The sequence below is a fragment of the Myxococcus sp. CA039A genome (assembly GCF_013336645.1).
GTDB lineage: Bacteria > Myxococcota > Myxococcia > Myxococcales > Myxococcaceae > Myxococcus > Myxococcus llanfairpwllgwyngyllgogerychwyrndrobwllllantysiliogogogochensis.
On the sequence record NZ_JABUMQ010000046.1, the window covers coordinates 1 to 44,580 of the forward strand.

The 44,580-nt window shown below is 69.2% G+C and carries 33 protein-coding genes; 14 read left to right on the forward strand and 19 right to left on the reverse strand.

What is annotated here, in order from left to right; translation table 11 throughout:
* The first annotated feature begins 610 nt into the window (after positions 1-610).
* From HR086_RS10460 to HR086_RS10480, 5 genes are all read left to right on the forward strand, one after another.
* On the forward strand, positions 611-1,876 hold the full coding sequence (locus HR086_RS10460; protein WP_174462291.1) for a heparin lyase I family protein: 1,266 nt from the start codon (positions 611-613) through the stop codon (positions 1,874-1,876).
* Between the two features lie 92 nt (positions 1,877-1,968).
* A complete protein-coding gene (locus tag HR086_RS10465) occupies positions 1,969-2,286 on the forward strand; it encodes an antibiotic biosynthesis monooxygenase (RefSeq protein WP_141640926.1) in 318 nt (105 codons plus the stop codon).
* A 1-nt stretch (position 2,287) separates the two neighbouring features.
* Positions 2,288-3,454: an iron-containing alcohol dehydrogenase gene (locus tag HR086_RS10470; protein ID WP_174462290.1), complete on the forward strand. Its 1,167-nt coding sequence runs from the start codon at positions 2,288-2,290 to the stop codon at positions 3,452-3,454.
* A 30-nt stretch (positions 3,455-3,484) separates the two neighbouring features.
* Positions 3,485-4,222 carry a dienelactone hydrolase family protein gene (locus tag HR086_RS10475; protein WP_254614466.1) on the forward strand — a complete coding sequence of 246 codons (738 nt, stop codon included), beginning with the start codon at positions 3,485-3,487 and terminating at the stop codon, positions 4,220-4,222.
* Positions 4,223-4,499: 277 nt separating this feature from the next.
* Positions 4,500-5,636 carry a hypothetical protein gene (locus HR086_RS10480; RefSeq protein WP_174465501.1) on the forward strand — a complete coding sequence of 379 codons (1,137 nt, stop codon included), beginning with the start codon at positions 4,500-4,502 and terminating at the stop codon, positions 5,634-5,636.
* Between the two features lie 26 nt (positions 5,637-5,662).
* On the opposite strand, the gene HR086_RS10485 is transcribed toward HR086_RS10480, so the two are convergent.
* The gene (locus HR086_RS10485) at positions 5,663-7,192 is read right to left on the reverse strand and encodes an aminotransferase class V-fold PLP-dependent enzyme (protein WP_174465502.1); all 1,530 of its coding nucleotides are present in this window, start codon (positions 7,190-7,192) and stop codon (positions 5,663-5,665) included.
* 15 nt (positions 7,193-7,207) lie between these two features.
* On the reverse strand, positions 7,208-8,803 hold the full coding sequence (locus HR086_RS10490; protein ID WP_246136966.1) for an FGGY-family carbohydrate kinase: 1,596 nt from the start codon (positions 8,801-8,803) through the stop codon (positions 7,208-7,210).
* A 168-nt stretch (positions 8,804-8,971) separates the two neighbouring features.
* Between HR086_RS10490 and HR086_RS10495 the strand changes: the two genes are divergently transcribed.
* The gene (locus tag HR086_RS10495) at positions 8,972-10,468 is read left to right on the forward strand and encodes a glycosyltransferase family 39 protein (RefSeq protein WP_174455124.1); all 1,497 of its coding nucleotides are present in this window, start codon (positions 8,972-8,974) and stop codon (positions 10,466-10,468) included.
* Between the two features lie 261 nt (positions 10,469-10,729).
* Positions 10,730-14,299 (forward strand): endopeptidase, encoded by a 3,570-nt coding sequence (locus HR086_RS10500; protein ID WP_174465503.1) that lies wholly within the window; start codon positions 10,730-10,732, stop codon positions 14,297-14,299.
* 127 nt (positions 14,300-14,426) lie between these two features.
* Here the strand turns inward: HR086_RS10500 and HR086_RS10505 are convergent, their stop codons facing one another.
* A complete protein-coding gene (locus HR086_RS10505; RefSeq protein ID WP_174455122.1) occupies positions 14,427-15,602 on the reverse strand; it encodes an AI-2E family transporter in 1,176 nt (391 codons plus the stop codon).
* Between the two features lie 314 nt (positions 15,603-15,916).
* Here HR086_RS10505 and HR086_RS10510 point away from each other — a divergent pair, with 314 nt between their 5' ends.
* Complete coding sequence (locus HR086_RS10510) at positions 15,917-16,246, forward strand: hypothetical protein (protein ID WP_174455121.1); 330 nt, start codon at positions 15,917-15,919, stop codon at positions 16,244-16,246.
* A 113-nt stretch (positions 16,247-16,359) separates the two neighbouring features.
* On the forward strand, positions 16,360-16,779 hold the full coding sequence (locus HR086_RS10515) for a cupin domain-containing protein (protein ID WP_174465504.1): 420 nt from the start codon (positions 16,360-16,362) through the stop codon (positions 16,777-16,779).
* 76 nt (positions 16,780-16,855) lie between these two features.
* Here the strand turns inward: HR086_RS10515 and HR086_RS49735 are convergent, their stop codons facing one another.
* Positions 16,856-17,311: a hypothetical protein gene (locus tag HR086_RS49735; RefSeq protein WP_371745572.1), complete on the reverse strand. Its 456-nt coding sequence runs from the start codon at positions 17,309-17,311 to the stop codon at positions 16,856-16,858.
* 70 nt (positions 17,312-17,381) lie between these two features.
* Positions 17,382-18,395 carry a hypothetical protein gene (locus tag HR086_RS10530; RefSeq protein WP_174465505.1) on the reverse strand — a complete coding sequence of 338 codons (1,014 nt, stop codon included), beginning with the start codon at positions 18,393-18,395 and terminating at the stop codon, positions 17,382-17,384.
* Between the two features lie 197 nt (positions 18,396-18,592).
* On the opposite strand from HR086_RS10530, the gene HR086_RS10535 reads away from it, so the two are divergent.
* The 3 genes from HR086_RS10535 (at position 18,593) to HR086_RS10545 (ending at position 24,608) form a co-directional block, all read left to right on the forward strand.
* Positions 18,593-21,343 (forward strand): putative Ig domain-containing protein, encoded by a 2,751-nt coding sequence (locus HR086_RS10535; protein ID WP_174465506.1) that lies wholly within the window; start codon positions 18,593-18,595, stop codon positions 21,341-21,343.
* An 84-nt stretch (positions 21,344-21,427) separates the two neighbouring features.
* A complete protein-coding gene (locus HR086_RS10540) occupies positions 21,428-22,711 on the forward strand; it encodes a P1 family peptidase (protein WP_174465507.1) in 1,284 nt (427 codons plus the stop codon).
* A 157-nt stretch (positions 22,712-22,868) separates the two neighbouring features.
* The gene (locus tag HR086_RS10545; protein WP_174462283.1) at positions 22,869-24,608 is read left to right on the forward strand and encodes a hypothetical protein; all 1,740 of its coding nucleotides are present in this window, start codon (positions 22,869-22,871) and stop codon (positions 24,606-24,608) included.
* Here the strand turns inward: HR086_RS10545 and HR086_RS10550 are convergent, their stop codons facing one another.
* From HR086_RS10550 to HR086_RS10560, 3 genes are all read right to left on the reverse strand, one after another.
* A complete protein-coding gene (locus tag HR086_RS10550; RefSeq protein WP_174465517.1) occupies positions 24,609-26,396 on the reverse strand; it encodes a DUF885 family protein in 1,788 nt (595 codons plus the stop codon).
* A 38-nt stretch (positions 26,397-26,434) separates the two neighbouring features.
* A complete protein-coding gene (locus HR086_RS10555; RefSeq protein ID WP_174465508.1) occupies positions 26,435-29,389 on the reverse strand; it encodes a DEAD/DEAH box helicase in 2,955 nt (984 codons plus the stop codon).
* Between the two features lie 68 nt (positions 29,390-29,457).
* The gene (locus HR086_RS10560; RefSeq protein ID WP_254623722.1) at positions 29,458-31,485 is read right to left on the reverse strand and encodes a membrane dipeptidase; all 2,028 of its coding nucleotides are present in this window, start codon (positions 31,483-31,485) and stop codon (positions 29,458-29,460) included.
* A gap of 356 nt (positions 31,486-31,841) precedes the next feature.
* Between HR086_RS10560 and HR086_RS10565 the strand changes: the two genes are divergently transcribed.
* Positions 31,842-32,195, forward strand: a complete 354-nt coding sequence (locus HR086_RS10565) for a hypothetical protein (protein WP_174462280.1) — start codon at positions 31,842-31,844, stop codon at positions 32,193-32,195.
* 106 nt (positions 32,196-32,301) lie between these two features.
* On the forward strand, positions 32,302-33,747 hold the full coding sequence (locus tag HR086_RS10570; protein ID WP_174465510.1) for an amidase: 1,446 nt from the start codon (positions 32,302-32,304) through the stop codon (positions 33,745-33,747).
* Between the two features lie 44 nt (positions 33,748-33,791).
* Here the strand turns inward: HR086_RS10570 and HR086_RS10575 are convergent, their stop codons facing one another.
* The 11 genes from HR086_RS10575 to HR086_RS10625 all read right to left on the reverse strand — a co-directional run.
* Complete coding sequence (locus HR086_RS10575) at positions 33,792-34,250, reverse strand: hypothetical protein (protein WP_174465511.1); 459 nt, start codon at positions 34,248-34,250, stop codon at positions 33,792-33,794.
* A 2-nt stretch (positions 34,251-34,252) separates the two neighbouring features.
* Positions 34,253-34,711: a hypothetical protein gene (locus tag HR086_RS10580; protein WP_174465512.1), complete on the reverse strand. Its 459-nt coding sequence runs from the start codon at positions 34,709-34,711 to the stop codon at positions 34,253-34,255.
* Positions 34,711-35,151: a hypothetical protein gene (locus tag HR086_RS10585; protein ID WP_174455110.1), complete on the reverse strand. Its 441-nt coding sequence runs from the start codon at positions 35,149-35,151 to the stop codon at positions 34,711-34,713. The genes HR086_RS10580 and HR086_RS10585 overlap by 1 nt, the downstream gene beginning before the upstream one ends.
* Before the next feature lie 10 nt (positions 35,152-35,161).
* A complete protein-coding gene (locus HR086_RS10590; RefSeq protein ID WP_141640902.1) occupies positions 35,162-35,596 on the reverse strand; it encodes a thioesterase family protein in 435 nt (144 codons plus the stop codon).
* Between the two features lie 19 nt (positions 35,597-35,615).
* Positions 35,616-36,929 carry a hydroxyacid-oxoacid transhydrogenase gene (locus HR086_RS10595; protein WP_174465513.1) on the reverse strand — a complete coding sequence of 438 codons (1,314 nt, stop codon included), beginning with the start codon at positions 36,927-36,929 and terminating at the stop codon, positions 35,616-35,618.
* 284 nt (positions 36,930-37,213) lie between these two features.
* Complete coding sequence (locus HR086_RS10600) at positions 37,214-38,377, reverse strand: serine hydrolase (RefSeq protein ID WP_371823519.1); 1,164 nt, start codon at positions 38,375-38,377, stop codon at positions 37,214-37,216.
* 33 nt (positions 38,378-38,410) lie between these two features.
* The gene (locus HR086_RS10605) at positions 38,411-40,288 is read right to left on the reverse strand and encodes a hypothetical protein (RefSeq protein ID WP_174465514.1); all 1,878 of its coding nucleotides are present in this window, start codon (positions 40,286-40,288) and stop codon (positions 38,411-38,413) included.
* 4 nt (positions 40,289-40,292) lie between these two features.
* On the reverse strand, positions 40,293-41,057 hold the full coding sequence (locus HR086_RS10610) for a protein phosphatase 2C domain-containing protein (RefSeq protein ID WP_174465515.1): 765 nt from the start codon (positions 41,055-41,057) through the stop codon (positions 40,293-40,295).
* Positions 41,058-41,079: 22 nt separating this feature from the next.
* Positions 41,080-41,919 carry a VWA domain-containing protein gene (locus HR086_RS10615; RefSeq protein ID WP_174455107.1) on the reverse strand — a complete coding sequence of 280 codons (840 nt, stop codon included), beginning with the start codon at positions 41,917-41,919 and terminating at the stop codon, positions 41,080-41,082.
* A gap of 119 nt (positions 41,920-42,038) precedes the next feature.
* Positions 42,039-43,247: a M20/M25/M40 family metallo-hydrolase gene (locus tag HR086_RS10620; protein ID WP_174455106.1), complete on the reverse strand. Its 1,209-nt coding sequence runs from the start codon at positions 43,245-43,247 to the stop codon at positions 42,039-42,041.
* Between the two features lie 271 nt (positions 43,248-43,518).
* Positions 43,519-44,580, reverse strand: a 1,062-nt coding sequence (locus tag HR086_RS10625; RefSeq protein WP_174465516.1) for a mechanosensitive ion channel family protein, incomplete at its 5' end; no start/stop codon positions are given.

A 44,580-nucleotide genomic window follows, 5' to 3' on the forward strand; every position in this document is an offset into this window, starting at 1 on the left:
CCACTTCAGCCGCTCCAGCAGCGCGGTCCTCCCCACGAGCGGCGGCTGACAGGCCCCCGTCCCCCACCGGCGAACCCCTTCAGCCAGGGGCACCCGTGACGACACGCGCGGGCAGGTGGACAGGCCAGGGGAAAGTCGTGTCCCGCAGGCCAGGCACACGCCCGAAGACGAGGTCATGAGCACCTCCAGAGCCCGAACCTCTAACGCTCCCGGCCCCTCGCGCCCCTCGCGCCCAGGGGTTGTGCGTGTGTATTGAATTCGCCTGTGGGCCTGCCCTCCAGGCCACCGCATGCCTCCTCGGCGCTTCTGGGGGTGCGCTCAAACCCTCACAATCCGCGCCAATCCGCCACCAATGACAGACGTTTCCAACCCCACCGCCCCAGCCCTCACCCGCAGTATGCTCCGCCCCGTTTCTTGGAGGGCAGGCAGGCGTGTCGAGAACTGTTGAATACGAAATAAATTTGGTCGATGGTTGTCTCCGTCGCAACGCGGCGAACCCCCGCCGTGACCTTGGAGAACCCCCCAGCTGAAACCAGGAACCGGCCCGTCGTGAGATGGCCGCCGGACACACTCCCCGTCTGTCTGTTTTTGAATCCCCAGAGGTCCCTACATGAAGAAGTCTCTTCTGCTGGCTGGAGCACTGCTCGGCCTGAGCGCCACCGCTTGTGGTCCCCAGGACGACGTCACCGAGCTGGGCGAGGCCCCCGCCGGGCTGGATGCCACGGAGTACGCCACGTCCGTCTCCGCCGCCGCGCTGACGGCCACGGGCTGTACGCAGCTCACGGCCGCGTCCGTCATCGCCAAGGGTCATGACGGCAACGTGCCGGCCAACACGATGGACGACAAGCTGGGCACCCGCTGGAGCTATCTCGGCAAGGGTGGATGGATCGACTACGACCTGGGCGCCAGCAAGTCCATCTCCGGCGTCACCATCGCCTGGCACGAAGGCACCACGCGGGCCAACACCTTCACGGTGTCCGTCTCGCCGGATGGCTACACGTATACGCAGGTGTACAGCGGCACGAGCAGAAAGTCGTCCTCCGCGGAGACGTACTCGTTCAGCAAGGTCTCCGCGCGCCGCGTGCGCATCACCTTCATGGGCAGCACCCTGAACGACTGGGCGTCCATCGCCGAGGCGCGGGCCTGCTCCGCCGCGACCACGACGCCGCCCCCGACGACGCCTCCCCCCACGGGCAGCAGCGTGGTGTGGGTGGGTGACTTCGAGACGAACAACATCAGCCAGTGGACGCGAGCGCAGATGGTGAGCGCGGACCGGCTGGCGATGGTGTCCTCGCCGAAGCGCCAGGGTGGCTACGCGCTCAAGGCCACGGTGAAGCGGGGCGACGACCCCATCAACTCCAGCGGCAACCGCAATGAGCTGGTGCGGATGACGCGCGAGCCGTCGGGCTCCGAGTACTACTACCGCTGGAGCACGATGTTCGACTCCACGTTCCCCAACGTGAACACGTGGCAGCTCTTCACCCAGTGGCACCAGGAGAGCGACACCGTGGGCGGCTCGCCCCCGGTGGAGTTCTACGTCTACGGCAACGAGGTCCGCCTCAACATCGGCGGCAACCCGGGCACCATCGTCTGGCGCGCCCCGCTGACGCGCGGCAAGTGGATGGACTTCATCTTCCACGTGCGCTGGTCCGCGGACTCGAAGGTGGGCTTCGTGGAGCTGTACCTCGACGGCAAGCTGGTGATGCCCAAGCGCTACATCGCCACCCAGTACTCCGGCCAGGTCAACTACCTGAAGATTGGCCTGTACCGGAACGACACCATCACCCAGACGGGCATCGTCTACCACGACGGCTGGCTGATGGCCCGGAAGCTCGAGGACGTGCTCAACCCCACGGCGGTCATCAAGGCCCCGTAGGCACGCCACGGCTGTACGGCACCCCACACCGTGCCCTCATCCGGGCCGGGGTCGCGTCCCCACGCGGCCTCGGCCCGGAGTAGTTTCCGGACATGCCCAACAGCCTGCGCGTCGTCCATGTCCAGGTCCACGTCAAGCCGGAGCACGTGGACGCCTTCCGCGAAGCCACCCTCGCCAACGCGCGAGCGAGCGCCCAGGAGCCCGGCATCGCCCGCTTCGACGTCATCCAGGACGCCGACGACGCGACGCGCTTCGTGCTCGTGGAGGTCTACCGGACGGCCCAGGCTCCCGCCGAACACAAGGAGACGGCCCACTACCTCACCTGGCGCGACACCGTGGCGCCGATGATGGCGGAGCCGCGCGCCAGCCGGAAGTTCGTCAACCTGTTCCCCGAAGACGCCGGGTGGTGACGTGAGTCCCACGGCCTTCGAGTTCGCCACCGCGACACGCGTCATCTTCGGCCCGGGCAGGCTGTCCGAGGCCCCCGAACTGGTGCGCTCGCTCGGCGGTCAGCGGGTGTTGCTCGTCACCGGGAAGGCCCCCGCGCGAGCGCGCGGCCTGAAGGCGTCGCTGGAGGCGCTCGGCCTCACCGTGGAGTCCTTCGCCGTGGAGGGAGAGCCCACGGTGGAGCTCGTGCGCCAGGGCCTGGGCATCCTCGGGGAGGCTCGCTGTGACGTCGTCGTGGCGATGGGCGGAGGCAGCGCGCTCGACGCGGGCAAGGCGCTCGCCGCGCTGGCGACACAGGGGGGAGATCCACTCGACTATCTGGAGGTCATCGGGCGGGGCCAGCCGCTCACCCGGGCGTCGCTGCCCTTCGTGGCCATTCCCACCACGGCGGGCACCGGCTCGGAGGTGACGCGCAACGCGGTGCTGGGCTCGAAGCAGGCCCAGGTGAAGGCGAGCCTGCGCGGGCCACAGCTGCTGCCGCGCGTGGCGCTCGTGGACCCGGACCTGCTCATCGGCGCGCCCCCCGCCGTCCTGGCCTCCAGCGGCATGGATGCGCTGTCCCAGCTCATCGAGCCCTTCCTCTCCGCGCGCGCCAACCCCCTCACCGACGCCCTGGCACGCGAGGGCCTGCGCCGCTCCGCGCGCTCGCTGCGTCGAGCCGTCCTGACGGAGCCGGACGCGGAGGCGCGCGAGGACCTGGCGCTGGCCAGCCTCTTCGGCGGCCTGTGCCTGGCGAACTCCGGGCTGGGCGCGGTGCACGGCTTCGCGGCGCCAGTGGGCGGCATGTTCGACGCGCCCCATGGCGCCGTCTGCGCGGCCCTGCTTCCCGCCGTGCTCGACGTCAACCTGCGCGCCCTTCGCGCTCGCGCACCGGAGCACCCCTCCCTGCTCCGCTTCCGTGAGCTGGCCGCGATGCTCACCGGCCGGCCCGATGCTCGCGAGGAGGACGCCCTCGCGTGGGTGGAGTCGCTGCGCGCCGAGCTCCAGATTCCCGGCCTCGCCACCTACGGGCTGACGCCCGCGCGACTGCCAGAGTTGGTGACGAAAGCGCGCGCCGCGAGCAGCATGAAGGCCAATCCGTTGACGCTCACCGAGGCGGAGCTGACGGAGATCGCCACCCGGTCCCTGTAGCGAGCCGCCCCACACCTTCGAGGAATGCCCATGGAAGACATCGAGCTTCAGACCCGTGAGGGAGCGATGGACGCGAAGCTGTTCCAGCCGGAGGGGCGCGGCCCGTGGCCCGCCGTCATCCTGCTGACGGACGCGCTGGGCATCCGCCCCGCCTTCGAGCACATGGCCCAACGACTCGCGGACGGCGGCTATGTCGTCCTGCTGCCGAACGTCTTCTACCGCGAGGGCCGCGCCGCGAGCCTCGACCTGAACGGCACTTTCGCGGACGAGGCGTTCCGCAAGCGCATCTACGCGCTCATCGCGACCCTGACGCCGGAGCGGCTGCGCGACGACGGCGCGGCACAGCTCGACTTCCTCTCGCGACTGCCCCAGGTGCGCGGCCCCAAGGTCGGCGTGGCCGGCTACTGCATGAGTGGCTCCATCGCCGTGCGCCTGGCCGCGGACTTTCCGGACACCATCGCCGCGGCGGTGTCCAACCATGGAGGCAGGCTGGCGACGGAGTCCCCGGACAGCGCCCACCTGCGCGTGGGTGACGTTCGCGGCGAGCTCGTGTTCGGCCACGCGGACCAGGACAGCTCCATGCCGGCCGACGCAATCCTTCGGCTGGAGACGGCACTGAAGAACGCGGGCGTCCGACACCAGTCCCGACTCCACGTCGGCGCGCGACACGGCTATGCGGTGGACGGCTCCGCCACCTACGACAAGGACGCCGCCGAGCAGCACTGGCGCGAGCTGTTCGACGTGTTCGGCCGCACCCTCTCCACCTGAGGGCGAGGGCCCCGGCTTGCGTTTGAAAGCGGCCGGCGTTATTCGTAGCGACATGGTTCTGGTCGTCAGTGCTCGTCGATTTAGCAGCCCCCCGGCTCCCTTTGGGTGTCGGGAGGGCGTGCCGCACTGAGCGCACGAACCTCTCGTTGGTGAAACGCCGTCAGGCGCGACGCCCACCCGAAGCCGCCGGGGGGGCATCCGAGGCCGGCGGCGCCTGGCGGACTTCTCGCTCGGCGTGCCGGAGACCCTGCGTTTCCACCGCTTCCGAGAGGTTTCCATGTCGTCCCCTTCCGTCTCCATCCTCAGCGCCGAGGAGCTTCGGCGCGCGCTCTCCGTTCGTGACCTGACCGACCCTGCTTCCGGCCCGCATGCCCTGCAACGGCTGGTGGCCTCCGCGCTGGACGCCCTGCGCTCCGCCTGGGGCTGCGACGTCCTCATCCACCGACAGAGCCCCGTCGTCTCCATCGCCGACAACTACGACCGGCTCCACTACCCGCCGGGAGGAGTGGCCCGGGACGCGCGCTACACGCGGTATGTCTGTGACACGGCCCTCTTGCGCTCACAGACGTCCGCCATGATTCCGGCCGTGCTGCGCAAGCTGGCGGCGTCCCCACCCGAGGACGTGCTGCTGGCCTGTCCAGGCCTCGTCTACCGCCGCGACTGCATCGACCGGCTGCACACCGGCGAGCCGCACCAGATGGACCTCTGGCGCGTGCGACGAGGACCGCCCCTCACCTCCGCGGACCTGCGACAGATGATTCACGCCGTGGTGGGCGCGCTGCTGCCCGGGCGCGAGGTGCGGCTCACCGACGCCGTGCATCCGTACACGACGGACGGGCTCCAGGTGGATGTTCGCGAGGGGGAGGAGTGGGTGGAGATTGGCGAGTGCGGCCTGGCGCTGCCAGCGCTGCTCGCGGAGAGCGGCCTGGAGGCGGGCCCCGTCACCGGGCTCGCCATGGGCCTGGGGTTGGACCGCATCCTGATGTTGCGCAAGGGCCTGGATGACATCCGGCTCCTGCGCTCCACGGACGCGCGCATCTCCGCCCAGCTGTTGGACCTGGAACCCTACCGTCCGGTGTCGCTGATGCCGGCGGTGCGCAGGGACATGTCGCTCGTCATCGACGAGGGCCGGACGTCCGAGGAGCTGGGGGACGCGGTGCGCGCCGCGCTGGGCGAGCGGGCGGAGCTGGTGGAGAGCGTGGAGGTGGTGACGGAGACTCCGTACTCCGCGCTCCCTCCCAGCGCGGTGAAGCGCCTGGCCCTCCGTCCGGACCAGAAGAACGTGCTGCTGCGGGTGGTGCTGCGCGCGTTGGAGCGCACGCTGACGCATGACGAGTGCAACGTCCTGCGCGACGACATCTACGCGGCGCTGCACCAGGGCACCACATGGGAGTGGGCCGCGCGACCCCACTGAAGGCCGCGCGGCGGAGGGCCGGACGCTCAGACCTTGTAGAGCAGGTCCATGTACTTCTTGAGCAAGTCGCTCACCAGGCCCCTGAAGGGGACGGCGGCCGCCATGCCGTAGACGGGCGCCATCGTCCCCTTCTCGCCCGGGTGGGCCTTCACGTGCTCCACCGCCTCGCGCAGGTCCGCGAGGAAGCGCTCGGCCACGCCCGGCTGCGCGTGCCGCAGGGTGACGCAGAGGTGCACGGCCGCGGGCTTGTGCAGGCCGTTGAGGCTCCACCCGCGCTCGCCCATCCGCTCCATCACCTTGAAGATGTCCAGCGTCTCCGAGCCGAAGGCGATGACGAACAGCGGGTCTCCCAGCACATGCAGCTCGGGGACGGAGCGGATGCCCTGCTTCAGGGTGTCCGCCGTCTCCAGGATGCGGCGCGTGGCCTCCATGTAGCCCTGCTCGCCCATGCTCACCAGCGACGCCCAGGCCACGGCGATGAGGGCGCCGGGGCGGCTGCCGGAGAAGGTGGGCGAGAAGTAGATGCCCCCGGGCCACTCGGTGGCGGTGAAGTACTGGTGCGAGCGCAGCGCCGTGCCCCGGTACAGCACCACCGACGAGCCCTTCGCCGCGTAGCCGAACTTGTGCGTGTCCACGGACATGGACGTCACGCCCGGCAGCCGGAAGTCGAAGGGCGGCACCTGACGCCCCAGCGCGCGCGCGAAGGGCAGCACGAAGCCGCCCAGGCACGCGTCCGTGTGGAAGCCCAGGCGCTTCTTGCGCGCCAGCTCCGACAGCTCGGAGATGGGGTCGATGACGCCGTGGGGAAAGCCCGGCGCGGAGCCGATGAGGAGGATGGTGTTGCGGTTGAGGGCCTTGCGCGTCGCCGCCACGTCCGCGCGGTAGTCCGGCCCCACCGGCACACGCACCATCTTCACGCCGAAGTAGTGCGCCGCCTTGTCGAAGGCCGGGTGCGCGCTCGAGGGCGCCACCATCTCCGGCTTCGTGATTCCCTTCGTCTCCCGGGCCCAATCCCGGTACGTCTTCACCGCGAGCATGATGCTCTCGGTGCCACCCGAGGACATGGAGCCGCAGACGTGCTCGTCGGGCACGCGGCCCGCGTTGGCGGCATCGGCGCCCAGCATGCTCGCCGCCATGGCCACGACCTCCGCCTCGAACTTGGTGGCGCTGGGCCACAGGTCCGCGTGCAGCGGGTTGCTCTGCGAGTGCAGGGCGTAGACGCGGTTGAGGAAGTCGATGTGCTCCTGGTCACCGTTGTAGACGGCACCGGACACCTTGCCCTCCCGCCAGCGCTCCTCCTCCTGGGCCTCCAGCGCCTGGAGCTCGCGCAGCACCTCCTCGCGAGAGCGGCCCGTCACCGGCAGCCGCCCGAAGGCCGTCATCTTCCCCCGGTAGGGCTTGAGGCTCCCCTCCAGCTCGGACAGCAGCGTGTCGGTCTCCTTCGACAACAAGTCCCGCACCAGCGGCACGGCCTTGAGGTAGCGCTCGGCCGCCGACAGCAACCGGGGCGGGACGTGGTTCAGCAGCTTGAGCGACTTCGGGTCTGGCAGGGCCATCTTCACTCCTTGGCTTCAGGCGCTCCGGGCGCGATTGAGGCGCGCGAAGATGGCCTTGTTGCTCTTGTAGAGATTGACGAACTCGCGGAACAACTCGTCGTACATCGCCCGGTTCGCCGGGTCGGGCTCGAAGGTGCGAGCGATGGGGACGAGCGACGGAATCTCCTCCACCGTCAGCTCGCCCAGCGCCACCGCCGCCTGGAACGCGGCCCCGCGCGCGTTGGCGAGCACCGGCTCGTCCACCTGCTGAATCACCCGGTCCAACACGTCCGCGTGAATCTGGCACCACAGCGCGGACCTGGCGCCGCCACCGATGATGCGCAGCGAGTCCAGCCTCCGGCCGACGAACTGCTCCACGTAGGTGAACAGCCAGCGCGAGTTGTAGGCCACGCCCTCCATCACCGCCCGCACCAGGTGCGCACGGGTCGTCTTGAGGGATTGGTTGAAGAAGCCCCCGCGCAGGGACTTGTCGTCCACGGGGCTCCGCTCCCCGTTGAGCCAGGGCATGAAGATGAGCTTGTCGCTGCCCGCGGGCACCTTCCCCGCCTCGCGCTCCATCAGCCGGTACACCTCCGCGGAGTCCTCTTCCGCTCCGGGCCCGCCCCCCTGGCCATACAGGATGTTGTCCTTGAGGAAGGTGAGGCAGATGCCAGCGGACTCCTGCTCGTTGGCCAGCAGATAGCGCCCCGGCAGCGCGGAGGGGACGGAGGCCATCTGATGGAACAGGTCCGACTTCTTGTAGGGCACGTGGCAGCACAGCCAGGACGACGTGCCCACGCACAGGTGCGCCTCGTGGTCTCTCACCGCGCCGGAGCCCACCGCCGCCGCGAGGATGTCCGGCGCGCCCGTCACCACGCGCACGTCCTCGCTCAGCCCCAGCTCGTTCGCGGCCCGGGCGCTCAGCGGCCCCAGCACGCTCGCCGCGGGCACCAGGTCCGGCAGCTTGTCGCGGTGCAGGCCCACCATCTTCAAGAGCCGCTCGTCGTAGACGATGCGGTTCAGCGCGCGGTTGTCCGTCACCCAATGCAGGGTGATGGAGTCGAACGACGCCGCGAAGCGTCCGCTCAGCCGCAGGTTGAGCCAGTCCTTGGGCTCCAGGAACTTGTAGGCGTCGCGGTAGATGTCGGGGTGCTCGGCCTGGAGGTAGAGGATGTGGCCCACCGGGTCCTTGCCGGAGAGGCTGGGCACCCCGCCCGTCAGGCGAATCCACGTCAACAGCCGCGCCGCGCCGTAGCCTTCGATGGGAATGAGCCCGCCTGCCACGCGCCGGACGTGGGGGGCGCCGCGCGAGTCCATCCAGATGAGCGCCGGACGCAGGGGCTTGCCTTGCGCGTCCACGGCCACGGTGCCAGACCACTGGGAGCTGCAGTTGACGCTGACGATGTCACGCGCGGCCACCCGCCCCGACGCCAGCAGGCGACGCGTGCCCCGGACGACGGCGCTCCACCACGCCTCCGGGTCCTGCTCCGCGCCTCCATCGGGCAGGAGGTCGAGCGCCAGCGGCTCCACCTCGCCGCCGAGAATCCTTCCGCGAAGGGTGACGACGGCCAGCTTCACGGCCGAGGTGCCCAGGTCGATGGCCAGGATGGACTTCTCGCCTGCTTGGGACACTCGGCCCTCCGAGCCGGACTGCGTGATGCCGCCAACGCCGCGGCGCCGGGACTCTAGAAAGCGCGTCGCGCATCCCGCCATCCACAACTCACGGCAAGGGCGCTTTTCTGAACGCCTGGGCCCCGCGCGCGCCCGAGGTGCTAGCCTGCGCCGATTCCTGGGGGTGGCATGCGCCGGTTCTTCGTCAGCGCGCGGGAGCTGTGGCAACGGCACCCGGTGGCGCTCGGTCTCTCGGTGACCTTCACGCTCAGCCTGCTGCTGCGCTGGCTGTATCTGCAGTCCGCGCCGGACCGCGCGTGGCCCTTCTCCATCTTCTTCTACGGGGACGCGCGCTTCTTCCACACGTACGCGCTGGAGCACGTGCGCGGCACGGAAGGCCCCGCCACCCTGCCCTACCATCCGCCCCTGTTCCCCTGGCTCCTCGGGGTGCTGTACCGCGTGCTGGGGGAGCCCCAGGGCAATGCCTATCCATACAAGCTGTGCCTCGCCGCCCTGAGCGCGGCCACGGTGGCGCTGTCCTGGGCCTGGTGGCGCAAGCTGCTGGGCACCGCGTGGAGTCTGGTGGGCGCGGCCCTCTTCGCCTCCAGCTTCGGCTGGCTGGTGCTCTCCACGACGTACAGCAACGAGGTCCTCTACGCCTTCTTCCTGTCCGCCACGCTCGCGCTCGTCCTGCGGCACAAGGCGGGGCCGACCTGGGGCGGCGCCGCGCTCCTGGGCCTCGTCATGGGCCTGGGCTCGCTCACCCGCGCCGAGCACCTCTACCTGTGGCCCTTCCTGCTCGCGTGGGCCTGGCTCTACCGGGGCTCGACGCCGCTGCCCGCGCTCGCCATCCGCTGGGGCGCCGCGGTGCTCGTCTGTGGACTGGTGCTCGCGCCGTGGGCCGTGCGCAACGCGAAGGTGCTCGGCGAGCTGAACGCGAACACTCCGACGCTGGAGCCGCTGCCGGTGCTCGCGCCCGTCACCGCCTATGGCCCCATCAACTTCGCCATGGCGAACCACGCGCGCGCCACCGGCGGCTTCACTCCGGACTCCGTCAATCAGCTCGGCCAGGAAGGCCACCTGGACGTGGCCAATCCCGCGCAGCGCAAGCTCTTGCTGCATGGCTATGCGGTGGGCCTGGAGTGGATGCGCGAGCACCCCGCGGACGCCGCGCGCCTCTGGAGCACCAAGCTGTCGCGCTGGCTGGACGGCCTGAGCCTGGGCCTGGGCGCCTCCAACCTCCCCTCCGGCCTGAGCGGCGCGCGCGCCCCGGTGGACCTCTTCGTCCCCGAGGGCACGTGGCTGAAGTGGCCGCTGCTCGTGCTGCTCGTCGCGGGCGCCGCGCTGTCCCTCACCCGCCCCTGGCGCGAGCTCAGCCTGCTCACGCTGGTCGTCCTGCACCGCGCGCTCATCACCGTCGCCTTCTTCGGCTACACGCGCGGCCTGCTCACCATCTTCCCCGCACTGGTTCCGCTGCTGCTGCTGCCCCTCGTCGTCCTCACCGCGCGCCGCCCCGCACTGGCCACGCGCGTGCCCGCACTCGTGGTGGCCCTGCTGCTGCTGTTGTGGGTGGAGGCCGGCGCGCTGGCGCTCGGCGCGCCTCGAGGCTTCATGGCCAGCGGAAGCACGGACAGGACCAGCGGCAAGCTCATCCAGGATGACTGGGTGCGCATCTGGCCGCGCTAGCCCGCAACACCCTGTCAATAAAATTTTGGTGGCAGTGGCACACTTCCGCGCTCAGAGCCATGGTGGGATTTACTTACAGTGCGTTATGGCGTTGGCCAGTGAACACTTCGCGGCCTTGTTTTTCCTAGGGATCCAGTTTCGATTGGTAGCCGGGGAATAAGGCATATTCATTTTTTGGTGAGGCATCAGTAAGGCGTCTGCGGGCTCCGTCTTGGAGCCACCTCGGGTCCGCCCCTCGGGACCCCCTTAGAGGAGAACCGCATGCGCCACACCAAGGTGTCAGCAGCATGTCTTGCCTTGCTCATGTCAGCGACGAGCTGGGCGGTGCAACCCCCCGAACAGGGGCAGAGCGCCATCGCCAGCAAGGCGTTCTACAAGCCCGAGTTCTACCTGCCCATCCAGAACACACCGCTGGAGCAGGCGATGCGGACCATGGCCAAGGACACGGCCACGGGCTGGGATGACTTCTTCGCCCGCAACGGGAAGGACTTCCGCGTCCACATCGACCCTCGCACCGGCACCCCGTCGGGCATCGAGGGCTCCATTCCCCTCATCCCCGGCAAGGGCTTCCGCAACAACGTGACGCTGGACGGCGTGCGTGAGTCCATTGGCCGCTCCGTGGCGGCCGTGGACGAGTCCGTCATCGGCGACCTGGTCTTCAAGTTCATCGCGGACAACCAGGCCGCGTTCAACATCGACCTGATGCAGCTGGGCTCGCCCCGCATCACGGCGGTCAACGAGAACCTGTGGCAGGTCCACATCCAGCAGGTGGTCAATGGCCTGCCGGTGCGCCACGCGCGCATCGCCGCCACCATCAGCCACGGCAACCTCATCCTCATCGGCACCGAGGCGTGGGCCAACGTGGGCATCGACACGCGCCCGGCGCTCGCGCCGAACGACGCGCTCGTCGCGGGCAACGGCTTCGTCGGCCTGAACGCCAGCCCGCAGCAGCTCTGGCAGCAGCCCACGCTGGAGGTCGCCCCCATGGCGCCCCAGGGTGAGTCCTTTGCCGGCGCCGTGGGGACCGGCTACGAGCATCGCCTGGTCTACGCCTACGGCTTCCAGGACCCGGACGCCCACCAGCGCTGGAAGGTGACGGTGGATGCGCACTCCGGCGAGACGCTCGCCATCGAGGACGACAACCACTACTTCGACGCGCAGATCCAGGGCGGCATCTACCCGTCCACGAACATCGGCACCTGCGTGGACAACACGGTGTGCGGCACGATGAAGCCCAACTCGCCCATGCCCTGGGCGAACACGGGCCTGGCCTCGCCCAACAACTTCACGGATGGCGCGGGCATCTTCGCCTATAGCACTGGCACCGCCGCCACCACGCTGTCCGGCCGCTACGTCCGCGTGGCGGACACCTGCGGCGCGATCAACGTCAGCTCCACCACGGGCAACATCGCCATGGGCGGCGCGAACAACGACCACGACTGCATCACCGGCCAGGCGGGCAACTCCCCCGCGTCGCGCTCCAGCTTCTACGAGCTGAACAAGCTGGCCGAGCAGGCCCGCGGCTACCTGCCGGGCAACACCTGGCTGTCCACGCAGCTGCTCGCGAACGTCAACATCAACAGCACCTGCAACGCCTTCTGGAACGGCACGTCGGTCAACTTCTACCGCAGCGGCGGTGGCTGCCGGAACACCGGTGAGATTGGCGCCGTGTTCGACCACGAGTGGGGCCATGGCATGGATGACTTCGACTCGAACGGCGTGCTGTCGAACTCCAGCGAAGGCTACGCGGACATCGCGGCCATCTACCGTCTGCAGACGTCCTGCGTGGGCTACGGCTTCTTCCAGACCGGCAGCCGTGGCTGCGGTGTGACGCCGGACGGCACGGGGCAGAACCAGAACGAGTCGCAGGTTGGCACGCCGTGGTGCAACACCCGGTGCTCCGGCGTGCGTGACGCGGACTGGCAGGCCGCCACGTACGGCGGCGTGGCCGCGCCCCCGGCCACCCCGCAGAACTTCGTGTGCCCCAACTGCAGCTCCGGCACGGGCCCGTGCAGCCGTCAGGTTCACTGCGCCGCCTCGCCTGCCCGTCAGGCCGCCTGGGACCTGGTCAAGATCGACCTGGCTGGCGCGCCGTTCAACTACGACTCCAACACGGCGTTCATCGTCGGCAACAAGCTGTTCTACCAGGGCAGCGGCAACGTCGGCGCGTGGCACTCCTGTAACTGCACCGGCGGCACGTCCGACGGCTGCGGCTCCACCAACGGCTACATGCAGTGGCTGGCGGCGGACGACGACAACGGCAACCTGGCCGACGGCACGCCGCACATGACGGCCATCCACGCCGCGTTCAACCGTCACAACATCGCATGTAACACCACCCCCCCGGTGAACTCGGGTTGTTCGGCGGGCCCCACCGCGGCGCCCACGCACACCGCCACCCCGGGTGACGGTCAGATTGCCCTGAACTGGACGGCCTCCGCTGGCGCCAGCGAGTACTGGGTGATGAAGACCGAGGGCATGGGCTGCAACTTCGGCAAGGCGAAGGTCGCCACCGTCACCGGCACCACCTACACGGACTCCGAGGTCGCCAACGGCCGCGAGTACTGCTACTCCATCGTCCCCGCGTCCTCGAACGCGTGCTACGGCGCGGCGAGCGCGTGCTCGTGCGCCACGCCGGCCTGCACCGCGCCGGGCCTCGCCACCCTGTCCACCCCCAGCAACGGTGCCACCGGCGCGGAGCTGGCCGCGGTGCTCGACTGGGCGGACGTGTCTGGTGCCTCCACCTACGAGGTCCAGGTCTCCACCGACCCGACGTTCGCGACGGTGACGGCCTCGGCCAACTCGCTGGTCTCCAGCACGTGGACGGTGTCCCCGGCGCTGAACGTCAACACCACCTACTACTGGCGCGTGCGGGCGAACAACTCGTGCGGCGGCGTGGGGGCCTGGTCCACCGCGTTCAGCTACACCACGCGCGGCTGCACGCCGCTGTCGGCTCCGACGCTCGCGTCTCCGGCGGACGGCGCCACGGGCGTCGCGACGTCGGCGGCGCTGGACTGGTCCGACGTGCCGAGCGCGGCCAACTACGTGGTCGAAGTGGCCTCTGATTCGGCGTTCACCAACATCGTCCGGACGGGCACCGCCCTGTCGGCCAGCAACTGGACGGTGACTCCGGCTCTGACGAGCGCCACCACGTACTACTGGCGTGCCCGCGCGGCGGATGTCTGCGGTGCCAGCCCCAACAGCACCGTGCGCAGCTTCACCACCAGCACGGTCTGCACGCCCGCGGTGGCCACGTTCAACACCACGCTCCAGGCTCCGACCTGCGGCAACGTGTGCGGTTGCGACACCGGCACCACGCTGGTCAACGGCCGCGGCACGCTGTCTGGCGGCGCCGAGCTGAACCAGCCGAACACCATCAACGACTCGTGCGCGGACGGTGTCTCCGGCGTCTACCACACCGATGAGAGCATCGACCGGGTGGTCATCAAGACGACGGACCAGGGCGCGTTCGCCACGGGCAAGCAGGTGACGGTGGAAGTCACCGTGTGGTGCTGGGGGACGACGGACTTCTTCGACCTCTACTACACGACGAACGCGTCGGCTCCGTCCTGGACGGCGCTGACCACCAACGTGGCCTGCACCGCGGGGGGGGTCGCGAGGACCTTCACTCACACGTTCAACCTGGGTGCCACGGCGGGCACGCACGCCATCCGTCCGCAGTTCCGCTTCAACGGGACGGCGAGCGCGTGCACCAGCGGCTCCTACAACGATCGTGACGACCTGGTGTTCTCGGTCGGCACGTCCGTGGCCGCGGCGGACAGCGGCAAGTCCGTCACGTCGCAGGGCCGCTCGGCCCCCGCGGGCCGCTGAAGCCCGGCGCCACGCCTCCGACGCTTCCCAGGTCGGAGGTGCGGCGCTGACGTCAGCCTGAGCTGAACGAGAAGGGCTTCCGGGACACACTCCGGGAGCCCTTCTTCACGTCCGGGCGCCACGCCGCTCAGTGGCGGTCGCTCTCCGAAGGCGGCCCCCCGTGCTCGGACGTGTCGTCCATGGGGCCCGCGAACAGCAGCCCCTCCTCCACCGCGCCCCGCCCCGCCTGTCGCCGGGCATTCTCGCGGCGGTGGACGCGCCTCCAGTTCAGTTGCCGCGCCCGGAGCAACTCCTGGACGAGCACCTGCGCGGCGGCGGCCAGGGGCACTGCGACGACCGCGCCCAGGAGGCCCGCGAGCGCGCCGCCACAGAGCACGACGATGGAGATGAGCAGCGGGTTCATCCGGATGGCCCGGCGCTGCACCATGGGGCCCAGCACGTTGGACTCAATCTGCTGGTAGACCATGAAGACGACCAGCGCGATGACGGCCGCGCGCAGCCCCACCGTGGCCAGCGTCGTGAGGCTCACCAGCACGGCGCTGATGACACTGCCGATATAGGGAATGACCCCCAGCACCATCACCGCCAGCCCCAGGGCCAGGAAGAAGGGCACGCCCTGGACGAGCGCGACAGTGGCGGCCACGGTGCCGCCGATGGTCATCACCAGCAGCGTGCCGGCGACGTAGTTGCTCACCGCGGCGCGCATGCGCTCCACCAGCCCGCGCACGTGGTGCCTCCGGCGTGGCACCACCCACTGGAGGATGCTCTCGTAGAGTTCCTTGCCGAACAGCAGGCTGAAGACGGAGAGGGCCACCACGGTGATGCCCGCAGCCAGCAGTCCCAGGGTGGAGGAAAGGACCCCGACGGCACGACCCGCCAGGTCCATCGGCTCGAAGCGCAGCAGCTCCTCGGGATGCATCTCGAAGCCGTAGCGAGCTCCCAGCTCCCTCACCCATTGGGATTCGGAGAGCCGCTGCAGCAGCCCCGGCATCGCCTGGACCAGGCCCTCAATCTGCTGGACGAGCGCGGGCACCAGCGTGCCCACCAGCACGCCCACCAACCCCAGGAGCACCAGCGCCACCACGGCCACGCCCAACCCTCGCTTCAGGCCCCACCGCTCCAGCCGGCGCACCAGCGGATCCAACGCGAGGGAGAGCAGCAGCACGACGGCCAGGAGCGTGAACAGCGGATACAGCCGTCGGAGCACCAGCCAGCAGATCGCCAGGAGCAGCACCTGCAGCCCCACGGCCCACACCGTGCGGGCGGGAACGTAGACCGGCAGTTGGCGACTGGAGTCCTTCATGAGCGACAAGGTAGGAAGTGATGCGCCGCCAGTCAGGCCCCCTCGCGTGCGAGCCTGACAAGCTCCGCACATGAGAGCGGCCTGTCGGGCTCGCGGCGGATGGCCGTCCCCCCGTGGGGCAGCCGAGCGGCCAGGCCCCTCTGCGCCAGCTGACTCCACGGGGCGGGCAGCGGCGCTCCGAATCGAACCCGTGCGATGGGGGTGCAGGCGCCCCACCCTTTTGTTCGACGAGGTGGGGACACAACTGGACCACGCCCTTGTCCGATAATCTTCAAGCAGGTCTGGAATCGCCACGCCACGAGGAGGGCGACACGATGTGGATTGAAGCCATCGTCATGCCCCGGGAGCAGCCCACTGCGTCCCGGCCGTCCTCTCGTCAGGGTGGCAAGCGTCCAGCCGCGTCCGCGCCCGCCAGGAGTCGAGCGGCGGTGCATCGGCAAGCGGGCGAGGAGAGCCAGCAGTTCCGCGACACGGTGCTGGGCTTCCTGCGGGCGCGGGAGTTGATGAGCGCCGTGCGCTGGGTAAGCGAGCCGGGGTTGTTTCCCCTGGTGACGCTGCACTGCACGCGCGGCGTGCTGGAGCAACTTCGTAAGGAGCCGGGGTTCGAGGCGGGGTTGTCCATGCCGTTGGAGTTGATGACCTGAGCACTGACGTCCGCCGGGAACGTCCCTAGGTTTCCCTTGGGAAACATGGGCGGGCCCGGGGCGTGTGGGGCGCGCGGCGCTCCTCCCTCCTCTGGCTCGCGGAGGGAAACATCATGAGCGAGTTCATCATCAAGCGATTCTCGACACCCGATGAGCGCCGGCCGTTCGAGGCGCACGGGCATGCGGACGTTCTCCAGTTCGACGGAGGGCGCACGGTGGGGATGGGCGTCTTCGAGCCCGGCTGGAAGTGGTCCCAGGACGTCAAGCCCATCGCCGGCACGGAGAGCTGCCAGGTGGCCCACTCCATCTACGTCGTCAGCGGGAGGATGGTGGTGAAGATGGATGACGGGGACCAGAACGAGATGGGTCCTGGGGACGTGGCCATCATCCCACCGGGACACGACGCGTGGGTCATCGGCAACGAGCCCTGCCTCTGCGTCGACTTCGAGGGCATGGCGGAGTACGCGCAGCGAGAGGCCGCGAAGTCGACCCGGCCCGGCATGACGCCCGAGTCGGCGCCTGGCCTTCACTGAGTGAAGGGCCTCGGAGGGCGCACGCACGGCACCTGGTGCCTGGGCCCTCCGCGTGAAGGAAGCGGCCCCGGTCCGTCTACAGCCGGGGGTCCACCGGCTCGCTCTCCAGCGCGAGCACGCTGAATACACACTCGTGGACGCGCCGCAGCGGCTCCTTCCGGACGAAGCGCTCCAGTGCCTCCACCCCCAACGCCAGCTCCCGCAACGCCAGCGAGCGCTTCGTGGACACCCCTCGCTTGCGCAGACGCTCCAGGTGCTCCGGCGCGGTGTACTCCGGACCGTAGATGATGCGCAGGTAGTCCGGGCCCCGGCACTTGATGGCCGGCTGGAGGACTCCCTTCTGGCCTCGGGCCACGTACGCGAGGGGCTTCACCACCATGCCCTCCCCGCCTCGCGAGGTCAGCGACTCCCACCAGCGCGTCGCGTCCTCGACGGCCCGCGCGTCACTCAGTGACACCACGCGATGGGACGTCGCCATGAGCCAATCCGGGTCCGCGCGACACACCTTCGCCAGCGTCTCCAGGTGCCACACGCGGGCTCTTGTGCAGCAGGGAGCCCAGGTCCGTCGCGGGGGAATGGGTCGTCGAGAGTGTCAGGAGCATTCAGTGCCAGACCCGGGTCGAGGCGATGAGCGTGTCGAGGTCGATGCGAAAGGCGCGAGTGCCTTCTCCACCGTAGAGCCAGGGACCGCGCCCGCACATCCAGGTCGGCTGCCACCGGGTACCGTCCGGGTCCACGAAGACGAAGGTGCCCGCCGGAGTCAGCGCCTCCTCGCGGCCACCGTGCAGGACGAACAACTCGAAGGTTGAGCGCGCCGAATAGGAGCCTCCGAACAACACGTGCGTCGCCCCTACTGCGAGCGCGCTCGCCCCTGTGACAGGCGTCTTCCAGACAGCGGGCCGGCCCTCCGTGCGCAGGCGGACCAGGGGAAAGTCCGTGTAGAAGTACAGCCACATCTCGTCATTGGAGGCGACGTTGAGCGCGTAGCAGTCGACGATGACATCGGTGCCCACGGCCCTCGCGTCGTACTCACTGAGGCGCTGGCCCCGCGCATCGAAGAGGACCAACCCGCTTCGTCCAATCGGCTCGCTGTCGATATCCCCGCGCCCCCACCCTCGATTGCCGAGCACGCCTTCGTCGAAGTAGCTCACCCACAGGCGCCCGTCGGCGGTGGCCTGCACGTCCTGGATGCCGTCGCCGAGGGTGAGTTCACGCGTCACACGCCCATCGCGGGAATAGACCACCGCGTTGCGTTCGTGCGCGTCCTTGTCGAGATAGCCGCAACGGCCGCCCACCAGTAGCAGCTCGCCCTCCGGCAGGGGCTGCACGAAATGGAAGTTGCGTCGGTTGGGCGGCAAGCGGACGCACTCGGGCGGAGCATCCGGCGAGGAGAAGCGCAGGACCTCGTAGGTCTGCGGCACATCCGCCAGCGACTTCGCGAAGGATGGGAGGCCCGGTGCGACCTTCTCCCGGTCATCCCGTTCTCCCTCCAGGGCCAGGAGCCACAGGTCGAAGTCGGGTCCGACGCCTTGGGCCATCAACTCCCGACCCGAGAGGGCCTCGGAAAAGTCGACGAAACACGGCACCTCGAGATGCGTCAACTCACGCTCGGTCATGGGTTTTCTTTCGCGCAGGGAGCCGAGGGGCCAGCTCCAGGAACCGTGTGCTGGGGGGCCCGGTTTCGAGGCGTCGGACGCCGGGCGCGGAGACGACCTGACGCCCTCCCCCATCAACCCACCCGCATGCGCGACGGGCTCCTGCGCTAGGATTCCAGGCCCCCCCGCGCGCTTCGTTCCCTGCTTCGGAGTCCTTCATGTTGTCGCATCGCGCAGTCGCGCCGCTGCTCGTCCTTTTCCTGTTCACCGCCTGCTCGGATTCCGACCCCACACCCGGGCCCGTGGACAGCGGAACCAAGACGGATGCCGGCCCTGGTCACGACGGAGACCCTGACGGTGGCCCACCCCTGGATGGTGGCCCCGACACGGATGCGGGCCCCACGCTCGACGGTGGCCCCGACACGGATGGCGGCTTCACTCCAGACAGCGGCCCCGACACGGATGGCGGCTTCACTCCAGACAGCGGCCCCGACCTGGATGGTGGGTTCGTTCCGGACGCGGGCCCCGACACGGACGGTGGCTCGACCACGCCTCCCGTCGTCCTCACGGAGACCCTGGCGGACACATACACGGGTGATCCCTACTCGCTCGCCCTGTCTGCGAGCGGTGGACTCGCGCCCCTGACCTGGGACGTCACCGCCGGAGCACTGCCCGCGGGCCTCACGCTCGGCACCAACGGCTCCCTCGCCGGCACACCCTCGGCGGCCGGTGATGCGACCTTCACCGTGCGCGTGCGGGACGCCTCGGGCGCGAGCGACACCGCCGACCTCGCCCTCTCCGTCTACGCGCGTCCTCGCATCGTGCAGTTCCAGCTCTCATCCCATGAAGTCGGCGAGAGCGTCTCGCTCACGCTGACCGTCGTCGGCGGCAAGGCCCCCATCACCTTCGCGCGCGTGGGAGACCTGCCGCCCGGCCTGACGCTGTCGGCGCAGGGACTCCTCCAGGGAACCTTCACCGAGGCGGGCCAGTTCAGCTTCGTCGTCTCGGCGACGGACGCCAATGGAAGGCAGGCGCAGTATGCCACCCAGCTCACCGTCCTCACCGCCTTCAGCGTCACCACCGCTTCACTGCCCGGAGCCACCCGGGATGCGGCCTACCAATCCGCCCTCGCGGCCACCGGAGGCGTCGAGCCCCTGAGCTGGGCCGTCACGATGGGCGCGCTGCCAGATGGCCTCACGCTGTCCTCGGAGGGTGTCCTCTCCGGGACGCCCACCGTGCAGGGAACGTTCGACCTCATCGTCACGGCGACGGACTCCACGGACCGCACGGCTTCGCGGAGCCTGGTGCTGACCATCTCCAGCTTCAGCCCGCCGGTCTTCAAGGTGGGCCACTACAACCTCACCTATTTCGGCTCCGACACGCAGGGTCCCGTGAACTCGACGTCGCAGGGCGGCGCGCTGGATGACCTGCAGATTGCCTCCGCGCGCGACGTCATGCTCCAGGCGGGCGCCAACCTGTGGGGCATGGTGGAGATGGTCGACGTCGTCGACTTCGACACCCTCAAGGCCCAGCTCCCGGGCTTCAGCGGCTTTCTCTCCAACAACGCCAACTACGTCACGGGCAGCACCTCTCCGTACGGCGGCACCACGCAGAAGCTGGGCATCCTCTACGACAGCACGCTCACCTTCCAGAGCGCGGAGCTGCTCCGCGTGGGCAGCGAGAGCGACTTCGGAAACCGCCCGCCCCTGCGCGTGAACTTCACCACCGAAATCCAGGGCACGCAGACGCCGCTCGTCGTCATCGTGGTCCACATGCGCGCGGAGAACGGCGTCGACACCAGCCCCCGCGCCACCCGTGAGCGCGCGAGCGCCGCGCTGAAGGAGTACCTGGACCAGAACCTGTCCAACGAGCACGTGCTCGTCCTGGGCGACTGGAACGACGACGTGGACGAGTCCATCACCCTGGACCCCGGCACCCAGCAGCCCATGCTCACGCCGTACCAGAACTTCGTGTCGGACCCGAACGGCTACACCTTCATCACCCGTGAGCTGTCGCTGGCGGGCGACGACACGTCCATCGGCTTCGAGAACATGGTGGACCACACGCTGGCCAGCAACGAGGTGGCCGCCCGCTATGTCCCGAGCTCCGCCGAGGTCATCTACGCGGACGAGTGGGTGCCCGACTACTTGAACACCTTGAGCGACCACCGCCCTGTCGTCAGCACGTATGCGTTCAGCTCCGCGCCGGAGCCGTTCGTGCGGCTCAAGGACCCCCACGGAGGCACCTTCCTCGCCGGCTCCGTGCTCCCCATCCGGTGGCATGCCTGGGGTGTCGGTGACGTGCGCGTGGAAGCCACCACCGATGGTGGCACGACGTGGAGCGTGCTGGCCGCCTCGGTGCCCGCCGTCCAGGGCAGTCATGCGTGGACGCTGCCCGCCCTCTCCTCCACGAACACGCTCGTGCGGGTGGTGGACACGTCGAACGCCACCCTCTTCGACGGGAGCGACTCGCCGGTGACCATCGTCCAGGGCGCCAGCCGCGTCATCATCAACGAGGTGCTCGCCAACGAGCCCGCCGTCAACGGCAACAACAACCCCGCCTATGAGTTCGTGGAGCTGGTCAACGTCGGCGCCGTCGCCGTGGATATCTCGGGATGGAGCGTGTGGGACTCCGCCCTCTCGCGCCATGTCTTCCCGGCCGGAACCACGCTGGGCGCGGGCAAGGCCGTGGTCGTCTTCGGAGGGGCCGCGGGCATCCCTCCGGGCAGGACGAACGCGGTGAGGGCCTCCAGTGGAGCGCTCGGACTGAGCAACGATGGCGACACCGTGCGCCTGCGCAAGGCGGACAACACCGACGTGGACACGTACAGCTACGTCTCTCCCGCTGACAATGTGTCCGACAACCGCTCCCCGGATGCGGACCCGAACGGGGCCTTCGTGCGGCACACGTCGCTGCCCTCCGGCCTCAGCTCGTCCCCGGGGTTGCGCGCGGACGGCACCGCGTTCTGACGCACCGCGAAGGCGCTCGGTAATCCCCGGGCGCTCTCGCATCCTGGCTACACGAACGGTGCGGGGAGGAGTAGGAAGCAGGGCATGCGCACCCTGCTCTCCTCCGTGCTGCTCTGCCTGTTGGTGACTCCCTCGCTCGGCGCCGCCCAGGCCGAGCGCGCCCGCCCCCGCGCCAGGAACCTGGGCATCACCTTCGGTGGCCAGTCAGGTCCGCTCGGCGCCATCACCGATGTGCCCGGCGTGGAGGTGGGCCATACGACGCTCATCTCCGGCGAGGGGCGCATCGAGCCCGGAAAGGGCCCCATGCGCACCGGTGTCACGGCGGTGCTGCCCCGTGGCAGGGACGGGGTCGCGGAGCCGGTGTTCGCCGCCATCTACGCCCTCAATGGCAACGGTGAGATGACAGGCACCCATTGGATTCAGGAGTCCGGTGAACTCAATGGCCCGGTGATGATCACCAACACCAACGACATCGGCGCGGTGCGCGAGGGCGTCATCTCCTGGGCGATGGGCAAGGACCTCGCGTGGGACCTGGGGCTGCCCGTGGTGGCGGAGACTTGGGACGGGATGCTGAACGACCTCTATGGCTTCCACGTCAAGCCGTCGCACGCCATCCAGGCACTCGAGTCCGCACGCCCGGGCCCCATGCTGGAGGGCTCCGTCGGAGGCGGCACCGGCATGGTGTGCCACGGCTTCAAGGGCGGTATCGGCACCGCCTCGCGCAAGCTGCCGGAGTCCGCGGGCGGCTACACCCTGGGCGTGCTGGTGCAGTGCAACTACGGCTCGCGACGCCTCTTCTCCGTCGAAGGGGTTCCCGTCGGCGAGGAACTGGCGGACCACAAGCCCTGCTATCTCGGCACGCAGAAGCCCGGCAGCCCGATGATGAGCTCCCTGACGTCCTGCGGCGCCACCGGCGGTCCGCCCGCGGTGCCCACTCCCTTCGAGGGCGCGGGCTCCATCATCATCATCGTCGCGACGGATGCCCCCCTGCTGCCCCACCAGCTCGGACGGCTCGCGCGGCGCGTGCCGCTGGGCATCGCGAAGATGGGCGGACTGGGTGAGAACTACTCGGGAGACATCTTCCTCGCGTTCTCCACGCAGAGCCTCAAGCCCGCGGCCCAGGAGCGTCCCGCCAACGTCGCGGTGCTCAGCAACGACAGACTCAATCCCCTCTTCGAGGCCACGGTCCAGGCCACACAGGAAGCCATCCTCAACGCGATGCTCGCCTCCGACACCATGACGGGCGCGGACAACATCCGCGTCTACGGCCTGCCCCCGGACGGACTGGTGAAGGCCCTGAAGAAATACGGACGGCTCACGCCCGCGCCCAAATCCAAGCGGCCCCCGGCAGGCAAATCCGGCCGATGAGTCCAGGCCCGAGACAGGAGTGTGCTCGGAGGTGCGCGCGAAACATTCAAGACAGGCGGACGGCCGAGCCTCGGCCTCTGTGAAACGGAACACTGTCATCTGTCGACACGTCGGTTGGGCGTGACGACGTCGTGACGTCCGTGATTAAGAAACGAGGATGCGCTTCTCCTTCTTCGCGACGCCCACCACCCTGAAGAAGCTCAACTCCCCCGAGCTGCCAAAAGTCCTCCTCGCTGGAGGATTTAACGGTTACTGGAACTTCGGGGACATCCTCATGCTGCAAGGGGTTGTCCGCTGGCACCGCGCGCGCCAGGAGTCAGCGGTCGTCGCCTCCCTGCATGAGCTGGGCAGGGTGACGGACCCGCAGTCCCTGAAACAACTTCCCGCGGTGCTCGGCACGGAGGACTTCGTCTTCTTCTCGGGCGCGCCCTGGGAGGAGGCGGACCGCTCGGCGAGGAGCCTGGGGTTGGAGCCCGTGTCCCCGCTCCTGCTTCGGGGGCCCTGCCGCCTGCACGTCTATGGCGGCGGGTACTTCAACGGGCGCTGGGGGGACTCCATGCTGGAGCTCATCGAGACGGTGCTCCGCGCGTGGCTGCCGGGCCACTACGTCCTGTCGGGACTCCAGGTGGGGCCGGAGTTCGCCAGCCGCCTCGCGGCGCATGCGCGGCAGTGGCAGCCGGCGCTCGTCGGTTGCAGGGATCCGGAGTCCACCGAGGCCCTCGTCGCTTGCGGCCTGGAAGCGCGCCTGTCTGGAGACGACGCGCTGGAGGAGTTGGATCGCGCGGGCGCGCAGGCCTCACGCGGCGAACCCCGCACACCTGGCGCCGGACGCTTCGCGCTGCACATGAACCTCTCCACGTATGTCTACACGAACGTGGGAGAGGACCCGGCGCTGATGCCCACACCCACCACGTTGATGAACGGGCAGCTCCAGGCGCTGCGGACACGGTTCGGAGAGGACGCCTCGCCTGTCGTCCTCAACGCGTACATCGATGAGCGGCCCGTGGTGGAGGACAGCGTCGCGGCCATGCGCAAGACGTCCTTCCCGGAGTACTTCCCTCGCGCGGACGTCATCGACCTGGTGGGCCTGCTCTTCCAGGGACGACTGCATCAGGCCGTCGAGCAAATCCAGCAGGGCGAGGTGCTCTTCGCCTCGTCCTACCACGTCACGTTGCTGGGCAAGGTCGCCGGAGTACCCACCCACCTGTTCGCCTTCAACGACTACTACCGCCAGAAGAAGGCGGGGCTCGCGGAGACGGAGGGTTCGCTCGCGGAGTTCCTCGCGAGCGACTGGAGCCAGTCCCTGGCCCGAGGCACGGAGTACATCGAAAGCCAGCGGGCGCTGCGCCGCGAGTGGCTGGAGCGACTGGCGGTCAGCCTGGAGCTGCCGACGCCGGACGTGAGCTGGGTGTCGCGCGCGTCCCTGTGGATGGAGGACTTCCGCCAGGAACTCCAGCAGGCGCGGCTCCAGCGGGCCGAGGATGCCCAGGCGGCCCAGGCCGCCGCGAGGGAAGCGGAGATGCGCCACCAGGCACTGCTCGAGCGCGGCGAGGCCACGGAGGCCCGGCTGCGGGAGCTGGAGCAGCAGCGTACGCGGTGGGAGGCGGAGCAGTTGGAGCTGCACACCCTGCGGGCACGGCTCGCCGCGCGCGAGGAGGAGCGGGAGGAGCTGTTCTCCCTGCGTGAGCAGCTCGCCGCGCGCGAGCAGGAGCTGCGCGCCTTCGCCGAGCGGGAGGAGGAGCTGCGGGCCAGCTACGAGGCCCTGCTCACCACCGAGCCCCCGCTGCGCCACCGGCTGGTGGACGACCTGAATGACCGCCTCATCAAGGCCGGTGGCCCGCGCGCCCACCGCGCCATCAAACAGCTGGTGCGGGCCACGGTGAAGCGCGGCAAGTAGCTACGGCGCTGGTGCGTGGGACGAAGCCCCCTTCTTTCCGGCGGGGGGCTGCTGTCCCGCCACCCACGCGTCGACCTTGCGCTCGAGCACGTCCAGTGGCAGCGAGCCCCCGAGCAGCACCACATCGTGGAACTCGCGCACGTCGAAGCGCGAGCCCAGCGCCTGCTCGGCGCGCGTGCGCAGCTCCTGAATCTTGAGCTGCCCCACCTTGTACGCGAGCGCCTGCCCGGGCCAGGCGATGTAGCGGTCCACCTCGTTGGTGATGTCCAACGCCTGGCGGGGCGCGTTCTCCATGAAGTAGTCGAGGGCCTGCTGGCGCGTCCACTGCTTCACATGCATGCCGGTGTCCACGACGAGGCGGACGGCGCGCCACATGTCATAGGAGAGCTGGCCGAACTTGTCGTAGGGGTCCACGTAGAGGCCCAGCTCGTCCCCCAGCGTCTCGCAGTACAGCGCCCAGCCCTCGCCATAGGCCACGTAGTAGCCGTAGCGACGGAACTCAGGCAGCCCCAGTTGCTCGGTGGCCAGGGCCGTCTGGAGGTGATGTCCGGGCACCGCCTCGTGCAGCGTGAGGGGCACCATCTCCCAGAGCGGGCGCGTCTCCGGACGGTAGAGGTTCACCAGGTACGTGCCGGGACGCGAGCCGTCCGAGGCCGCCGGGTAATAGAAGCCCGTCGTCACGTCGGGGGCCATGGCCTCCGGTGTCGCCTCCACCGCGTAGGGCTGGCGCGGCAGCGTCTTGAACAGGCGCACCAGCAGCGGGTCAATCCGCTTGGACAGGGCCCGGTAGCGCATCAGCAGCTCGTCGCCGGTGCGGGCGTAGAAGCGCGGGTCCGTGCGCAGGAACTGGAAGAACTCCGCGAGCGAGCCCTGGAAGCCCGTCCGCTTCATGATGGCCTCCATCTCCCCTCGGATGCGCTTCACCTCCGCCAACCCCTGGGTGTGGATCTGCTCCGGCGTCAGCGCGGTGGTCGTGTACTTGCGCGCGAAGAAGCCATACATCTCCACGCCGTCCTGAAGCTGCCAGACGCCCACGGCCTCGGGCGCGCCCGGGAGGTACTCGGCGGTGAGGAACTGGTGGAAGCGCCGCAGCGCGGGCACCACGCCCTCGCGCACGGCCTTCCGGCCGGCCTCCGCCAGACGCTGCTGCTCCGTGGCGGAGAGCTTCTCGGGGAAGCGCAGGAAGGGGCTGTAGAAGCCGCTCTTCGTCGGGTCCTCCACGAGCTGCCGCTCTATTTGAGGCGGGATGCGCTGGAGGATGACGCGCGGATGCACCTTCTTCTGGCGCAGTCCCTCGCGCATCAACGCCACCACCTGGTCCACATAGGTGCCGAAGCCCTGGAGCCGGACGAGCCAGTCCTCGTAGTCCTTCACCGTCTCGAAGCGCAGCGTGTCCGCGAGCTGGTAGGCCGTCTGCACGCCGGGGGGCTGCTTGATGCCCTCGGGGATGCCTCCCATCTGATTCGTGGGCAGCAGGTACCAGCCGAAGCGGTGCTCCTCCACCCACGTCTCGTGGTCCCTGCGGAACAGGTCCAGGTTGAGCTGGTCCTCGGCGGACAACCGGGCGCGCTCCACCTTCTTGAGCTTCTCCAGCACCTGTCGCGAGTGCTGGTGGTCCGCCTGGATGGCCGCGAGGCTCAGGTCATCCCAGCGCTCGTTCCAGCGACGGTCGCCCTGGACGGACGCGTACGTCGGACTGTGCTCGAGCTGGTACCGCCAATCCTGCTCGATGAGGGCACGCAGCGTGCTGGCCGCGTCCGGCTTCTTCGCCTCGGCATCCACGGACATCATCAGGAGAACTCCCAGGGTGGTGAGTTGGAGCCACTTCACGAGAACAGCTCCAGCAGGTCTTCACGGGTGATGGCCGCGGCGCCGGCGGCCTCGCTCAAGGCCGCTTCCATCAGCGCGCGCTTCTTGTCCTGGAGTCCGAGGATGCGCTCCTCGACGGTGCCCTGGGACACCAGGCGGTACACGTTGACGGGCCGCTCCTGACCGATGCGGTGCGCGCGGTCCGCCGCCTGCGCCTCCACGGCCGGGTTCCACCACGGGTCCACCAGGAAGACGTGGTCCGCCGCCGTGAGGTTCAAGCCCGTGCCGCCCGCCTTCAACGACATGAGCAACACCGGCGGGCCGTCCTCCGACTGGAAGCGGGAGGTGACATCGCCGCGATTCACCGTGGTGCCGTCCAGCCGGTCGAACCCGATGCCCGCCTGCTTCAGCGCCGGCTCGATGAGGTCCAGGAGCGAGGTCCACTGGGAGAACACGAGCGCCTTGTGGCCCTCCGACACAGCGGTATCGAGCGCGTCCACCAGCGTCTCCACCTTCGACGACGAGGTCGCCTTCTGACCGGGGACGAGCGCCGGGTGGCACGCCGCCTGTCGCAGTCGCAGGAGCGCCTCCAGCGCCTTGAGCACGCTGCCGCCCTCGTTGAGCAGGGCGACCACTTCCTTGCGCGTCGCCGCCATCACCGAGTCGTAGATGGAGCGCTCGCGCTCATCCAGCGACACGTGCATCACCGACTCGATGCGCGGGGGCAGCTCCGGCGCGACGTCCCGCTTGAGCCTGCGCAGCACGAAGGGGCGGATGCGACGGCGCAGGTCCGCGGAGGCCGCCGCGTTGCCCTCGGAGATGGGGCGCGACACCTTCTCCTCGAACTGCCGCCGTCCCCCGAGCAGGCCCGGGTTGGTGAAGTGCATCAAGCTCCACAGCTCGTCCAGCCGGTTCTCCAGCGGCGTACCGCTGAGCGCCAACCGGAAGTTGGACTTGAGGCCGAACGCGGAGCGCGCGACCTGGCTCTCCGGGTTCTTGATGGCCTGCGCCTCGTCCAGCACCAGGGCGGCCCACTCCCTGGCGCCCAGCGCCGCCGCGTCCAGTCGCAGAATCGAGTACGTGGTGAGCGTCACGTCGGCCGCCGGGTCCAGCTCGCGGCCGGGGCCGTGGTAGACGCAGACGCTCAACGACGGACGGAAGCGCTTGAGCTCCGCCACCCAGTTGGGCAGCACGCTGGTGGGACAGACGACGAGCGAGCGCGGCCCCAACACGCAGATGGTCTGCAGCGTCTTTCCCAGACCCATGTCGTCCGCGAGGATGCCGCCCAGGCCCGCGCTCTTGAGGAAGCCCAGCCAGCTCACACCCGTCTGCTGGTAGTGACGCAAGGACGCGTTGAGGTCCTCCGGCAACACGGGCGGCGGCAGCTTCTCGAAGCCCTCGACGAGCGGCGCCAGCTTGTCCAGGCCCGGAGGAGGCGGCTGCTCCAGTGTCTCGCACAGCGAGGAGAGCTGCGGCAGCGCGTGGTTGGAGACGCGGCCGTCCGGCTGACGCGCGGCGAGCAGGTCCGCCACGCGCTGACCATGCTTGTCCAGCCACGCGCGCGGCAAGGGCGCCCAGCCCCCTCCCACCAGCGGGACCAACCCGAGCCCTTCCTGCCAGGCCCGGACGACGGCCGCCGCGTCCACCGAGCGGGCCTCGCCACCCTTGCCTCCCTCCACCTGGAACTCGAGCGTGAAGCGCACCTGCGGGATTCCCGCGCCATCCCCCGCGGACTCCACCGAGAGCGATGGACGCAGCCGCACATCCGGACTCACCACGGACGCGCCGTCACCGGCCAGGTCTCCGCCCCACCGTCGCAGCCGGTCCGCCCAGCGCACCATCTCCGGGCCCTGCACCGTCACCCGACGTCCGGGCACCAGGTTCAGCTCCTCGCGAAGGTCGTGGATGAGCCGCTGCTCCACCGCCTCGTCGCGCAGCGGCACCGCGCCGCGCAGGTACACCATCTTCCCGTTGTCGATGCGCACCGTCGGCGGCGCGCCGTAGACGAGCGTGGGCAGCACGGACAGGCCCGACTCGAGCTGGTTCAGCTCCAGCAGGATGCGCGGCTTGAGCTCGCGGTCGATGGACGGCACGCGCTTCGTGCGCACCTCCACCGGCATCCGGCGGCCCAGCTCCGGCAGCACCTTCGACGTCAGCTCGCCGAGGTTCTCCGCGCTGTACGTGCGGACGATGGGGAGGTTCTGGAGCCACGGCCCCGTCATGCCCGTCTCACCCATGCGGGCCAGCGCGTCTCCCACGCGGGCCACGCCGGGGCTCACGACTTCGGACACGCGCGAGTCGCGCGCCACCGTCACCACGAGCTGCCCGCCGCGCTCCTCGACCAGCGCCCGGGGCACCACCACCTCGTCGGGGATGGCGACGGGGCGACCGTCCAACAGGACGTTGCGCGCCTGCACCAGCACCTTGAGCAACGCGTCGAGCGTCTCCGGGTTGAGCGTGCCGCGCGTGCGGCGCTGCTCCAGGATGCGGTCGGCGAGCAGGTCCGCCTGCTCCACCTGGAGCTTCGCGGCCTGCGCGGGCTTCGCGATGTACGAGGTGAGGCTGCCCTCCAGCGCCTCTTCCTTGCCGTCCGCGTGGGCCAGCGTGCGCTTGAGCTGGAGGCCGTCCCCCGTGCGCGTGAAGTGATAGGCGATGCGAGACCAGCGGGTCGCCGCCGTCTGCATGGGCGCGTCCTCCCGCTCCGCCTGTTGGAGCGAGATGGCCGCCGCGACGACATGCTCACACGGGTCCACGAGGCTGGGGCAGTCACACTCCCAGGCGTCGTCGGCGGGATAGAGGGCCACCGTGAAGGGGACCGGGCGCCCCGCCGAGCGGACCCTCAGCTCCAGCTCGCTGTCCGTCTTCGACTGGAGGACCACGGCCCCGTCACGGGCGAGACCCACGCCTTTGGACCAGAGACCGGGGCGGGCTTCCTTCCGAACGGCTTCGAGCAGCTTGGCGAATGCGGACATGGGAGTGTCGACTCCCTACGCCCCCGGGGTGCGCCGCGCAACGGCGATGCGCACCCCGGCTCCCTCGCTCAGCCGCAGGTCAGCGTCCAACGGCAGGTATTAGACAGGCATTCCTTGCCATACAGGCACGTTGCCCCCTTGGCCTTCTTCGGCTGGCACTTGCCGCTGTTGAGCCCCCAACCGCAGTACTGGGTGCTCGCGCAGTCGGTCTCCTGGTCGCAGATGCAGGTGCCCGCGCTGTTGCAGCCGGACGCGGTGCATGCGTCGCTGACGCACTCCTCCTTGAAGCGGCAGGACTCACCCACCGCCTTGGAGTCCGGCGCGTAGTGCTCGCCGCACAGCACCGGGTACGCGGCCTCGCGCGTGCCCTTGTCCACGTAGGTGGCCACGCCCGCGGTGTCGATGTCCGCCGCCGCGTCCGCCATGCCCGTGCGCGGATTGGACGCGCGCTCCCACACCTTGAGGAAGGCCTCCGCCGAGCCGGACAACCCCGTGGTGTTGGCTCCCACGCGGCCCAGGTCCTTCAGCAAGTCAGGCAGGTAGCCCACGTGCGCGAGGCCGAACTCGTCGAAGCCCGTGCCCAGGCGCGCGGGACCGGAGACGTTCTGCTGACGCAGGTGCGCATCCGCCTCCGCCTGGAACGTCGCGGAACACGCGCCGTTGTTGCCGAAGCGCGGACGCGTCTGCTGGATGAAGCCGTTGAGGTCCGCGCCGAAGGCCATGGGGACCTTGAGGCCCTGGCGACCGAACTCGACGGCCTGGGCCAGCGAGCGCGTGGAGCCATGGCAGTTGTTGGCGACGCCGGAGCGCGTGTACGCGCGCGTCTCGTCATGCGCGGTGCGCAGGCCGAAGATGCCACCCGTCTGGCGCAGGTAGCGCACCACCCACGCGGGCGTCGTCTTCTCGTCGTCGGCGAGCTTCGGGTTCATCACCTCGCGGAAGTGGCCGTGAGAGATGACCAGCGGGTAGTAGGTGTTCGCCTGGGCGACGGCGAAGGCGTCCTGGAGGCCCTTCTCCGACAGGTGGGCCACGTCGATGAGCATGCCCTTGCCCATCATCGTCTGGAGCAGCGCCTTGCCGTCCGCGGTGAGGCCCTTGGTGTTGCGGCAGTTGCCGGCCGCGTCGCGGTACACATCGAAGCCCAGCGTCATCGTGTCCGTCGTCACGCCGCAGTCGGTGTCGATGTGGCAGTTCTCCGTGAACTGCGCGGCCTGGAAGATGGCGTTGTGCAGCGCCGCGCCGCCGAAGCGGTTGTCCAGCTGGTGCACCGGCTGGAGCGAGCGGACGCCCAGGGCGTGGAAGCGGTCCAGCTCCAGGCGCCAGTCCTTGGTGCCGAACAGCTTGCTCGTCTCGATGGAGAGCACCATGGCCAGCTTGCCCGAGGCGATGATGCTGCGCGCGTGCGACGGCGTCAGGGCGATCTCCACCCAGTCGGTGCGCGCGTCGAAGGCCCGCGCCATCTGGAGCTGCAGCTCCACGTCCACCATCTCGTCACACGGCCGGGAGATGTTCTGGTACGGCAATGCCTTGCAGAGGAACTCGTTGCTGACCAGCGACACCATGACCAGGGACATGCCGCCCTGGTGCGCCTGCCGCAGCCACCCCTCCCACGACTGCTGATGCGCGATGGTGTCCCAGCGCGGCCACTGCGTGTTCACCGACATGCGCCCCAGGTGGATGCCCGTGTCGCCCTCGGTGCCCTCGATCTTCCCGATGAACTCCGAGCCCACCGCGCCGCCCAGGCCAAAGAACGCCGCGAGCAACGGGTTGCCGCTCAGGTCCACCCCGGGGCAGAGGTTGAGCAGGTTGCTCAGGTCCATGCGCACCCGGGCGTGGTCACTCTCCGGCAGGCCACCGTCACAGCTCACCAGCGAGCCGGTGTGGCTGCCGTGGAACCACCCGCCGCCGAACGCCTCCTCCGCGAACATGTGGTGGTGCAGCTCCGCGAAGCCCGGCGCGGCCAGGGGCTGCGTCTGGGCCTCGGTGGCGACCTCGACGGGAGCCTCACCCTCCTGCACGGGGCCGCACGCGAGCCCGAGACAGAGGGTGAGAGGAAGGAGGGCCAGGGCTCCCTGGCGCCGACGGTGCTGAGACATGAACATGGAGGGGGATTCCTTCTGGGATGCAGGGGCGGACGGCTCCGCCTTCGCGCCCGGGAGGATACTCCCCGCACGACGGGCATATCGAGCAATCCACGCCCACCTCGAGACCGTGGTTTCAGGGGACGTCTCCGTGCGTCACGAGGAGTCGCCGGCCTGGAAGCGGCGGGCGCCGGGGTGTCGGTCCAATGACAGGCGCGTCTGAACCCGGTTGACGGCGTGGAGCGGAACAACAGACACAGTGCGGCAGGTCGGGCGCACATCCGCGCTACCAGAGCCATGCTGATACGATTGTCCTCGCCCATGGCGTCCCGCACTGGCGCGAGGTCGGCCGGGGTCTCGAAGGAGCAGTCATGTCCCTGCGCCGTGCCCTCCCGTGGAGTCTCGCCCTCCTGTTGTCCTTCACCACGGCCGCCTTCGCCGAGCCGGCCACCACCGAGGTTCTCGCGCCCGAGTCCAGCGAACCCCAGGACGCGGCGAGTCTGGTCTGTGTCGCGGTCCGGTGCTCGACGGTGAGCGAGTGCTGGGCCGCGTGCCCCGGCGCGAGCAGCGTGAGCTGCGTCAGCAATGGGTGTCGCTACACCCTTCCTGGTGGTGGTGGCGGCGGTGGAGGCCCGTGGTGCGAGCTGACGCGGTGCAGCGACGACGCCGACTGCGTGTGCAAGGGGCAACAGGGTTACTGCGAAGCCCGCGCCTGTCGGTACTGAAGTCGAGGTGTGCCTTGGGCCGTCATCGCGGCGGCCCGAGGCAAGGCGGTATCCTCGTGCGCCGCACCTGGAACGCGTTCCGCGGTCCGGTGCGCCACAAGGGCTTATGCACCTGGACGACTACACGCGATACGACGCGATGGGGCTGGCGGAGCTGGTGCGTCGCAAGGAAGTGACTCCGACGGAGCTGACGCAAGCGGCGCTCGCGGCCATCGCCCGCGTCAATCCGAAGCTGAACGCGGTCATCGACGTCCGGGAAGCGGACGCGCGGGCCGCCGTGCAGACGGGGCTTCCCCAGGGTCCTTTCACCGGGGTGCCCTTCCTCATCAAGGACCTGGCGTTGCATGCGGCGGGCGTCCCGACGGACCTGGGGAGTCGGCTGACGCGCGGACTGATGCTGCCGTTCGACTCCGTGTTGATGGAGCGCTTTCGCCGCACGGGCGTGGTGTTGCTGGGCCGGACGAACACGCCGGAGTTCGGCAACAACGCGACGACGGAGCCGGTGCTGCATGGCCCCACGCGCAACCCATGGGACCTGGGACGCAGCTCCGGTGGCTCCAGTGGAGGCTCGGCGGCGGCGGTGGCGGCGGGCATCGTCCCGGTGGCCCATGGCAATGATGGCGGCGGCTCCCTGCGCATTCCCGCCGCCCTCTGTGGAGTGTTCGGCCTGAAGCCCACGCGCGGGCGCAACTCCGTGGGGCCCAATTCGGGCGAGGCCATCAACGGCCTGGGCGTGGAGCATGTGGTGACGCGCTCGGTCCGCGACAGCGCGGCGATGCTGGATGCCACCCACGGTCCCGCGGTGGGCGACCCGCACTACGCGCCGCCGCCGGAGAGGCCCTATCTCAACGAGGTCCGGCGGGAGCCGGGGCGGCTGCGCATCGCGATTTCGAGGAGGCCGGCGTCCGGAGGGCCCGTGAGCCCCGACAACGTCGCGGCGGTCGAGGACGCCGCGAAGCTATGCGCCTCCCTGGGGCACGACCTCGTCGAGGCAGCGCCCGTCTATGACGACGCCGCGCTGGTGGAGGCGATGGTGACGGTCTGGTCCTCGACCAACGCGGCCCTGGCGGGGATGCTGGGCGGGGCCCTGGGACGTCCCGTGGGCCCGGACACGCTGGAGGCCACCACCTGGGCGGCGGTGCAGCATGGCCGTTCGCTGAAGGCGACGGATCTCCAGGCGGCGCTGGGAGTGTTCAATCAGGTCAGCCGCGCCGTGGGCGCGTTCTACGTGGACCATGACCTGCTGCTGACGCCCACGGCGGCGGTGCCGCCCTACCCGCTGGGCGCGATGGATTCCAACAAGCCGATGAGCGCTGGCGAGTGGTACCGCCACGTGTTCTCGATGATTCCCTTCACCGCGCTCTACAACGTGACAGGACAGCCGGCGATGTCCGTGCCGCTGCACTGGAACGCGCAGGATCTGCCCATCGGCGTCCAGTTCGTGAGCCGCTTCGCGGATGAGGCCACGTTGTTCCGCCTCGCGGGACAGTTGGAGGAGGCACGTCCGTGGTCCGTGCGCCGGCCTCCCGTGCATGCGGCGCGGGACGCCTGACACGCCCTTGAGTGAGCGGGCTGGGCCTCTCAAGGAAGAGAGGCTCAGCGCGGGAGCGGCAGGTATCGACCGAGCCCGTCCATGACCAGGCTCTCGATGCGCACCACCGTGCGCTTCGGGCCGACCTCCAGCCTGTCGAACTTCGTGAGGATGGAGAGGAACGGCGTCTCCCGCTTTCGCTCGCGAACCTCCGACCAGGGAATGAACAGGGGAGGATGGAAGGGCATGACGACAGGAATCATCGAGATGTAGAGGCCATCCTCGTCCGCCCCCACGGTGAGCGAGTTCCTGTAATGGACCCAGCCCATCCGCCCCGTGACACCACTGATGGCGCCCCTCGGCATGGGTTCGTCCGTGCGAAACCTCCGCGCGAGCCAGAACCAGCCCCCCTTCAGCGACGAGAAGAACGCCAAGGCCAGCAGGCCCACCACAAACAGCGGAATGCCCAGCCAGAGAGGAATGGAGGTCGCGGCCAGCAGGAACACGGAGGGTGTCTCCATCATCGTCACTCTCCCTGCCGAGGCGCGCGCGCCCAGACCACATCCCAGATGGACGCAGGGGACGAAAACCCAGGCACCACGAGCCGGACCATCACTTCCGTGGAGGCCACCTGGGCGCCCTGACTCCGCGCCTCCGCGAACAAGCCTCGGAGCAGCGCGGGCCCATCCACATACACCGCGGACAACAGCCCGGACTCGCCCACCGGAGCCGGCGGCGAGACATCCGGGTCACGAGGCTTCAAGCCCCAGGCCTCGAGGATGTCGCGGTACAGCTCATCCAGGTCATACAGCGGCGCATGGATCCCCAACGCGCCACACGGACAATCCCAGCCAAAGCCCCGAGCCAATCCGCCCTGGTCCAGCATCCGGCCCCGCGCGGCCACTCCACAGAGGCCACACTTCACTGAACCCACCTCGCCTGTGAGCTCATGCCGGGCGTCGAAGGTGATGCTCAGCGTTTCCATCAGTTCGCCGGGGGCAGGTAGAAGTCGAGGGATTCCGTCACGGCGGCCCGGAGCCGAATGCGGGTGGAGTGCTCCCCCGCCCGAAACGTGTCGAGCTTCATGAAGAAGAACGACGTGACCTCCCTGTCATGAATCTCCGACCAGGGGATCCGCAGCGGGGGATGAAAGAGTCGGAAGATGAGATTCGGCACCAGGTAGAGCCCCTGCGCATCGCCGCCCACGGCAAGACAGTTCGTGTAGTCGATCCAGCCGATCTTCCCCGAAGTGAAGTTCCGCATGTCGCTCGGGGCGGGCCCGTCCGCGCGGAACTGCCTGGCGAGGCCATGCCAGCCACTCACCCACGACACCACGCGCAGGACCGACGCGAACCCCACGACGAACAGGAGCGTGGCTCCCCAGGGATGCGTCTTGACCAGGAGTTGGAGGAAGGGCGAGTGCATGAGCTCGGTCCTAAGTCGCCAGGGTCAGTCGCGAAAGCGCCTCGCGCAGTCGCTCGGGAATCGCCGTGGACTTGCGCGTCTGGCGGTCCACGAAGACGTGGACGAAGTGCCCGTGGGCCGCCGCTTCCGACGCCCCTTCCTTGAAGATGCCAATCCCATACGTCACCGAGCGCGTGCCCAGCTTGTCCACCCGAAGCCCCGCCCGCAGCGCGTCTGGATAGGCGAGCGGCGCGCGGTAGTGGCACTTCGACTCCACGACGAGCCCGATGACGGAGCTGCCGTGGATGTCCAACCCGCCCTCCTGGATGAGGAAGTGGTTCGCCACCGTGTCGAAGTAGCTGTAGTACGTGACGTTGTTGATGTGGCCGTAGACGTCGTTGTCCATCCACCGTGTGGTGATGGGCAGGAAGTAGCGATAGCGCTCGGCGGTCTCGACGTCACTCACGGCTTCAGTCTCCCCATGACTACCAGTACCCCAGCGCCTGCTGGAACAGCCCACTCAACACGGGCCGCGACATCTCGCGGGGAGCATTCTGCAACAGTCGCTGCTGGGGGAAGGCCCCCTCCGTCAGCGCCGCCACGTCCGCCTCGGTGTACCCGACTCCGCCCAGTCCGTTCGGCATCCCCACCGCGCGCATGATGCGGATGAGCTTGTCCGCCAGCACCTCGCCCGCGTCCTTCGGCCCCGCGCCGCGCGCGTCCGCGCCCAGCCACGTCGCGGCCTCCAGGTGCCGCTCCGGACTCTCTTCCGCCGTGTACCGGAATACCGAGGGGGCGTTGAGGATGACCGCCATTCCATGGGGCACGAGCGGTTCGTCCTGGGGATATCCCGTGGGCCTGAACTCGCGCACGAGCCCCGCCACCGCGTAGGCCATGCCGTGGGGCGCATGCACGCCCGCGTTGCCGAACGCGATGCCCGCCAGCGTCGCCGCCCACATCAACTGCTCGCGTGCCTCGTGGTCTCCCGCGTCCTTCACGCCGCGCTCCAGATACAGCCCCATCAACCGCAGGGCCTCGCGACATCCCAGGTCGCTCCACGGGTTGGCGCCCTGGCTCATGGGTCGCAGGCTGGGTCGCGGAGGCGCGGGGCGGCGGACGTAGGGTCGCGCCGTATAGGACTCCAGCGCGTGGGAGAGCACGTCCAGACCGCTGGCGGCCACCACCTCGCCCGGCAGCGTCGCGGTGCAGTCCGGGTCCACCAGGGCTTCGGTGGGACGCAGCGCGTGCGAGGCGATGCCCGTCTTCGCGCCCAACGAGAGCAGGTCGAAGATGGTGATGCCCGTCACCTCGCTGCCGGTCCCCGACGTCGTGGGGCAGGCGATGTGGGGCTTGAGGGGACCGGGCACCGGCCTGCCCTCGCCCACGGGGGCATTCACGTAGGTCAGGAAGTCGGAGGGCCACGTCGCATAGAGGTTCGCCGCCTTGCACGTGTCGATGACGGAGCCGCCACCGAGTGACACGTAGCCGTCCGGCCGCAGGTCCGCGGCGAACCGCACCGCCTCCAGAAAGGAGCGGTCCGTGGGCTCGACGCGAACGTCCGTGAAGACGCCGACCTCGAGTCCGGCCGCGAGCAGCGAGGCGCGCACCTTCTCGAAGTGCGGCAGTCGGGCCACGCCCGCATCCGAGAACAGCGCCACGCGCTTCATGCCGAGCGCCCGGGCCCGCTCGCCCACCTCCGACAGACAGCCTCGACCGAAGGTGACGCGCGACGCATCCATCGTGAAGGCGGAGTCACACCCCTCGCCCACCGACTGGTAGTGGCAACAACCAAAGCCCATGACAGTCCTCCCACGCCGGTTGCCGCCGCAATCTAGCGTGGGTGGGAGGAAGAACGGGCGACATCCTCCAGCGCCAGGGTCTCGCGGCGGGAAAGAGGTACGGACGGCACAGCCCATCCCGAAGCGCGGGAGGGCCATCGAACCCCTCCGCGCTCGTGGCTCGGGGTCCTGCATTCAACCCCTGAGGACTCCACCAAGCCGTGCTCAGCAGTCGTGGTTCGGAGGCGTGCCTCCCTCCGCCGAGCCCCTCCACACGCGTGGCGAGGAACTCCATCGAGCCGTGCTCAGCAGTCGTAGTTCGGAGGCGTGCCGCCGTCCTCGACGGGCACCGGCGCGGGTCCGCCCTGCTTCGCGAGCGACTCCCCACAGTCCAGCGAGGCCTCTCCCGAGAGCGTGCGATAGAGCACACACGACGCCCGCTCGACGAAGAACGCCTGTCGCGGCCAGTCCGGTCCGCGCGCCGCGAGGATGGCCACCGCGTAGTGGCCACCATCCGGCAGCCGCACCAACCCCACCTCGTTGAGCACATTGTAGCGCGAGTCATCCGAGCAGCACCCTGGAGGCAGCCAGCCCGCCTTGTGGCGCATCGAGGCCCGGACCTTCGCGGGCAGGAGCGTCCCCAGCCAACCACCACACCCCTCGCGAGGCGTCAGCTCCATCCACGCGAGCATGCGCGAGGTGGGCTTTGGCTTCAGCAATTCGCCCGCGCTCAAGCGATGCAGGAAAGACACGGCGTCGGCAGCACAGAGGTAGTTGTCATTCCCCATCGCCTGGGGCGAGTTCGTCGCGCGGCGCGGCTTGCCGTAGTTCCACTTCGTCAGCGCGGTGTTCTTCACGTCCAGCGAGCGCAGATAGTCATTGATGGCGTCCGGCCCACCCACCAGGTCGATGACCGCGCCCGAGGCCTCGTTGTCCGAGGTGCGGAAGACCTTCTCCGCCAGCGGCGCCACCTTCGACTCCTCGGCCTTCTTCAAGGCCGCCGCCACCCAGAACACCTTCGCCGAACTGGCTGAGATGTGCGGCACCGTGTCGGAAGACCCCGCGTACTCTCCGGTGCGCAGGTCCTTCACCGCGATGGCCACGTCCGCTCCCGGAGCCAGGCGCGCGGCCTCCGCCGCCAGCGAATCCACGACGGACCGAAGTGCCTCGCGCTTCGGAGCCCCTGCTGCCGGAGCCGCCGCCAGGGCGCTTCCCATCGTGAGCCAGGACAGCGCCAAGGCCCCAAACCAACCACGCGGCACGAACCACGTTGTCATCATCGTCCTCCAGGAAGTGCTGCCCCCCGCGGGAGCCGCCGAGCCCGCCACGAAGGCCCCCAGGGCATCCGCGACGCCCAGCCGGGACGCTCTCTCGTAGTCGAAGTCCACCACGCCCGCCAGGGACACACCGGCGCCACCACGACCAAAGCCGGGGACGTAACCCGCCCGTCCGAGCGTGTGTCCAGTCACTGGTGACTCCCGGGTGACAACGACAGCCCTGCTTCAAGATTTCTCGGGAGTCTCGTGGAAGAGCCGCGCGAGAAAGCGCGTGAAGCTGAGGGAGTCGCCCGAGGAGACGGCCCGTTCCGCTTCCAGCTCTCTCCAACAGAGGGTGATGCACTCGCGCCGGAGGCGGGCGATCTCCTGGTCCACCTCGACCAGCTCCACATGGTGCTCCCTCAATTGGTCGATGATTTGCTCGGCATGCGTCAGGGCCTTGCGGAACTCCCTCGACAGGATGCCATCCGCTCGCATCTGGACCGCCGCGGAGTCTTCTTCCAACTCCAGGGCTTCACGCCGCGCGTCGAAGCGGGCCGCGAGTTCTTCGGCCTCGCGCTTGAACCGCAGTCGCACCTGTCTCTTCTCTTCGTCGGGGAGCCGGGACTGGAGCGCCGCGTCTTCCTCCCAGCCCTTGTGCTCGGCCTCCAGGTCCTTTCGAGCGTTGAGTTCCTCTCGGTCCACCTGGACACGCCGTCCGTCGACGCGGTCGAGCGCCGAGCGATCCACGTCGTGGTTGCGCTCGCGAACCTCCTCCATCCAGACATGGAGCGACTCCTGCTCACCCAGGAGTCGAGCGTGGGCCGCCTGGGCGCGCTGCGCCACGGCCGGTCGGTCCACTCGAAGCTGTTGAAGTCGCGCCTCCACATCACCTCTGGACGCACGGGACTCGGCCCATTGCCTTTCCAACCGCAGGTGTTCCTGGGCCACGGGCTCCTTCCGATACAGCAAGAGCGCGCGCGAAAGCCCCAGTCCACCCACGAGCCCCGATCCCACCAACCACCAGGGAGAGAACACCACGCCCGGAATGAGCCCCAGGATCGCGGTGACCAGCACGCCCCCGGTCATGCCGCGTTCCAACGAGTCCTCACGAGAAAACTCGCGGGGGGCCAGCGAAGCGGGAGCGATGAAGCGCGCCAGCGCCCGCGCGTGGGCTTGCGCGCGCGTCGGCTGCGGCCCGGGCTCCTGAACAAGTCGCTTGTCCAATCCTTCGTCCAGGGTCAGCTCCGGCAAGCGCGAGGGCGCGAGTGCCAGCAGGGACAACAGGGTTCTCGGCACGTACTCGCGGATTCGAGCATGAGGCGAAGTCAGTAGCGCCTGGAGCAATGGAGAACGGGTCGGCTCGACAAAGTCCTTCCGCCGGAACAGGAGGCAGTCGTCGCCCCCCTGGAACCGCTCCCAGAGCGACGGGTCGTGCGCGAGCGCGACCAGCGAGAGCCAGACCCCCCACGCGGGGAAGAGGTCCAACTGGAGGTTGAGCGAGCCCGAGTCGCGCGCTGGATGCTGGTAGTTGGCGTGCCCCCGCTCATGGCTCTCGCGCCCACGCAGCGAGAACACACACATTCCATCGTAGTCGATGAGCCGCAGTCCTGAGTCGGTGACGAGGACATTGCCATGCTGGAGATCACCATGCGCGACGGCGGCGCGGCTCAGCGCCTTCACCAGGTCGAACCACTCGGCGGCGAGCTGGAACAGCTTCGCGGGCTCGTGCAGGTGGCGCCCGACATAGCGCTCCAGGGACTCTCCCTGGACCCACTCCATCTTGACGATGGGCACCCACCGCCCTCGGACGTGGATGCCTCGGGGAAGGAACGTGAAGCCAACCATGTACGGCAGCCAGTGCTGCTCCAGATGACGTTGGATCTCCAGGTAGCGGGACTGCAAGTCGTAGGGAAATGGGCGGGTGAAACAACGCACGGCGTAGACCTTCTCGCCACACGTCACCTTGTAGATGGTCGCGAAGTTGCCCGCGCGCGGCCGGGGCAGGCTCGCCATCGCGCCCGTTCCCAGCTCGACGACGCCCTCTCTCAACTCGGGGTCGGCGAACGCCTGCCGAGGATGCTGGAGCGCCGTCTGGTAGTCGCTGTCCGAAGGGAGAATCACGACCTCACGCCCCCACCGTCAAGCGAAGCAACGTGACGTCATCGTTGCGGATGACCTTGTTTGTCCGCAGGCCATCCACGAAGCGCGCGAAGGACACCGGGAGGTCCTCCGACGTCCCCGTGGGAAGCGCGAGCCAGGGCGCCCCGCCCCGCTCGTGCTCGGCCAGGAACCAGTGGGCCAGCGCATCGGTCATCAGCAACAGGAGGTCCCCGGGTCGCACGTCCCCTGCTTCGCATCGCGCCGCTTCGCCCACGCGCGCGTTCTGACCGGACTGCGTGGACACCAGGAACGGACGCGAGCCGAACGACACGGCCGCCTCCAGGGGAAAGGACCGCAGCAACCGGTCTCCTCGGACCTGGAAGAGACACGAATCCCCCACCGCCAGCGCCGTCCAGGTGCCCACCGCGTCGCCACCGCGCGCGGCCTCCAGGCGAACCCCCAAGAGCGTGGCGAACGCGCCCTCCAGGAGCTTCTCCTGTGCGTACCAGGGAAGCTCCCGACTCCCGACGTCCGCGTGCCATCGCCGCTGCAGCACGGGCAGGGCCTGGAGCAGTTCGGAGGCCCCACCCATCCGCCCCTCGGCGAACTCCCGCGCGAGCAGCCGGGCCCACAAGCCCGAGAAAAGGCTCTCCGTGGCGCCATCGGCGACCGCGACGTGCAGCACCTCGCCCTCGAACGTGGACGACTGCTCCGGCGCGCACGCGTCCTCGTTCTCGGAGGGCGTGTTGCCCGCCTTCTGCACCCACACCGCCTCGAGCTGGATTCTCACGGTGACGACGTCCTGGCCAGGGCTACCGCAGGTTGCTGGGGCGCGTTCCGATGTTCAGGAACTTGATGAGCGACACGATGTCCGCGTTGAAGGCGAAGCCCCGGGCCCCCTCCCGCACCGCCTGCCCCTCCTCTCGCGCGGCGGCGAGCATCCCCGGAGTCAGCGGGCTGGACAGGTCGAAGAGCAGCCGCGCATGCGCGTCCGGAAGCCCCACCTCCGCGTCGGGGAACTGGATGGGCGTCGCCGGGTTCGATGACAGATGCACGTTGAGCAGCAACACCGCGCCGTCGGAGCTTCGCAGCGCGCGCAGGGACGACGCGACGGCGGTCGGGTCTCCATCCGTGGGCTGCCCATCGGAGACATTCACGACGATGGGAGGAAAGCCCTCGGGGTGCTCGCGCAACCAGTCCCCCACCAGGGAAGACGCGCGGGAGAGCACCTCGCACATCGGCGTGGGGCCGTGCGCCACCGGCTCGAACCAGACAGGGAAGCGGACCTTCTCCCGCACCAGCCCGCCCATGCCGTCCTCCCGCTCCCGCGTGCGCTCCTCCAGCCGCGCGGGGGCGTGGCCAATCTCGCTGATGGGAACCAGCCCCCGACCCGCGAGCGGACCCGAGAACGCGGAGCCCACGCGCTCGCCATAACCCAGCACGCCCAGGTGGAAGTAGTCCCGGATGCCCTCCTCGCGGGCACAGCGCACCACCAGGTTCTGGAGCAGCCGGTTGGTGACGTCCGCGACGCCCTCGGCCTTCTTCCGCGAGCCACCCGGCCCACCAAAGGGGTCATCCATGGACCCGGACTGGTCAATCAAGAGGAGGATGCATGCGGGCGCGGTGCGGCTGATTTCCGCCGAGTAGGCCATGGCGGACGAGCGTACCGGTTCACCCTCTCGTGCGCGACGACAGACGACAGCGGCCCCCGCGTCCCACCGCACCCTCGAGACAGGCGGCGCGATGGAACGGGGAGCCTGGGCTTGCGAAGCTAGAGGCCCGTCGGGCCCGTCGGGCCCTTCGCCAGCTCCGCCACGAAGCCCGCGGCGATCTTGGAGAACTTGAGCGCGTGGTTGGCCGTGCTGCCGGACTTCGCGATGGTGTCGCCCGTCGTGTGGATGTAGGGATTGCCCTGGCTGACGACAGCCTCATGCGGGATGGAGGCCGCGAAGCCCGCGTTCGTCCACGACGCGTGGTCCGAGCAGGCATAGCCGCACGTGGTGTTCACGTGGGTGATGCCGGCACCGTAGGTGTTGATGACGTTGCGCAGGAACGTGTTCTGCGCGGAGTTGGTGTAGTCAGTGACGATGCCCACGTCGGCTGACGTGCCCCGGTAGTTGGTCATGTCGAGCTGGAGCACGCCCACCACGTTGATGCCGTTGTTCTTGTGGTACGCGGCGATCTCCTTGGAGCCGCGCAGGCCGACTTCCTCGGCCGCGTAGCCCATGAACTTCACCGTGCGCTGCGGCCGGTAGTTGCAGGCCACCGCCGCCCGGATGACCTCCGTGAAGGAGGCGATGCCGGAGGCGTTGTCATCCGCGCCCGGCGCCGTGCTGCCGGAGGAGATGGAGTCCAGGTGGCCACCCACCACGACGACTTCGTTGGGCAGCGTGGTGCCCCGGATGGTGAGGATGACGGAGGGCTGCGCCCAGGCGGTGTGCGTGAACAGCTCGGACGTGATGTCCGTGCGGCCGGCGGCCAGGGTCGCCCAGCGGCTGCGCAGCCAGTTCGCCGCGCTCACGCCCGTGCTCGACGTGTAGTAGCGCGTGGTGTACGCGGCCATGGAGTTGATGGTGCTGCGGACGTTCGCCTCCGTCATCTGGCCGATGAGGCAGTTGGCCGTGGCGGCGTTGTCGATGGTGTAGGTGATGAGGTCGCGCGTGGACGCGTCGGACGCGGGTACCAGCGACTGCTCCGCTTCGTCACGGCTCTCGAACGTCACGAACCCCGCACAGCGGTTGAACCGGTCGTGCATCACCTCGGCGATGCGCGACAGCTGCGACTCGCGCACGGGAATCACCACCACGTCCTCCTTCGACAGCGAGGGCGCGGGGACGCTCCAGCCTTCACGCGCGAAGGCCTCCGAAACAGGGGCCAGGGCGTCGGAGCCCAGCGAAATCCACAGCTCTTTGTCCTCGGCTTCAGCGAAGGCCGCGGTGGGGCTCAGCAATAACAGGGCAAACGGAATCAACCGCTTCATGGGCAGCGCTCCTCGGTGGGTGGGTGGTGCGACGCGGATCACCGCGGGCGGCCGCATCGCACGGCCTCCGCGTGTGGTCCCCAGGACGTGCGCAACGCCAACCCGCGCGCGTCGACGGAGACGGACCCGCACTTTCCGTTTTTCCGGTGAATCCCAGCAACACACCCCTCCCCTGAGCACGGGAGGGAAGTGTTCACTGGTCAACAGAAGCCCCTCGCCCGGCTGCGTCACCCTCCTGGACCGACACCGGCCCCATTCGTGGAAGCGGCCTTCAGTCGCCGGACCGCGCGGCCAGGGCGCCCAGGCCCGGGCGCACGGCGGCCAGGGGCGAATCGGACTCGGCGAGGCTCGCCTCGGTGCGCACCATGGGCAGGCCGTGGGGCTGGCCGCGAAGGAAGGCCATGAGCTTCTCGCGGACGATGCACCGCAGCTCGAAGGCCTTGCCGGAGTCCGACGCACTCACCAGCGCGCGCAGCTTCATGGTGCGCTCGGAGAGGTCCGTCACCTGGAGCGCCTGCACCTTGCCGTCCCACAGGCCGTTGGACTCCTGCTCCAGCACGCGCTTGAGCTCCGCGCGCACCGAGGGCACGTCCGTGCGGAAGTCCACGTACAGCTCCGCGGTGCCCATGATCTCCGGCGACACCTTGCTCCAGTTCTGGAAGGGCTTCTCCAGGAAGTGGCCCATGGGAATCACCAGCCGCCGCAAGTCCCACACCTTCACCACCACGTAGGTGAGCGTGATTTCCTCCACCCAGCCCCACTCGTTCTCGACGATGACGGTGTCGCCGATGCGGATGGGCTGGGTGATGGACAGCTGGATGCCCGCGAGCAGCGTGGAGATGGACTTCTGCGCGGCCAGGCCGATGAAGAGGCCGGCGATGCCCGCGGAGGCCAGGAGCGACACGCCCACGTTGCGCACCGCCTCGAACTGAAGCAGCAGCAGCGACGCGCAGATAAGCACCACCGCCACTTCAATCACCCGGCGCAGCACCGACAGCTGCGTGCGCAATCCGCGCGCGCGGGCCACGTTGCCGCCCTGCTCCTCGCGCGCCACCGTCTGCTCGACGAAGCCCGCCGCCAGCTTCACGAAGCGCAGGAGGAACCACCCCACCGCGGCCAGCCCCACCGAGCGGGCCACCAGCTCCACGCCGTGCTTCGCCACGGGTGGCAGCTTCAACGCCCACAGCCCCGAGGCCACCAGCACGACGAAGAGCAGGTAGCGCACCGGCCCTCGCGCCGACGCCGCCAGTTGGTCATCCCAGCCGGACTTCGTCATCGACGTGGCCCGGTCCACCAGCCGCATCACCAGCCACTCCACGCCCCGCCCCAACTG

Coding starts and splice junctions, on each gene's coding strand:
- HR086_RS10460 (WP_174462291.1), top strand. CDS start 611: ATGAAGAAGTCTCTTCTGCTGGCTGGAGCACTGCTCGGCCTGAGCGCC.
- HR086_RS10465 (WP_141640926.1), top strand. CDS start 1,969: ATGCCCAACAGCCTGCGCGTCGTCCATGTCCAGGTCCACGTCAAGCCG.
- HR086_RS10475 (WP_254614466.1), top strand. CDS start 3,485: ATGGAAGACATCGAGCTTCAGACCCGTGAGGGAGCGATGGACGCGAAG.
- HR086_RS10480 (WP_174465501.1), top strand. CDS start 4,500: ATGTCGTCCCCTTCCGTCTCCATCCTCAGCGCCGAGGAGCTTCGGCGC.
- HR086_RS10485 (WP_174465502.1), bottom strand. CDS start 7,192: ATGGCCCTGCCAGACCCGAAGTCGCTCAAGCTGCTGAACCACGTCCCG.
- HR086_RS10495 (WP_174455124.1), top strand. CDS start 8,972: ATGCGCCGGTTCTTCGTCAGCGCGCGGGAGCTGTGGCAACGGCACCCG.
- HR086_RS10500 (WP_174465503.1), top strand. CDS start 10,730: ATGCGCCACACCAAGGTGTCAGCAGCATGTCTTGCCTTGCTCATGTCA.
- HR086_RS10505 (WP_174455122.1), bottom strand. CDS start 15,602: ATGAAGGACTCCAGTCGCCAACTGCCGGTCTACGTTCCCGCCCGCACG.
- HR086_RS10510 (WP_174455121.1), top strand. CDS start 15,917: ATGTGGATTGAAGCCATCGTCATGCCCCGGGAGCAGCCCACTGCGTCC.
- HR086_RS10515 (WP_174465504.1), top strand. CDS start 16,360: ATGAGCGAGTTCATCATCAAGCGATTCTCGACACCCGATGAGCGCCGG.
- HR086_RS10530 (WP_174465505.1), bottom strand. CDS start 18,395: ATGACCGAGCGTGAGTTGACGCATCTCGAGGTGCCGTGTTTCGTCGAC.
- HR086_RS10535 (WP_174465506.1), top strand. CDS start 18,593: ATGTTGTCGCATCGCGCAGTCGCGCCGCTGCTCGTCCTTTTCCTGTTC.
- HR086_RS10540 (WP_174465507.1), top strand. CDS start 21,428: ATGCGCACCCTGCTCTCCTCCGTGCTGCTCTGCCTGTTGGTGACTCCC.
- HR086_RS10545 (WP_174462283.1), top strand. CDS start 22,869: ATGCGCTTCTCCTTCTTCGCGACGCCCACCACCCTGAAGAAGCTCAAC.
- HR086_RS10550 (WP_174465517.1), bottom strand. CDS start 26,396: ATGTCCGTGGATGCCGAGGCGAAGAAGCCGGACGCGGCCAGCACGCTG.
- HR086_RS10555 (WP_174465508.1), bottom strand. CDS start 29,389: ATGTCCGCATTCGCCAAGCTGCTCGAAGCCGTTCGGAAGGAAGCCCGC.
- HR086_RS10560 (WP_254623722.1), bottom strand. CDS start 31,485: ATGTCTCAGCACCGTCGGCGCCAGGGAGCCCTGGCCCTCCTTCCTCTC.
- HR086_RS10565 (WP_174462280.1), top strand. CDS start 31,842: ATGTCCCTGCGCCGTGCCCTCCCGTGGAGTCTCGCCCTCCTGTTGTCC.
- HR086_RS10570 (WP_174465510.1), top strand. CDS start 32,302: ATGCACCTGGACGACTACACGCGATACGACGCGATGGGGCTGGCGGAG.
- HR086_RS10575 (WP_174465511.1), bottom strand. CDS start 34,250: ATGATGGAGACACCCTCCGTGTTCCTGCTGGCCGCGACCTCCATTCCT.
- HR086_RS10580 (WP_174465512.1), bottom strand. CDS start 34,711: ATGGAAACGCTGAGCATCACCTTCGACGCCCGGCATGAGCTCACAGGC.
- HR086_RS10585 (WP_174455110.1), bottom strand. CDS start 35,151: ATGCACTCGCCCTTCCTCCAACTCCTGGTCAAGACGCATCCCTGGGGA.
- HR086_RS10595 (WP_174465513.1), bottom strand. CDS start 36,929: ATGGGCTTTGGTTGTTGCCACTACCAGTCGGTGGGCGAGGGGTGTGAC.
- HR086_RS10615 (WP_174455107.1), bottom strand. CDS start 41,919: ATGGCCTACTCGGCGGAAATCAGCCGCACCGCGCCCGCATGCATCCTC.
- HR086_RS10620 (WP_174455106.1), bottom strand. CDS start 43,247: ATGAAGCGGTTGATTCCGTTTGCCCTGTTATTGCTGAGCCCCACCGCG.